Origin of the sequence: Pseudoalteromonas sp. CO342X, assembly GCF_004208915.1 — a bacterium.
GTDB classification, from domain to species: domain Bacteria; phylum Pseudomonadota; class Gammaproteobacteria; order Enterobacterales; family Alteromonadaceae; genus Pseudoalteromonas; species Pseudoalteromonas maricaloris.
This window is the reverse complement of the sequence record NZ_SGPH01000020.1, coordinates 57,672-115,342: the sequence shown is the minus strand read 5'-3', so window position 1 is coordinate 115,342 and position 57,671 is coordinate 57,672. Positions and strand designations below refer to the sequence as shown.

The following is a 57,671-nucleotide window of genomic DNA, read 5'->3' as shown; positions in this document are numbered from 1 at the left end:
CAGCAACACCTCGCTTGGCACCAAAAAAGCAAAAGAAAGAAGCGTTTCAAGAGCGCCATAAACCTATTACGGAAAATTTAGCGCCAGAATTGCTAGAGCAGTTATCGCCGGTAAAACAAGATGATAACGAACAAAGTATTCAAGTGGAGATCCCTGCACCGGAAAACTTTGTTAGTCCAATCAGTGACATTAAGTTTGCTCACCAAAGCGACGATTGGGCAAACATGATTGAAAAGATGCAATTAGGTGGTCGAATTCGCCAGTATGCATTACACAGCGTGATAACGCAGCAAGGCGCGCAGGTACAATTGCAAGTAGACGCGAGTCAACAGCACTTAGACTCCGCAGTGCTGAGAGAGAAACTAACAGAAAGCCTAAGCGCTTTATTCGAACAGCCAATAACGCTTGAGATTAACTATATCGACACGGTAAATAACACGCCGTTTTTGGTACAGCAACAATTAGATGAGCATAGGCTTGTCCAAGCTAAAGCGGCGATGCGTGACGATCCACTCGTCAGTGCGTTTGTTCAAGAATTTGACGCAATGCTTGACGAAAATAGCGTTCAGGCATTGTAATTAAGGGCGTTAGCCCTTATCTTTTATCACAGTAAACCAAATTGAAGTATAAGAGAGCAGAATATGTTTAAAGGCGGAATGGGCAACATCATGAAGCAGGCGCAGCAAATGCAAGAGCGCATGGAAAAAGCCCAAGAAGAGATCAAGAGCCTAGAAGTAACAGGTGAAGCAGGCGCAGGTTTAGTTAAAGTAACTATGCTTGGTAGCCACAACGTACGTCGCGTAGAAATCGACGAAAGCCTAATGGAAGACGACAAAGACATGATCGAAGACCTACTAGCCGCTGCGGTAAACGATGCAGTTCGTCGCGTAGGTGAAGAAACGCAAAAGCGTATGTCAGAAGTCACCGGCGGCATGCAAATGCCTCCAGGCTTCAAAATGCCGTTCTAATTTAGAATCCCATAAAAATAGCGCCTGAAGGCGCTATTTTTTTGTTTGAAATTTACAGATATCAATCTTTGAATAGGGTCAGTGAGGCCGACCCTATTGATTACTGAATTGCAGCGTAAAGCCCTTTAGTTCAATGTGCTGCTATTGCGACATTTAGAAGCTAAGGTTTTAGGCGTGTAGTCTGTAAGGTTTTTAGCTTTGCCTAAATCTTCGAGATCGACCCATGTCACCTCGTCACCATTTATAAATGCACATTCCACATTGATGGAGTGGATGCTCTCAGGCGTGGTTTGAAAATCCATTAAGTTTTTATCTAAAACTATCAAGTCAGCTATTTTGCCAACTTCAATTGAACCTAGCTTATGGGAGAGGTTATGTTGCATTGCAGGAACAATAGTGACGGCCTTTATGGCGTCTTGTATTGATAAGTTACTTTTTCCATCTGTATTTGTACCTAAATACTTTCCTCTGGATGCTAAGAATGGATATTCCCAAGTGTGGCGAGTCATGGCTTGTTCAATAAACCATAGTGGGAATAACGGGCTGATACTCAAATCGCTATGTAACGAGAAGGGGATCCCTGCGGCGAGCTCTTCTTCCATAGGGTCGATCCTATTGCCTCGTAGATCTCCTAATTCATTTCTCATTGATGCTCCCCAGTAGGCCACATGGGCGATTAAATGACTGGGTGTCAAATTCGGAAACGTTTCGCGAGCTTTGAGGTATTTATAAATTGTTTTATTTTCTTTTGTACTTTGATCTATATCATTCACTGTGGAATGAATAATTGTGTGAGCTAGATCAGTAAACGTCTGAGCGACCTGTTTCTCTTTACATGTTGAAGTGTGACGTTTTGCATCACCTGCCATTTGAGTTAGCGCATTAAGTGAATCTGATATAGCTTGATCACCATTTGCGTGAAGATTAAAGTACCAAGGCTGATGTACGCTGTTGTCACAGGTGGGTAAAAATCTAGAGAGATTTTGGACAATTTCGTTTTTGGTATAATCAACATGACCCTTGCCAAACGTGTTACAAAGTCCTGCTTTAGAGTAATTAGTACTTAAATTTGCGCTACAGCCTTGGGTAGAGCCATCTGAGAGTAGCTTAATGCCTTGCGCTGAGTACATACCGTTAAAAGCTTTACTTTCAAAAGGAATATAATCACATTCACTGGGGTTTTTAGGATCATACACACATTGAGTGCGAGCGGCTGTTGCGTCGTCTTGATAGTTGCGCCAATCGTACACAGAGCGAACTCTTGCGGCTGGTTGCAGTTGCTCCATGAGAACTAGATTGATGAAATCGTCTTTCATTTCTGTTGTTGAACCACCGTCTACTAACATGGTTACCCCCTGTTGCGATGAAGTATTGAGCAAGTACTTCATTTTCATCAAAACCTCTTCATTTTCATCTTTATCATATTTAGCTAGCTCCGGTTGCGCTGTATCGAGCGGGCAGCTGGTTGCAGGGGGCGTATTTGGTGCATGGTGTACTAGTGCTGAAATGTCTTTGCTACTAGTGCCTTTTGCTCTTAAAATGGTATTAATAAACAGCATATACGCACTTGGTTCTTTGATGAGGCCAGAGTACTGCCACTTTTTCGAGTCAATCTCTTTGTACTTAGCATTATTCACTATATCTAAGTCGCCATCGCTGAAGCATAAGGTTTTCACGATAAACTGACTGGTTTTTACGTCTTGTTCTGTACCTTCACAAGTCAATGTGTAATCCTCGACGGGGAGTTTAAAGTCAGGGTTCTCTTTTTCAAACTCATCGACTTTTGCTTGAGAAATCATGTCTATCTGTGCTTTTTTGACCACTGTATTGCACAAGCCCACTTGCTCAAATGCAGACATATTGGCGTACGCTAAATGCCCTGATTGGTCAGTCATAAATATAGCTTTGTTACTTTGTGCCGTTTTTAATTTTTGGTTGTCAATTTCGTCAATAGCTTTCATTGGGTATGCAAAAAATTCTCGATTTTCGTTTATACGCTGATCGAAAGGCCTCTTGGCATACTCTTCTTGGACCATTCGTGACGGATCAAGCCCATTTCCAATGTACCATCCAACTTTATTAACATGGTCAATTACAAATGGCGGACTTGTTGTTACTTTTGCTATTGCTTCATCTAGGTATATAAAGCAGTGCCCCTGTCCATCTTTCGCACTTGAAGCCTTCTTATTCGGATAGTAAATCCAGCCGTAATCTTTAGAGAGCTTTTCTTGATATTTGTCTGGCAGACAAGGCATTAAATTTTTTACTCCACTCATTTGCGCCGTTGATTGTAAATGGGCATGAGGTTCTATGAATCCTGGCATTAAGGTTCTGCCATTTAAATTGAAGTAAGATATCTTGGTTTTTGGAGCATGGTTTCTAATTGTTGCTAGCTTCTCCTTTGCGTCGTCGACTGAACCGACGAATGTAATCACACCGTTTTCGACCAACACCGCGGGATTTTCATCTGCTCCTAAAGAGAAGGGTTTTTTGCTAGCAACAGTGATAATATTGCCACCGAAAAAAAGACTGACCTTAGCGCTAACATCTTCGTCTTTTGGTTTATCATCGCTGTTATTTGTTGAACTCGAGCACGCCGAAATCAATAAGGCAGCTGCGAAACATGGGATTATATTACGCTTTTTCATAAAGTTTCCTTTGAAAATTATCTAGATAACGCTATTAAGTAGCTACAAGTTCTGGCTAGCACTCTCATACAGTCAGAAATTAAATGTAATTTTATAGTTAATTTTTCAGGGTGGTAATTACACTAAGTTACGCGCCATTACAGCAATGTTGAGTAGCTACATTTAGACCGCAAAAGTAAGCCCTTAACTATGTGACAGGTGTTAAGCAGGCTCCCTTTAACCTAAATGTTTTGGGTTATCTTGAGACCGCATAATTTTACTAGCGAGCTGCATAACATGGCGGGATCAGTTACAGATATCGAAGTGAAGTTCACGAGTATGATTGAACTGAGCATCAAGAAAGTTGAAATAGATGATGAAAAACGGTCTAATAGGCCATAAAGGATACGATGTTAGGTCAGGGAATGAGCGCCGCTGTGACGATATAGCTTGTAAATCAACGCAAGTGAAGTCGCTCGCCTTAACTTTCTCTCGCCGCTTAAATAACATCTACATTCTAGGTCGAACTAGTTTAGTCTGATCCAACAATGCGTTATGCATACTACGCATATATAATTTATAAAATCATTCCAGCAAAAAGGAGTTGCTCGTGATAGTTAAATACATTTTCACTCTGATTGGGTCCGCACTGTTAATCGGATCGCTTTTTATGTACAACAGTACCCAAGACTTTCTGGACCGTGCAATCATTACCGAAGGCACAGTGGTAGACCTTATTCGTTCCCAGTCTGAAGACTCGGATACCTATGCTCCTTTCGTTAAATTCCGCACCAAAAATGGCGAAATAGCGGAGTTTGTGTCCTCTACTGGGGGCGGTCCTAACAGATATTCAATAGGAGAGGTTGTAAGCGTCGTTTATCTAGAAGATTCAATCGAAAAAGCTGAAATTAACGATACTTTCTCGCTTTGGGGCGGAGTTATGATCCTAGCTGGAATAGGCTCTGTATTTTTCCTTATTGGACTTTCAATTATCTTATTTGGCGCGTCAAAAAATAAGAAAGTGAAGTATCTAAAGGAAAAAGGGACACCAGTGGTGGCTAAGTTTCAGAGTGTTGAAGTTAACCGTAGAATAGAGTTTAACGGCAAAAACCCTTACCAAATTTGTGCACAATGGAGAAACCCATCAACATCGCAATTGCATATTTTTAATAGTGATAATATATGGTTTGATCCAACCAATCACATAGACCGAGAAGAGATAACGGTGTTAATTGAAGAAGGAAACCCGAGCAAATACCATGTGGATATTTCATTTCTCCCAAAGGTCGCGTCTTAATCTTATGAAAGCGGGCGGTTCGTAACTACAACACTAAGTATGTAAAGTTCACGTGGGCTGAGTTTGCAAATCTATTCGAAATAGCGCTTAATAAGGCGCTATTTTTGTCTGTATACGGAAGTAAGATGAGTAAACGTGCACTGGTTTTTCCGCCCAATTTTAAGTTGGTTTTGTACGCGATGGCGGTGATGTGTCTCGTACAGGTGATGGGGGGGATTTTTGGCTTACCCGTCTACCATTTTGGGATTGTACCGCATAATGTACATCATTTGAGTGGTGTGTTAACCGCGCCTTTTGTACATGGTAGCTGGGGACATTTTCTGAGTAATTTGCTCGGCTTAAGTATTAGTGGCTATTTGGCAGCCCGATTACCGAGGTTTAAGCGAGCAACTTTTTTTATTGTGGTTGCTACAGGACTGTTGGTGTGGCTGTTTGCTGGACATGCAAATCACATTGGTGCATCAGGCATTGTAATGGGTTACTTTGGCTTACTGCTGGGTGCTGCGCTATTCAATCGCGATGTGCTTGGCATTGTTAGTTTTGTAGCTCTGCTAGTTTTGACTTACTATGCCAATATTAGCTTTTTAGCGACATTATTTGATTTTTCGGCGCAGACGAGTAGTTCAAGCCATATTTTTGGCTTTTTAAGCGGATTATGCGGCGCTTACTTAACCAAGCAAAAGCGTATTGCTCGGCGTTAAAGCACAACCTACCAGTGACGGCAGGTTATGCTTTGGGATTTAAGTTATTACCAAATACGCACGCGATCTTCTGGTGCAAGGTAAAGTTTGTCACCCGGTTTTACGTCAAACGCTTTGTACCATGCATCATGGTTGCGAGGCGCAAGCGCTCTAAATTGCCCCGGTGCATGTGTACCTGCGCGTAGCTGGTTTAGCATGCTTTGCTCAGTACGCTTTTCTTTCCACACTTGTGCCCAAGCAAGGAAGAAACGTTGGTCGCCAGTCAAGCCATCAATCACCGGTGCTTCTTTGCCGTTTAGGCTCAGTTTATATGCATGGTAAGCCATTGCAAGGCCGCCCACGTCACCGATGTTTTCGCCAAGGCTGTTGCGACCGTTTACGAAGTTACCTTCAATAGGCTCATATTTGTTGTATTGCGCCGCGAGCTTGTCTGCCTTTTCTTCGAAAGCAGCGCGGTCGGCATCGGTCCACCAGTTACGTTGAATCCCGTTGGCATCTGATTTAGAGCCTTGGTCGTCAAAGCCGTGGCCCATTTCGTGGCCTATCACTGCGCCAATACCGCCGTAGTTTACTGCAGGATCTGCATTAGGGTCGAAGAATGGCGGTTGTAAAATTGCCGCAGGGAAAACGATTTCATTAAACGAGCTGTTGTAATAGGCGTTTACGCGTTGTGGTGTCATACCCCAGCGGTTACGGTCGGTTTTTTCAAGCTCTTTGGCGATGCTGTCGTTGCGGAAAAACTCACGTAGATTTTTCACATTCGTCATTAAGTTATCGCGGGTTAAGGTTAACCCATCAAATGATTGCCATTTATCAGGGTAGCCAATCTTAGGCGTAAATGCGGCAAGTTTTGCCTGAGCATTTACTTTCGTTTCTTCACCCATCCAGTCTAAGCTTTCAATCCTTTCACCAAGCGCGGTGCGTAGGTTTTCAACCAATTCTGACATTTGTTTTTTAGAAGACTCAGGGAAATAACGGGCAACGTAAACTTTACCAATTGCAAATCCAAGCGAAGTAGTGCCAGACATTTCGCTGATTGCACGTTTCCAACGAGCACGAGGCTCTTGCTGACCACTTAAATGTTTGCCATAAAATTCAAAGTTAGTATTGAAGATATCTTCAGACAACAGCGACGCATTGCCGCTAATTGCGTGATAAGTTAAGTAGTCTTTCCAAACGGCCAAGTCTTCAGAGTTGATAAGCGCAATCATCGCTTTGATCGGCTCTGGCTGAGACATATTTAGCTGAGGCACTTTATAGCCCGTTTCAGCAAAATATAAATCCCAATTAAAGCCTGGGTACTGTGTTGCTAGCTCGTCACGTTTGACTTGATTTAATGTCAGGTCGCGATTTCTGCGCTTTTCACGTGGCCAGTGGCCTTCAGCAATTTTAGTTTCAAGTGCAAGAATGGCTTCTGCGCGCTCAGTCGGCTTGTCTTTACCCGCAAATTTAAGCATATCGGCAATATGTGCAACGTATGCTTCGCGAGTTTTAGCAAAACGCTCAGCTTGTTCTAAATAGTAAGAGCGATCTGGTAGTCCAAGTCCACCAGCACCCATCGACATTTCGTATTTATTTGGGTCTAGGCGGTTAAACCACATCCCGCCGCCGATCGGCGCATTGACGCCAGTTAACCAAGATTGTCCAAACGCTTTGGTGAGGCCGTCAGTGTTGTTAATGGCGTCAATGTCAGCAAGTAGTGGTTGAATAGGTTTAATACCAAGCTTATTTAGGGTTTCAACATCCATATAAGCATTGTAAAAATCAGCAATTAGCTGCTCTTCGGCGTTTAGGTTTTTGCCGTTAGCAATTTCTTCGATAATGGTTTTTACTTGTTCTTCACTGCGTTCAGCAAGCGCTGAGAATGCACCAAAACGTGTTTTGTCTGCTGGCATTTCGTAGTTTTTGTACCAAGTGCCGCTGGCGTACATAAAGAAATCATCGCCAGGTTTTACACTTTCATCGCGTGCACTGAGGTCAACACCAAAACTACCAAGTTCTGCCTTACCTGTAGCTACTGCCGCATTTTCTGCTTGTTTGGTTTCACTTGTTGTGACTTGTGGCTCAGAGCAAGCCGTCAGCATGATAGCTGTAAGCGCACTTGCTATTATCGTTTTTTTCATTATGTAGTCTCTATTTGGTTCGAGAAGTAGGCCCGACAGTTGTATTATTGTACTTACTATCGGGAATGGGACCATTGTCGAGTGAATACGCTTTTGCTGCAAGCATTTGAGTCGAATTGTTGGGAAATTCGCGATGAATGTATTTTCAAACTGTAAAATAAGTAGAAGGGTATGAAATAGGATCAAGCTTTAAATCAACAACAATATCCCTTATCATTTCGGCATTGTTATCAGTGTTTTTTGCACTGCATGGGCCACAAGAAACGAATTTATGCAATTATCACCAAGTTTAACGGCACTTATTGAAGCGCTGCGTTGTTTACCTGGCATTGGACCTAAGTCTGCGCAGCGTATTGCCTTTCATTTATTAGAGCGAGACAGAGAGGGCGGCAGCCAGCTGGGACAAAGCCTGACGCATGCGATGCAAGCCATTGGTCATTGTTCAAGCTGCCGAACATTTAGTGAGGTTGAAGTGTGTGATATTTGCCAAAGTATCAAGCGCCAAGACACAGGGCTACTTTGTGTGGTTGAATCACCAACGGACGTTTTGGCGATAGAGCAAACGGGCCAATTTAATGGCTTGTATTTTGTGCTGATGGGGCATTTATCGCCTCTGGATGGAATTGGCCCTAATGAAATCGGCCTTGATGTTCTTGAGCGCAAGCTAAGTGCTGGTAATATTAACGAAGTTATCTTAGCGACAAACCCAACGGTAGAAGGCGAGGCAACGGCACACTATATTTCTGAGTTATGTCATAAATATCAAGTTGAAGCGTCGCGTATTGCTCACGGTATGCCTGTTGGCGGTGAGCTTGACCTGGTAGACGGTATGACGTTAATGCATGCGTTTAGCGGGCGCAAGAAGCTCCAATCTTAACGCTTCTTACTTAAAGCCCTGTTTTTGGAGTAATTGAATCTAAAAAACAGGGCGATTTGTTAAAAATTTTGTTCAGTCTCTTGAAAGTTTTTTCTCTTCCCCCATATACCTAGCATATTGATAAAGAACACTGCATTAATTGCTTATATTGGAGAGAACAATGTCCGCAGCTCAAAAAGAAACATTAGGCTTTCAAACAGAAGTCAAACAATTATTAAACCTAATGATCCACTCTTTGTACTCAAACAAAGAGATCTTTTTACGCGAATTAGTATCTAACGCTTCAGACGCGGCTGACAAACTACGTTATTTAGCTTTGCAAAATGGTGACCTTTACGAAGGTGACGCGGAGCTACGTGTTCGCTTAAGCGTAAACAAAGATGCAAAAACCATCACCATTTCTGACAATGGTATTGGTATGACGCGTGACGAAGTGATCAGCTCATTAGGTACCATCGCAAAATCTGGTACAGCTGATTTCTTTAAAAACCTAACTGGTGACCAAGCAAAAGATTCACAGCTGATTGGTCAGTTCGGTGTTGGTTTCTATTCTGCATTCATTGTTGCTGATAAAGTAACTGTTCGTACGCGTAAAGCGGGTGAGTCAGAAGCGGTTGAATGGGAATCGCAAGGTGAAGGCGACTTCACAATTGCTGAAATCGAAAAAGCAGAGCGTGGTACAGAGATCACACTGCATCTTCGTGAAGAAGAAAGTGAGTTCCTTGAAACTTATCGCCTTCGCGGTATTGTGACTAAATACTCAGATCACATTTCAATTCCTGTTGAACTTTATAAAGACCCAGTTCCTGAATCTGAAGGTCCAGATGGCGAGAAAATTGAAGCGCAACCTGGCGAGTGGGAAGCGATCAACAAAGCCACAGCACTTTGGACTCGCGATAAATCTGAGATCAGCGACGAAGAATATAAAGAGTTCTATAAGCATGTTGGTCATGATTGGGAAGAGCCACTCACTTGGGCACACAATAAAGTAGAAGGTAAAACTGAATACACCAGCCTACTTTATATCCCTAAAAAGGCACCTTTCGATTTATACAATCGTGAGCGTCAAGCTGGCCTTAAACTTTATGTACAACGCGTGTTCATCATGGATGACGCTGAGCAGTTTATGCCAAGCTACCTGCGCTTTGTTAAAGGCTTACTAGATTCTAACGATTTACCGCTTAACGTATCTCGTGAGATCCTACAAGACAACAAGATCACTCAAGCTATTCGTAAAGGCTGTACATCTCGTGTTCTTAAAATGCTTGAGCGCATGGGCAAAAACAAACCAGAAGATTACCAAGCATTCTGGAATGAATTTGGTAATGTGATCAAAGAAGGTCCTGCTGAAGATTTCGCAAACAAAGATGCTATTGCAAAACTATTGCGTTTTAGCTCTACACATACTGACGAGAAAACGCAAAATGTATCGCTTGAGCAGTACATTGAGCGCATGAAAGAAGGCCAAGATAAGATTTACTATGTTGTGGCTGATAGCTTTGAAGCAGCAAAGAGCTCTCCGCATCTTGAAATCTTCCGTAAGAAAGGTATTGAAGTTCTGTTACTGTCAGATCGCGTTGATGAGTGGATGATGAGTCATCTCACTGAATTCAACGAGAAGCCACTTCAGTCAATCACGCGTGGCGATCTTGACTTGGGTGATATGGATGACGAAGAAACGAAGAAAGCACACGAAGAAAGTGAGAAGGAAGTTGAAGGTCTAGTTGAGCGTGTGAAAACAGCACTTGGCGATAAAGTGAAAGAAGTACGCTTTACGCACCGCTTAACAGATTCTCCAGCGTGTGTGGTTGCAGATGATCATGATATGAGCTCGCAAATGCAAAAGCTAATGGAGCAGGTGGGTCAAGCCGTGCCTGAGTCTAAGCCGGTATTTGAACTTAACCCAGAGCACCAATTGGTTAAGCATTTGAATAACGAACAAGACGAAGACAAGTTTGGACAATGGGCAGAAGTACTACTAGACCAAGCAATGCTTGCAGAGCGTGGTAGCCTGAAAGATCCAGCGGGCTTTGTAAGCCGTCTTAACAAGCTAATGCTAGATCTACAAAAGTAAAATTAATTAAGTAATAAATTAGTATAACGAATTGAAAAAGCCGGTCATTGTTAAGTGACCGGCTTTTTTGTGTTTATTGATGAGAGTATATAGTGAGGCTATAGACTCTTCAGTGCGCCAACGACTTCTTTGTAGTCAGGCTCTTTTGCTAAATTTTCTACCAGCTGTTTGTAAACAATCTTGTGTTCCTTATCTAACACAAAAATCGCGCGACTGAGCAGACCCATATCTTTAATCAACAAACCATAATTTTCACCAAAAGAATGCCATACGGCATCTGATAATGTTTTAACCTTGTCGATATTTTCTGCTTTGCAAAAGCGCTTTTGCGCAAACGGCAAGTCCGCACTAATCGTCAACATGGCAACATCTGGAAATTGGCTTGCTACTTTCTCATTAAAATGTTTTGTTTGTAGGCTACAAGTACCAGTGTCTAGGCTCGGTACGACACTAATTAAAATTGCACGACTTTCAAAGTCTTTCAGGGTAACAGGGCTGAAGTCAGCATCGGCAACCTTAAAATCCGGTGCAGCCTGACCTTGCTTTACACCATTACCAAGCAATACCACCGCTTTACCTTGCGCTTTTACCTTGCCCATATCTACCGAGTTTTCAGGTAAATCATAAGCCAATGATATCGCACTAAACAGACCACTCGCTAAAACTAACGCTTTCAGCATAAAGTATTCCTTTTGAAGTTAACTTAATTGATTTGAGTGTATTATACTGACAGTAACTAACCAAGCTTAAGTGACATTTAGATTGTCAAGATGGCGTCATTTTATTAACATATGTCGCAATTTTAAGCTTTAATCTCATAATTATAACTAAAACTTCCCGACATCGTGCCGATACGCATGGGAAACAGAAAGAGAGCTTGTATGTCAACACTAGTCCTAATTTGTGACGATTCAAAACTTGCCCGTCGGCAGCTGGCGCGTTCATTGCCAGACGACTGGGATATTAAAGTAGAATTTGCAGAGAATGGACTCGACTGTATTAAACAAATAAAAGCACTTTCTCCAGAGATTCTATTCCTTGATCTAAATATGCCGCAGATGGATGGCTACGAAGTACTGCAAGCCATCAGCGAGCAAGATTTATCCGTGCTTACTGTCGTTGTTTCCGGCGACATTCAACCTAATGCGCACCAACGAGTGATAGAACTCGGCGCTATTGATTTTATCCGTAAGCCCTGTGACGCTGCTAAACTTGCTGAAATTATTGAGCATCATGGAATAAAAGACAAAGCAATCAGAGAAAGCTTGGTTCATAAACTTGGTGAGCAGCTAGACCCTGAGATCCGCGATATCTATCAAGAGCTTACCAACGTTGCTATGGGGCAAGCTGGGGATTTGTTGGCGCGATTGCTAAACGTATTCGTCGAATTACCTATTCCAAACGTTAATGTACTCGAAGTTAATGAGCTGCACATGGCACTGCAAGCCATTGATGCTAGCGCAACTACGTCGGGCGTTTGCCAAGGCTTTATTGGTGGTGGTGTTTCCGGTGAAGCGCTGCTACTGCTTAATGATTCCAGTTTCAAAGAGATAGCGTCATTGATGAATTATCATGGCGATCTTAATACCAAAGTTGAGCTTGAACTGTTAATGGATATTAGCAATATCTTGATTGGTGCAATTTTAACTGGGCTATCTAAGCAACTCGATATGTCGTTTAGCCAAGGTCATCCAGTGGTGCTTGGTCAACATTGTGATGTGGCTGAACTTGTGAAAGCCAACAAGGCGAGATGGCAACGAACGCTCGCCATTGAGATTAGCTATGGCATAGAGCACCACAACATCAACTGTGATCTTATGCTGTTATTCACAGAAGACTCACTTAAAACATTAAAATACAAAGTAGCCTACTTATTGGATGATTAACTATGCCTGCAGCCGATTTTGATATGAATGAAATCCATTGGTTAATGGATATGTTTAACACCGTAGATGTTGGCTTGGTGGTGCTCGATCGCGACTACAAGGTGTGTATATGGAATGGTTTTATGGAAAATCATTCAGGCTTATTACCCAGTGCAGTCAAAGATAAAGACATTTTTGATTTGTTCCCAAGTATTGATGAGCAATGGTTTAGATCAAAAGCTGAACCGGTGTTCGTGCTAAAAAATCGGTCGTTTACCATTTGGGAGCAGCAGCCTTATATTTTTCGATTCAAAAATTATCGACCTATCACAGGCAAAGCGGATTATATGTATCAGAATGCAACTTTCATCCCGTTGACCACAGTGACGGGGGATGTAGGGCATATTTGTGTGATCATATACGATGTAACCGACGAAGCAATCAATAAATTAGAGCTTGAGTCGTTGAATAAACAATTAGAAAAAATCAGCCGTACAGACAGTTTAACCCAGCTGCATAATCGCGGCTTTTGGGAAGAAAGCCTAAAGCAAGAGTTTAAGCGCTTGAAACGTAATCAGGGCCAAAGTGCACTTCTTATGTTTGATATTGACCACTTTAAGCGAATTAATGATGAATACGGTCATAGTGGTGGAGATGAGGCTATACGCCATATCTCAGACTTACTACGCAAAACACTGCGAGAAACTGATACTGCAGGCCGCTACGGCGGTGAAGAGTTTGCGGTGACTTTGCTCGACACAGACGTAAAAGGTGCAATTACTTTCGCCGAAAGACTGCGCTCGTTAATAGAAAACTCATCGATTTACTACGATGAGCAACAAATCAAGATTACGGTTAGTCTTGGTGTTGCCGTGTACGAAGAGTCTTTTGAAAAACATGAGCAATGGATTGAAGCGGCAGACAGCGCTTTGTATGTTTCTAAAGAGGGCGGAAGAAATCGGGTAACTGTATACTCTGAAGACATGGCCAGCGAGTAAATTTATCTTTATATAGTGGCTTTAGTGCGGCGCGGTTCTATTCATATTGCCACTTTATAATTTTTACCCCACTAACTTTTTAGTATCAGTGTGGAATGAACCGCGGTCTGTTAGACAAATCAGCCGTATTGTTCGGTTATTTCTGCGAATTAAAGTGATGAAAGTGGCGTCTTACTTACCGCTAAATACATCACAATAACAACTGAAACCGGTATGGTTAAGAGTGCAAGTTTAGTAAAAGGGCCGTGATAGAGCGCTAACCAACGCCGTTGCTGAGCGCTTGCAATGCCCAAGTGGACACTTTTAGATGCCTTTGCTGCTAACCAGTTTCCCAAGAAAATATCGACAACTTCTAATGGGATAATCACGAGACCGACCACCAGTAGCTTTTGCTGGAGCCATGGAGATGTAAACCATCCAGCTAAAAAAGCCATAGAAAAGCCTGTTAATAAGAGAACTATAAATGCCACATGTTCCAGTGTGACCATGAGAAAGAATACATGACCCACCTTCGCGGTCACCGGTCCTATATTTTCATTTTCTATTGCTTTTAACACAAACCAAGCACCAAGAGCTGGGCCGAGCCAAAAAATCAAGGCGCCTATGTGCACTAATTTTAAGATTGCGTATTCCATCTAGGCCTCAAAACTTGATGTGCAAAGATAATCATCCAAAGTGTACTAAGAGTCATGCTTGATGCAGTAAATATCTCAGCAGCTTTAAGTTGACCAGCAGCGATAGATACAGACAGCAATAAACCTAAAATCCAAGCGGTGATCCCCCACACTGACACCCATGTTTTAAATATACCTTGCTTAATGGCTAGACAGGTTAACGTAAGCCCTCCTAAATTATAAAGGCCATTACCTAAGTAACCGGTTAGATGGGTTGCAATATGCTCAAACAGTAAAAATACAGATTCTCCCATGGCTAAATGAACTACTTTTGGTAAAACAAAGGCATAAATCACTTCAGCAATTAAATCTGGGGCCACACCCAATGCGACTAATAGCAGGCCAACATGCTTTCTAAAGTCTGCTTTGAGCTCATCTGCTAAAATAACACTAAATACTAACAGACCTAGTGCAGAGAACATCCAAGCTATCCAAGACCACTGCCACAATACTAAGTTTTTGGCAATAAACTCCATACGCATTATTACCGTGTTATCAAGAGGCAAGCCTGGACGCATCGGTCCATTCATTAAAAGACATGCAGCAGTAATTATTGCGGCAATCAGATAAACAACAACAAATTTGGTTTTGTATTGATCCATTGGTTTTACGTCTGGATTGGAGTCCCATGGTTCATCTTAAATCTATACCCAAAATTGGTAAAGTCTTAGTCTGAATAGACATTATTTACTTGGTGAAAATTGAATAACCCTTGTCTTTAAACTATAGCGGTTAACCGGAATTGTGATGTCTACGCTCATGCTCTCGATATCAAAAGACTTGTAAATCATGGCTTATCTAGCTTTAATGGAGGAGTGGGGAGTTGAGTTCTCAATTAGAGGTCTTTAGCCATTTATTTTAAGATGAGGCAGGTGAATAGTAGTTCCTTAAATGATTTTAACTCATTAGGAATGAATTCCATAGACTTCAGTCAATATGAAACACTTGCTTGAAATGCGTAATCACTTACAACAATAAAAGGGAATGAAAAATGAACGATAATGATGAATACTGGGGGATGCCGCTAAATACATACTGTATGTTATTACATTTGAGCCAGCTGGCGAGCTTTGTTGCTCCGGGACTAGGGCTTGTATTACCGGTGGTTATGTGGGCAACCAATAAGGATAAAAGCGAAACAATCGACCAACACGGAAAAGCCACTATTAACTGGTTAATTAGCTTAATCATCTATTCCATAATTTGCGGTATTTTAGTTTTTGTCGCGGTTGGTATTTTAGGGTTCGTTGTGTTAGCTATTCTTAATATTATATTTGCCATCATTGCTGCGATGAAAGCCAATAATGGGGAAGTATGGATTTATCCACTTAGCTTCAATTTTTTTAAGTAACCGGCACTTTGAATAGCGAAGCTCTGCAGTTGGAAGTGTTTACGTGCAGTCTAGAATTTAATAACACACCTCACTGTAGAGTAGTTGCAGCTAAAGAGTCTAGGCATTAGCAAGGAGTCACGGCAAATACAACCTGTTTGCCGGCTCCTAAGTCAAACCAACAGAGTTACGATTCACTTTCCTCTTCAGGGCATTGAGCTATCTGCTCAATATTGCCATTTTCATCTACTTGTTCAAGTTTCACTTTAAATCCCCATAAGCGGTAGAGGTGCTTTATCACTTCTTGCTTTGAAGCGGCAAGTGGGATCCCGCCTTGCGGTACATACCTTAGCGTAAGTGAACGATCTCCCCGTACATCGACGTCATAAACTTGAATATTAGGCTCATGGTTACTCAAGTTGTACTGCGCTGAAAGGGCACTGCGAAGTTGTTGATAACCCATTTCGTCGTGAATAGGGCCAACTTCTAAGTGCGGAGATTTTTGTTTGTCGACAATCGTAAAAAGCTTAAAGTCGCGCATGAGTTTTGGAGATAAAAATTGGCTGATAAAGCTCTCGTCTTTAAAATTTTGCATCGCAAAATGCAGTGTATCTAGCCAGTTGCTCCCCGCAAATTCCGGGAACCACTGTTTGTCTTCTTCCGTTGGGTTTTCGCATATACGGCGAATATCGACCATCATATTAAAGCCGAGCGCATAGGGGTTTATCCCTGAATAAAATTTACTATTGTATGGCGGTTGATACACAACATTGGTATGGCTTTGTAAAAACTCCAACATAAAGGAATCACTTAGTTTTCCCTCGTCATATAAGTGGTTCAAAATAGTGTAATGCCAAAATGTAGCCCAGCCTTCATTCATGACTTGAGTTTGTCTTTGCGGGTAGAAGTACTGTGATACTTTACGCACAATACGAATAATCTCGCGTTGCCAAGACTCCAACAATGGGGCATTTTTCTCGATGAAATACAGTATATTTTCCTGAGGTTCCGATGGGAAACGAGCACGGTTGTCGGTTTCTTCATCTTCACCTTTAGGAATGGTTCGCCATAATTCATTAACTTGGGACTGCAAATAATCTTCCCGTTCTTTTTGCCGTTTTTGCTCTTCAAACATAGAGATCCGTTGCGGCCTTTTATATCGATCAACCCCGTAATTCATTAACGCATGACAAGAGTCAATCAGGTTTTCTACCTCATCAATACCGTACTTTTCTTCACATTTGGCGACATAATTTTTAGCAAATACCAAGTAATCAATGATGGATGATGCGTCTGTCCAGGTTTTAAATAGATAGTTACCCTTGAAGAAAGAATTATGACCATAGCACGCATGCGCCATTACCAGTGCCTGCATAGGCATGGTATTTTCTTCCATTAAGTACGCAATACAAGGATTAGAGTTAATCACAATCTCGTAGGCAAGACCCATTTGACCTCGTTTGTAGGTTTGCTCAGTCTGGATAAATTTTTTACCGTACGACCAATGTGCATAACCAATTGGCATGCCCACACTTGAGTAGGCATCCATCATCTGCTCAGCTGTGATCACCTCAATTTGATTTGGGTAAGTGTCAAGTCTGTAATGCTCAGCTACACGAGCAATTTCCTGATGATAAGTATCAAGTAAATCAAAGGTCCAATCTGGACCATCGTCAATTGGCTGATATGTCATCGCGCAACCTCCCAAAAATTATGCCGCACTTTGCTTATTTTTGTTCTTCTTGAACAATTCTCTAAAGATAGGATAAATATCTTCTACACCTCGAATGTGCTGCATAGCAAAGTTGTCAAATGAGTTGGCTACTCCTTGATACTCCCGCCACAGACTTTGGTGTGCACGGGTCGTTATCTCTATATACGCATAGTAGCGGACAATTTTAAGTAGTTTGTTAGAGAGTATCTGGGTGCATTGTGGAGAATCATCTGCCCAGTTATCACCGTCAGAGGCTTGTGCGGCGTAAATATTCCAATCGCCTTGGGCATAACGCTCTTGAATGATTTCATCCATTAATTTCAGCGCACTTGAGACAATTGTGCCACCAGTCTCTTGCGAGTAGAAAAACTCTTGCTCGTCTACTTCTTTTGCTTGGGTATGGTGGCGGATATAGACTACCTCAATATCTTTATAAGTGCGGGTTAAGAACTGATAGAGCAAAATATAAAAACGTTTTGCCATGTCTTTTGTAGCTTGATCCATTGAGCCAGACACATCCATCAAGCAAAACATAACCGCTTTGCTGGTGGGGTGTGGACGCCTTTCGTAATTACGAAAGCGTAAATCGTAATTGTCGATGAAAGGCACCGCGGCTATTTGCTCTTTTAGCACTTGGATCCGCAGTTCTATATCATTGATTTTCTGTTGAGGAGGAACTGGTTCAGCAAGCATATTCGCAAGTTCTTCCTCTAATTCCCTTAACTCTCGGCGTTTACTCGAGGTCATCGCAATACGGCGTGCCATTGAGCCTTTTAAACTGCGTACAATATCTAAGTTGCTAGGCATACCATCATTACAAAAACCAGCTCGATGCGTTTTCATTTGCATTAATTTATCTAACTGGCTTTGTTGTAAGTTGGGTAACTCCAAGTCTTCAAACAATAGGTCTAAGTATTCGTCTTTTGAAATAGAGAATACAAAGTCGTCTTGTCCTTCACCTTGGTTACTTGCCTCGCCATCACCTGACCCACCACCTTGCCCAGAAGGAGGGCGCTGGATCCGATCGCCCGTTGAAAATTGATCGTTACCTGGGTGAATGAGCTCTCTGTCTCCCCCTTTTCCCTGATGGAAAGTGGGCTCGCTGATATCTCGTTGTGGGATAGAAATGCTTTCGCCACTGGAGATATCAGTCACACTACGTTTGTTGATGGCCTCTGAAACCGCTTTCTTTATCTGCTTTTTGTAGCGGCGGATAAAACGTTGGCGGTTCAGAGTGCTCTTATTTTTGCCGTTAAGACGGCGGTCAATAAAATGCGCCATATAACACCCTCTTCATACTAACAAGTTACTGTGACTTTCTAACTCTTAAATACCATTCCGAAAGTAGGCGAACTTGTTTTTGGGTATAGCCTTTATCAACCATACGATTGACAAAGTCCTCGTGCTTCTTCTGATCTTCGGCAGAGGTTTTTGCATTAAATGAAATTACAGGGAGTAAGTCTTCGGTATTAGAGAACATTTTCTTCTCGATAACCGTTCTTAGTTTTTCATAGCTGGTCCATACTGGATTGTCACCATTGTGATGGGCTCTTGCTCTTAAAACAAAGTTGACTATCTCGTTACGGAAATCTTTTGGATTGGAAATACCGGCTGGCTTTTCAATCTTTTCCAGCTCGCCGTTAAGTGCGGCTCTATCAAACAGTTGACCAGTATCTGGATCACGATATTCCTGATCTTGGATCCAAAAGTCTGCATAGGTAACATAGCGGTCGAAAATATTTTGGCCGTACTCAGAGTACGACTCAAGGTAAGCTGTTTGTAGTTCTTTACCAATAAATTCGACATATTGTGGGATTAGATACCCTTTTAGATGGCTTAGGTAGCGCTCTTGTACTTCAGCGTTAAATTGTTCGCGCTCAATTTGCTGCTCAAGTACATAAAATAAATGAACTGGGTTTGCTGCGACTTCACTGTGGTCAAAGTTAAACACACGAGAGAGGATCTTAAAAGCAAAGCGAGTTGAAAGGCCGTTCATGCCTTCGTCAACGCCTGCATAATCTCTGTATTCTTGATAGGACTTAGCTTTTGGATCTGTGTCTTTTAAGCTTTCACCATCGTAAACCCGCATTTTTGAATAGATACTGGAGTTCTCTGGCTCTTTAATTCGAGACAGTGCTGAAAACTTCGCTAAAGTTTCTAAAGTGCCAGGCGCACAGGGAGCCTCTCTGAGCTCACTATTTTCAATAAGCTTCTCGTAAATTTTGACTTCTTCAGACACGCGCAAACAATAAGGCACTTTGACAATGTAAACACGGTCTAAAAATGCCTCGTTGTTTTTATTGTTCTTAAAGGTTTGCCATTCAGACTCGTTAGAGTGAGCGAGTATTAGCCCGCTAAATGGTAGGGCGGAAATACCCTCGGTACCATTGTAGTTGCCTTCTTGGGTTGCAGTTAGCAGCGGGTGTAGCACCTTAATCGGTGCTTTAAACATCTCGACAAATTCCATCAAACCTTGGTTCGCAAGACATAGCGCGCCAGAATACGCATAAGCATCAGGGTCATTTTGAGCGAAATGCTCAAGTTTACGAATATCGACTTTGCCTACCAGCGCTGAGATATCTTGGTTGTTTTCATCCCCTGGCTCTGTTTTCGCGATAGCAATTTGATCAAGAATGGAAGGGTAGCGTTTTACGACCTTAAATTGCGTAATATCTCCATTGTACTCATGTAAGCGTTTGGTCGCCCATGGAGACATTATCGTTTTAATATAGCGCCCAGGAATGCCGTACTCTTTTTCAAGTAGGTCAGCATCTTCTTGAGGGCTAAACAAGCAAAGCGGGTGGTCATTAACGGGTGAGCCTTTTAAAGAATAAACCGGCACCTTTTGCATCAAATACTTGAGCTTTTCTGCGATAGACGATTTACCACCACCTACCGGGCCGAGTAAATAGAGTACTTGTTTGCACTCTTCGAGCCCCTGTGCGGCATGTTTGAGATACGATACGATTTGTTCAATGGCATCCTCCATACCGTAAAACTCATTGAAGGCAGGGTATCGAGCTATTACTCTATTCGAAAACAGCCTGCTAAGTCTGGCATCTTTCGACGTATCGATCATTTCTGGTTCGCCTATTGCCATCAGAAGTCGCTCAGGTGCGCTGGCATAGGCTGATTTGTCATTTTTACAAATTTCAAGAAATTCCGCGATGGTGTACTCTTCTTCTTGCGCGGCTTCATATCTGGCCTGATAATGTTCAAATATTGTCATAACGACCTCCAATAAGCTACTTGGTGTGGTTTGCGGATCACAGATTTGGAAAGGTTACTTAAAGCTTAGTCGTGATATGAAGAATACCCAAAAAAAACTAGATTTTTTATGTATTAATGTTGAGTTACAGGCATGAAAAAAGGCGCCTGTGCGCCCCATTGTTGCATCAATACTGATAGTTGATGTTAAGCTAGGTTGCTGTTAGCGAAATCCCAGTTAACAAGTGCCCAGAAACCTTTAAGGTAATCAGGACGAACATTACGGTAATCGATGTAGTAAGCGTGTTCCCACAGGTCAACTGTGATGATAGGGGTAACACCTTCTTCAGTCAGCGGAGTCGCTGCATTTGAAGTGTTAACGATATCTAGAGAGCCGTCAGCTAGTTGTACTAACCAAGTCCAGCTTGAACCAAAGTTGTTAACTGCTTTGTCGTTGAAAGCTTCTTGGAATGCTGCGAATGAGCCCCATTTTGCATTAATTAGTTCAGCAACTTTACCTGTTGGTTCGCCACCTGCATTTGGCGCAAGGCTGTGCCAGTAGAAAGTGTGGTTCCAGATTTGAGCAGCATTGTTGAAAACACCACCTTCAGAGCTACATACGATCTCTTCTAGTGATTTACCTTCAAAGTCAGTACCTTCAATAAGACCGTTAAGCTTTACAACGTATGTGTTGTGGTGCTTACCGTGGTGGAATTCTAGCGTCTCTTGAGAAACGTGCGGCTCAAGAGCATTTAGTGCATAAGGTAGTGACGGTAGTTCAAATGCCATATTAATCTCCATTTTTTGGTTGATTTGCCAATAACGCATACGAAAGGTAGCTAACATCAGCCCACTTTTCTATACCATTGGCCTATATAGTGATACTATAATTCCTGACTATTTTACTCAAGTTTTGGCAAACAGCAATGCGTGCCAGTGACTTAATGACTTATAATACACATTCTTTGTGAACATATGCCGAATAGCAGTCAAAGTGTAGAACATCATGACAGGCGGTCATGCTTATTTTAGCCATGTATCCCGAGATTCTATCGCTGCTTAAAGCTTGGCATTATGAATGCAACAGGTGTTGTTAAAGTGAGTAGCAAGCTAAAACGCCGATGCTAAACTAAATATTGATAAGCATTGGACGAAACGTCATTTTGAGGTAACTAATGGAAACTATTGACAAGATTAAACAGCAGATCGAAGAAAATCCAATCATCCTATATATGAAAGGGTCGCCAAAACTCCCTAACTGTGGTTTCTCTTCGCAGGCATCTCAGGCTTTGATGGCGTGTGGTGAGCAGTTTGCTTATGTTGACATTTTATTAAATCCAGACATTCGTGCTGAACTACCACATTATGCGAACTGGCCAACTTTCCCTCAGCTTTGGGTAGAAGGTGAGTTAATCGGTGGTTGTGACATTATCATTGAGATGTTCCAAAAAGGTGAGCTTCAACCTCTTATTGCTGAAACAGCAGCTAAATATAAGAAAGACGAAGCAGCAGCGGAATAAGCTAACCGCTTATGGCAGAGTTGATACTCTGCCATGCTTTATTTTTTAAAAAATCTTCTAATATCTTCCTACCTACTTTTCTTAGCAAGTCTTTTTGTCTGATGTTTGGTTGAAAACCAGCAAGTTCATTGAATTTAAGATATCTACACTTTCATTAACGCTATTCGCGTTTATCTAACTTAGAGCTACTCGCTTATTTTTATCAACTCAAGTTGACGTTAGCGTCAAGCTAAAAACGCTCTCTGTTTTGCATACCTATATAAACAGTGTAATCGAACGTGCTTCGATATTGAGTTCTATAAAATCCAAAAAGTGAATAATTATTCATTTTTACCTTGGTTTACGTTTACGTAAACGTTTGCTTTTGGTTGTGTCTTGTTGCATTTTTATTGGTGTGATACCGGTGTCATTTTGCAAATTTATATTCACTATTTTCAAAGTGGCAAATTTATTACGATTTTGGCTAACTTGTCTTACCAATGAGAAATATTCAAGTTTATGAATATGTATTCATATTTGTGTTGACTCTACTTTCAATCAAGGCTAATTTTGAATATCTGCCAGCATTTCGTCGTACCGTCATGGGCTGGCCGTTGTAGCAAGGGGAGGAGTCTATGTTATACGACTCAAAATTAGAAAAAGATAACTGTGGATTTGGCTTGATTGCGCATGTAAGCGGTCAGCCGAGTCACAAACTGATCCGTACAGCAATCACAGGTTTGGACCGCATGCAGCACCGAGGTGGTATTTCTGCTGATGGCAAAACCGGTGATGGTTGTGGACTGTTATTACAAAAACCGGATAGTTTTTTCCGTGCCGTCGCAGCTGAAAACGATTGGCATGTGGGCAAAAACTATGCGGTAGGTATGCTATTTTTAAATCAGGACCATGAGCTTGCAGCTGCGGCTGAAAAAGTGATCAGTGAAGAATTAGAAAAAGAAACACTGACGCTCATAGGTTGGCGTGAAGTACCCACCGATCCATCTATGTTAGGTCCTATCGCTAAAGCACAATTACCGCAGTTTAAACAGGTTTTTGTCGGTGCTCCTGAAGGGTGGCGTCCTAAAGATTTAGAGCGTCGTCTATATATAGCAAGACGACGCATTGAAAAGCGTTTAGAGCAAGATGAGCAGTTTTATATTTGTAGTTTGTCTGGTTTAGTGACTATCTACAAAGGCTTAATGATGCCGGCGGATCTACCGAATTTTTATACGGATCTTGCTGATATGCGGATGACCAGTGCGATTTGTGTATTCCATCAGCGCTTTTCAACCAATACACAGCCTCGATGGCCGTTGGCGCAGCCATTCCGTTATTTAGCTCACAATGGTGAAATCAATACTATTGAAGGTAACCGTCAGTGGGCGAGAGCGCGCGCTTACAAGTTCGCGTCACCGTTATTACCAGACTTGCAAAATGCGGCTCCGTTTGTCAATGAAACGGGTTCTGACTCGTCTAGTTTAGATAACATGCTAGAGCTATTTCTAGCTGGTGGCATGGACTTATTCCGCGCTATGCGTATGTTAGTACCACCTGCATGGCAGAAAAATCGTGCCATGGATGAAGACTTACGCGCATTCTATGACTTTAACTCCATGCATATGGAACCGTGGGATGGACCAGCTGGCATCGTGATGTCTGATGGGCGCTTTGCTGCCTGTAATTTGGACCGCAATGGTCTTCGTCCTGCCCGTTATGTGATCACACAAGACGGCTTTATTACGCTTGCCTCGGAAGTGGGCATTTGGGATTACGCGCCAGATGAAGTTATTGAAAAAGGTCGCGTGGGTCCCGGTGAATTACTGGTGGTTGATACTTTACATGGCAAGATTTGGCAGTCCGATGAAATCGATCAAGATTTGAAATCCAGACATCCATACAAAACTTGGCTTGAGCAAAACGTTAAGCGTTTAACGCCATTTGAAGCACTAGATGAAAAAGCGGCTGGCAAGCGCGATCTTGACGATGAAACCTTGTTGACCTATCAGAAGCAGTTTGGTTATACCAACGAAGAGCTCGACCAAGTTATTCGCGTGATGGGTGAAAATGGCCAAGAAGCAACTGGTTCAATGGGTGACGATACGCCATTTGCAGTGCTATCTGAAGGACACCGCTCAATATTTGACTACTTCCGCCAGAAGTTTGCTCAAGTCACGAACCCGCCAATCGATCCGTTACGGGAAAATCATGTAATGTCACTGGCGACTTGTATTGGTCGTGAGCAAAACGTTTTCAACGAAACCACAGGTCATGCTAAACGTTTACAGTTTGCCTCGCCGGTACTGACTTATTCTGATATGCAGCAGCTATTAACCGCCGATGATGACCATTACTGTGCGTGTAAAATTTCATTGATTTACGAGATTGAAGAGTCTTTGCAAGATGCAATCAAGCGTATTTGTGATGAGGCTGTTGCAAAAGCAGGCTCCGGGTGCGTGATGTTAGTGCTCAGTGACCGAGAAATTGCTGCAGGCAAGCAAGTTATCCCAGCGGCGATGGCCGTGGGGGCAGTACAAAGGCGACTAGTGGATGGCAACCTGCGCTGCGATACCAATATTTTGGTTGAAACAGGTAGCGTGAGAGATCCGCACCAGTTTGCTGTTCTGTTAGGTTTTGGCGCAACAGCGATTTATCCTTATTTAGCCTACGAAACCCTTGTGGCAATGTGTGATAAGAAGATCATTAAAAAGTCTTACCGCGAGGTGACTCTGTCTTATCGCGGCGCGATTAACAAAGGTTTATACAAGATCATGTCGAAGATGGGGATCAGCACCATTGCTTCCTATCGTTGTTCGATGTTGTTTGAAGCCGTTGGTTTATCCGATGAGGTGGTTGAATTGTGCTTCAAAGGCGTTGCAAACCGTATTAAAGGTGCGTGTTTTGACGACTTTGCCTTGGAGCAACAACAACTCAATAAATTGGCATTTAGCAAGCGTAAACTACTATCACACGGTGGATTATTAAAGTATGTGCATGGTGGTGAATACCATGCGTATAACCCTGATGTCGTGCAAACTTTGCAGACCGCAGTTCGTTCGGGTAACTATCAAGACTACGTTAAATATGCGGAGCTGGTAAATAACCGTCCAATTACGAATTTGCGAGATATGCTTAAGCTTAATAAGGCGCAACAAGCAATCGACATCAACGACGTTGAGCCTGCGACTGAGCTATACAAACGTTTTGACTCAGCCGCAATGAGTATCGGGGCTTTATCACCGGAGGCGCATGAGGCGTTAGCGATTGCGATGAATCGCCTCGGCGGTTGCTCTAACTCTGGTGAGGGTGGTGAGGATAAGCTACGTTTTGGTACAGAAAAGAATTCGCGTATTAAGCAAGTTGCTTCTGGCCGATTCGGTGTGACACCACATTATTTGCGTTCAGCTGACGTTATTCAAATCAAAGTTGCGCAAGGGGCAAAGCCGGGCGAGGGTGGTCAGCTGCCGGGTGAAAAAGTCACCCCTTATATCGCGAAGCTACGCTATTCGGTTCCTGGTGTTACTTTGATTTCGCCGCCGCCGCATCACGATATTTATTCGATTGAAGACTTAGCTCAGCTTATTTTTGACCTCAAACAGGTCAACCCTGAAGCGATGATCTCGGTCAAACTGGTTTCAGAACCCGGTGTCGGCACGATTGCGACTGGTGTTGCTAAAGCGTATGCCGATCTCATTACCATTGCCGGTTATGACGGTGGTACTGGGGCGAGTCCGCTGACATCGGTAAAGTATGCAGGTAGCCCATGGGAGCTTGGCCTTGCTGAAACGCAACAGGCGTTGGTTGAAAATGGTCTACGCCACCGCATTAGGTTGCAAACAGATGGCGGCTTAAAGACCGGATTAGATATTATTAAAGCAGCAATTTTGGGTGCTGAGAGCTTTGGTTTTGGTACCGGCCCTATGGTTGCGCTTGGCTGTAAATACCTGCGGATCTGTCACCTTAATAACTGTGCAACCGGTGTTGCGACGCAAGATGATACGTTGCGTCAAAAGCATTATCACGGATTGCCAGAAATGGCGATGAACTACTTTAAGTTTATTGCACAAGAGGCTCGTGAACTGATGGCGGCTTTGGGAGTCACAAAACTCACCGATTTGATTGGGAGAACGGATTTACTTGAAGCCATTGAAGGTAATACTGCGAAGCAGAAAAAGCTCGACTTAAGTCCGCTTCTAGCGAAGCCGAACAATCCGTCAAATGAAGCGCTGTACTGCACGCATACTAATCCGTCACATTACAGTGGTGCGTTGAACGAAAGCTTACTTGCGAAAGCGAAGACGGCAATCGACGAAATGACAGGTATCTCGCTGGTGAGCCGTATATCCAATACGGATCGCTCTATCGGTGCAATGTTGTCTGGTTATATCGCCAGCAAGCATGGTAACCAAGGTATGGCAGCGGATCCAATCGCACTTGAGTTACATGGTACAGCAGGGCAATCGTTTGGGGTTTGGAACGCCGGTGGCCTTGAAATGACATTAGTCGGTGATGCTAACGATTACGTTGGTAAAGGGATGGCTGGTGGAAAGCTAGTCGTGCGTCCTCCTGTCGGCTCAAGCTTTGCCTCTCATCAGGCGGCTATCATTGGTAACACCTGTTTATATGGCGCGACTGGCGGCAAATTGTTTGCTGCAGGCCGAGCAGGCGAGCGCTTTGCTGTGCGTAACTCGGGTGTACAAGCGGTTGTTGAAGGGCTTGGTGATAATGGCTGCGAATACATGACGGGAGGCGTGGTGTGTGTGCTTGGTCAAGTTGGGGTTAACTTTGGCGCAGGCATGACCGGCGGTTTTGCCTATGTACTTGATGAAGAAAGTGATTTTGATAAGCGGATCAACCCTGAGTTGGTCGAGCTGGTAGACCTCAAAGCGCTGGCATCGCACCAAGAGCATCTACGCGGTTTGATTGCAGAGCATCTAGATTTAACGAGCTCAACTCGAGCTGAGCAGATCTTAGCTAACTTTGAGTTGTATTTGCCAATGTTTAAATTGGTAAAGCCAAAGTCGAGCGATTTAAACAGTTTACTTGGCCACCGAGCGCGTAGTAGCGCTGAGCTAAGAATTCAGGCGCAGTAGGAGAGAGCAATGAGCGAGAACGTTTACCAATTTATCGATGTACAACGTGTAGATCCGCGCAAAAAGCCTATTTCTACGCGTAAGCAATCTTTTGTTGAAATTTATGAGCCTTTTTCTGAGCAGCAAGTTCATTCACAGTCCGACCGTTGTTTAGATTGTGGTAACCCGTATTGTGAATGGAAGTGTCCAGTTCACAACTATATTCCGCAATGGCTCAAACTTATTCGTACGGGCAGAATCATTGAGGCAGCGGAACTGTCTCACCGTACCAATAGCTTGCCTGAAGTGTGTGGGCGAGTATGTCCGCAAGATAGGCTTTGTGAGGGGTCGTGTACGCTGAACGAAGAGTTTGGTGCAGTGACCATAGGAAATATTGAAAAATATATTACCGATACGGCGTTTGCACAGGGCTGGAAGCCTGATCTTTCTTACGTTACTTGGACCGATAAGAAAGTCGCAATCATAGGCGCGGGTCCGGCAGGACTTGGCTGTGCGGATATTCTAGTGCGAAACGGCGTGCGCCCAGTGGTGTATGATCGCAACCCTGAAATTGGCGGTTTGCTGACCTTTGGGATCCCGTCATTCAAATTAGAAAAATCGGTAATGGAAAACCGTCGCGAGATTTTCACCGAAATGGGCGTTGAGTTTAAACTCAATACCGAGGTTGGTCGTGATGTTTCAATGGACGAGTTATTGTCACAATATGACGCCGTATTCTTAGGTGTGGGGACGTACCAAAGCATGAAAGGTAATCTTGAAAATGAAGATGCCGATGGTGTTTATGATGCGCTACCATTTTTGATTGGTAACACCAACCGAGTTATGGGCTATGACGAAAGTCAGCATAGCTATGTGAACATGGCTGGTAAGCGCGTAGTGGTACTAGGTGGTGGGGACACAGCGATGGACTGTGTTAGAACGTCAGTCAGACAAAATGCGCAATCCGTGATCTGTGCTTATCGTCGTGATGAAGAAAACATGCCAGGCTCCGTTCGAGAAGTTAAAAATGCCAAAGAAGAAGGGGTTGAATTTAGATTCAATTTACAGCCAGTTGGTATTGAAATTGACAGCTCAGGCAAAGTCACGGGCGTTAAAATGGTGAAAACACAATTAGGTGAACCCGACAAAAATGGTCGCCGTAGTGCTGAAACCGTGGAAGGCTCTGAGCATACACTAGAAGCCGATGCGGTGATCATGGCATTTGGTTTTAAGCCGCACAACCTTGACTGGTTAGCACAATACGATGTCGCAATAAATCACTGGGGCGGTATTGTTGCACCAGAGAAAGGCGCATTTACACATCAAACAAGTAATCCTAAAATCTTTGCTGGTGGTGACGCCGTACGAGGTTCTGATTTAGTGGTAACGGCGATTTTTGAAGGCCGCAACGCCGCTGAAGGCATTTTGGACTATTTAGAAGTTTAACGCTTTTGTCGTTCACAAACCCCAACTACATTCGTTGTAGCTGGGGTTTTTTATTTGAATTTTTCGTAGGGACTGTTTATCTTTTAAGTTTGTTTTTGCAGCAGTTTGATTGGTGTTTATACAAGGCAGAGTCTGCGTAGCATAGTTGTTCTATGTGAGTCAGGCGAGAACACAGTAGAAATGCCAATTAAGCGCTGCCCTTTGGGTTCACCTGAGTGTGCTTTGTTCATTGTTGCTCAACTTTTACCTAGATTACTAGGCGGCAAGTCGAGCGTCGCGACCAAAACGCACTCAGAAGAACAAAAATCAAACAGCAAAGGTCAACAGACCCTTGTTAGCCGCTAACTTAATTTCACTTAACATGTATTTATCAATAATATTAAGGAAAGATCATGAATGAAACGATAAACTCAGGCGCTGATGCGGTCACTGCAAAGATAGCGAGTGTAAACGATTGGCGTGCGGCGGTATTGCAGCAGATCAGAAGTCTGATCCTAAGTGTTGATAAAGAGGTAGAGGAAGATATCAAATGGCGTAAGCCAAGCAACCCAACAGGAGTGCCCGTATGGTCAAAAGCTGGCATGATCTGCACTGGCGAAGTATACAAAGATAAGGTCAAACTTACCTTTGCATACGGTGCAAAATTTGAAGATGAGCATCAGTTATTCAATACAGGATTTGCCGGTAACACTCGACGGGCGATTGATATAAAACAGCAGGACACCATCAATGAAGCCCATTTCTGTGCATTGATCCGCGCAGCGATTCGGTATAACGCTGCGCGTTAATCAACAGGTGCAATCAGCCTGATAACAGTTAAGCACTTTGTACTTGTAATAACTCCTTTGCACTCGCTCTTGTCGTGTCACTTATTTTATCCCCACCAATTAACCTTGCTATTTCATCAATGCGTTGGCTTTCTGCCATTGGGGTCATCTTGGTAAAGGTTTCACCATGTTCTACCCGTTTTGCGACAAAGAACTGGTTGTGACCACTGCATGCCACTTGCGGTAAGTGGGTAACACAAATAACTTGCGTGGACTGACCAAGTTGGCGTAGCAATTTACCTACGGTTGCAGCCGTTGGACCTGAGATCCCCACATCAACTTCATCGAAAATCAAAGTGGGTGTCGTAACACGTGTTGCGATAATCACTTGAATGGCTAAGCTTATCCGAGATAGCTCACCACCCGAGGCAACTTTACCCATAGGCTGTAAAGGTTGTCCTGGGTTAGTCGAGACGTAAAATTCAATGTGGTCATACCCAAAAGGGCTCGGTTTTGCGCCAAGATTAGGCGTTAACTGGATCTCAAATTGACCATCACCCATCGCAAGCTCTTTCATACTTGCAGAAATACGCTCGTTAAGAGATGCACTGGCTTGCTGGCGGCTTTGACTTAATCCAAGCGCCGCTTGATTATAGGCGTTGATGGCTTCAGCAATTTCTTCTTCTAGTGCATCCAATCGTGCAGAATCAGAGCTAATAGACTCAAGCTCGTGTTGCAGTGCTTGATGGTGCTGATATAGCAATTCAGGTTGAACTTGATGCTTTCTAGCTAAATCCAGAGCTTGAGAGAGTCTATCTTCTAGCTCTTGTAGTCTCATTGGATCTTGTTCGACTGAATCGGAATAACTGCGGATCTCTCTACTTGCTTCTTCCACTTGTACTGCAGCTTCTTCAAGCACTTGCGCAATATTCTCAAGAGTTTTGTCAAAACTGGTGAGTTCAGAGAACACTTGTGCACTTTGTTGTAGTTGCGATAACACAGTCTGCTCGTCATTTTCATAAAGGCGAGAGAGCTCACGGTGGCATTGTTCTAAAATGGTTTGGCTATGGCTTAGGCGCGAATGTTCGCTCTCAATATCTTCATATTCGCCTTCTTGTAGGGCAAACTCGTCAAGCTCCGCTACTTGGTACTCAAGAAGTTGTTTTTTTGCGGCTTGTGCCTGTTGTGACTTTTGTAGTTCGGCATATTCTTTTTGCAGCTTATGGTAGTGATTATATTGGCCCTTAACTGCTTGTAACAAAGTCGTGTGGTTTGCGTAAGCATCAAGCAAGTGCAGTTGATATTCTGGTTTTAGCAGTAGCTGATGGGCGTGTTGCCCATGAATAGCAATAAGGTGTTGCCCAAGCTCCTTTTGTTGGCCAGCAGTAACAGGGGAGCCATTGATGTAGCTTTTACTACGCCCACTTTTACTAATAACACGACGAAGGATACATTCATTCTCTTCGTTATCTAGCATATGCTCCGTTAGAAAGCGTTTGGCAGCAGGGAGGTTTGAAACATCAAACTGAGCAGAGATATCCGCTTTGTCGGTGCCTGGACGAATAGCAGAAGGATCAGCACGCTCACCGAGACATAAAGAAAGCGCATCAATTGCAATGGACTTACCCGCGCCTGTTTCACCTGTAATTGCGGTCATGCCGCAATGCCAGTCAATATTTAGCGCACTAACAATAGCAAAATTTTGAACATTTAAAGCTAAAAGCATACTGTACACCCTAACAGAGAATTACTGTTAATTTATACAGTATTTTATTGTTTAGCAACTCAAATCAAAAAATTTTACTAAAAATAATAGCAAGATTAACCGATGGCGTGCTCTTTTACTAAGGCTGCTTGCATTTGTTGGTTGGATGGCTCTGAATCACCTAGCTCTTGCGAATCCAGCACATCTTCATCTTGCTGTATTGCTGGTGTATCAGGTGTTTGAATGCGTGCAATGAGAGCTGGAAGCATCTCGCGATAGAAGTCACGATTATAGGCAATGCCCGCAGTGGGTAATTCAGCAACAAAATATTGTAATTGCTCAGCAAGCAAATCCATATTGCCATTTGAGCGACACTTATTGAGCTCGTTTGTCACTGAATAGATAAATAACTCAGACACTTTTTCCAGTTGCGCCAAGTTCTCTTCCGAGTGCGCTTGAACAACAAAAAAGTTGCCAACAATTGCATTGATCTGCGGTGCGTATTTTGGCCTTAAAATCTTCGCTTCAACGAATTCAGCAACTTTAAGTTTAAAGTTGCTACTAATCACTTTTAAACGATCGTTAAAGGCTTTTTTTTCCGCTTCACGGGCTTTTCTTCTATTATTTTCAATCACTAAATACACTGAAAGTATAGTGATAAGCAGCGCCAATGTGAAAAATACAACGTAAGCCATTTTATTGTTATTTACCTAAATTAGAAAATTTAACCAAGGTTATTTTGCGTAACTTTGCGTGCTTAGTAAAGCCTACTGCCCCAATTTAATTTCTGTCTAAGAACATTGTAGTAGGAGTAGCATTTGGGGTGGATCAATCTTAGTCTTTTCTCCGCTTTTTTGATGATAACTTCGTCACCAGGTAGCACTGCCAGTACAACATGACTGTCACAACTTACTTGTAAGCTGTCGGTGTTTTCTAGACTTAACTTGAGTTTGACTTCCTTTTCTGCGTCCACTACTAGAGGCCTGCTAGATAAAGTATGCGGAAACATAGGCACCAGTGAAATAGCGTCGAGTTCGGGGGTTAAAATAGGCCCACCACCCGAAAGCGAGTAAGCGGTTGACCCCGTTGGCGTCGAGACAATTAAACCGTCTGAGCGCTGAGAAAATACAAAGTCGTCATCGATAAAAGCCTCAAATTCAATCATATGCGCAACTTTATCAGCGTGTAATACGGCTTCGTTCATTGCTAAATTTGCGCTTTTAAGTTGGTGATGTCGGTATACTGCCACCTCCAACAGAAATCTCGACTCTTCAATAAATTGGCCGCTCAACACCGCTTCTAGCTGCGCTTCGAAGCCTTCGGGGTTCAAATCTGTCAAAAAGCCTAAGTTACCGCGGTTAACTCCGATAACGGCGACATCAAAACGAGCCAGTACTCTTGCTGCGCCAAGCATGTTACCGTCACCACCAACAACAATAGCAAGATCGCAACGTTTACCTAGTTCAACTAACTCGACAACAGCGTCTTCGTCTAACGACTTTATTTGCTCCGCAACGCGATCTTCTACGAGTACTTCATATCCTAATGCTTGCAAAAATGTGTAGAGTCGTTGTAAGGTCGTCCCCGCGCCTTCGTGGTTGGGTTTGCCAATTAAGCCGATGGTGTTAAACGTGGTCGTCATTCAGTCATTTGTCCTTGGTATCTTTGTTGCAAGATTATATTAAAAGCGTAGTGCTTGAAACTGGCAATTGACACCCATATTAAAATAATTATGAAACTAAATCCCAGAGATGAACAAATTCTGTGTGCGGTCATGCGCCATTATTGTAATGGTGAAGGACAGCCTGTTGCATCCAGCAAAATAGCAAAGCAGGACGGCCTTGCTATTTGTTCTGCAACCGTACGCAATGCAATGGCAAGACTTGAAAATCAAGGCTTATTGTATTCGCCGCACACGTCAGCTGGCCGCGTGCCCACCGACCAAGGTGTAAAATTCTGGCTACAGGAGTTTTTTCCTCTGGCTGATGTTGCTGTTCATTGGCAACCTGATCAATCCGCAATAGTCTCTTTTGCACATTTATTGAGCCAAAACTTTCAGGTCTGTTGCTGCGTGGGATTACCACAAGTTAGCAGCAAACAAATGTTCCGTGTGGAAGTGCTCGATTTTGATCGTAAAAATTGGCTGGTTCTGCTGTTAGACAGAGCGGGGCAGTCGCACAATATTTGTATTGATAAACCCGTTGATGATTCCGACGCGTTGCGTTACCAGTTTGCGGCTTGGATGAATACCGTATTCAGTCAACAAACTTTAGTTGAAGGGTTGCACCGAATGCGCGCCATGGCGCACAGTGCACCGCCGAGTTGTCATCATATTTTGGCCCAGTGGACTAAGCAGTTAAGTCAGCAATTAGGCTCAGATAATGCAATTGTTGTCGGCGAGCGCTACTTATATAACCGTTTGGAGTTGGATAGAGAGATTAATCTTGGCGTCGGATTTTTAGACCAAGTTGAAGACCGCTTAGCGTTTAAAGACGGCGTATCCGTGTTACTTGGCGAAGAGCTAAGCATGCTCGGTTTACATCGCGTAGTGGTGCTCAGTGTGCCGTATTTCTCCAAAGGAGAATATCAAAGTCGCTTTTGCGTCATTTGCCCTGCGGATTCAAAGATCGAAGCCATCTTGTCAGAATTCAAAAAATTGCCGCAATAAAGGGTTGAAACTCTCATTTCAATCCCCATAATTACCGCAGTTGTAAAGAATCGGAGAATCACCACATGTCTGAGCAGACAAAAGCCCCAGAGCAAGAGCTTGAACAAACACAAGCGGAAGCAGAAGTTGTAGAAGCACAAGCAGAGCAACAAACTCAGGAAGAGCAGGCCGAAAGTGCGGGTGAGTTGAGCCCAGAAGAAGAAATCGCTGGTCTGTACGCTGAGCTAGAAACTGCTAAGCAAACTATCGACTCACAAAAAGATAGCGTTGTTCGCGCTGCCGCTGAGCTTGAAAATGTTCGTCGCCGTGCAGCGCAGGACGTTGAAAAAGCACACAAATTTGCGCTAGAAAAGTTCTCAAACGAATTGCTACCTGTAATCGATAACCTAGAGCGTGCGATTGAGTTTTCTGACAAAGAAAACGAAACGCTAAAGCCTGTGCTTGAAGGTATTGATATGACTATCAAGACATTTGCCGATGCCCTTGCTAAATTTGGTGTTGAAGCGGTAAACCCACAGGGTGAAACATTTAACCCAGAGTTACATCAGGCAATGTCAATTCAGCCGAGCAATGATGTATCACCAAATACAGTGCTTGCTGTGATGCAAAAAGGTTATACCTTAAACGGCCGTCTATTACGCCCTGCGATGGTTATGGTGTCTAAGGCTGCTGAATAAGCAAATCCAATTTGAAAAAGCCGCTCATTGAGCGGCTTTTTTGCGTTTAGGAACAAGTGTATTCGCTTACCAACTGCACTGTTTCACTTTATCAAACCACGGACTGGAAAAAGATTTAGCTGTGATGGGGAGGGGGGCAGTGACTTCGACGCCTAACTCTTTTGCTAAATATCTATGTACTAGCAGTTTTACTTTATCGCTTTCTAACTGGGTATATGCCAGTTGTAACGCTTGCTTAGTGTTTTGGTTGGGCATGTCCCCTTCGAGCTGCTTATAGCGCGCCTCAAGCCATTGTAGCCAAGCTTGTTTTGATTCGTTTGGAAAGGCTGTGGTTAGGGTAGATGTGGGCCCTTGTAAACGTTCGTAGTTGACGATTTGCTTTTGAATAAGAAAGACAAACATCAAGTTAATGCCCGCTGAGATTTGACCCGAGCGTTTATCAACTGCTTGATAACCCAGCAGGGCATGACGAAAATACTGCTCTGCTTCAAATATTCGGCCTTGATCAAGCGCGAGGCTACCTAAGTTGCTTTCGATCATTGCAAGGACTGGGGTTTGCTTTAACTCCTCAGCCAATTTGCGTGCCTTGGCATACAAAGTTCTCGCTTTTTGATAGTCATCTTGGTTGCGGGCAACTAATGCCATACTGTTAGTCAGCGTAAGCCGCTGGCGGTCATTTTCTGCATATTTGTAGGCACACTTGAGGCTAATATCAGCGTCATCAAGGTACTCCTGTCGGCGTAACCAAATCCCAAGTGCACTCAAAATGGTAGGGAGGTTTGCTTTAAAAAACATGTCATCTGGATACAAAAAGGTCGCGTTTATTGAGGTATAGAGCCTATCTACTTTATTTGTTGGTACAGATGCACGAGCACTCAGCAAGTGCCACTGAATAAATAACGGCACAGGTACATCTTGTAGCTGCTCTAAACTGTCGAGAATAATCAGTGATTGTGCTGGATTTACTGTTAAATAGTCGCTGGCCTCGTCTAGCTTACTTTCAAAATATGAAAAGTCTTTCGCCAACGCGTGTTGGCAAAAATAAAATGTACAAGTTACAAAGAGTAAAAACCGAACCAAGCAAACCCCAACCACATTTTGGCGCATCTATTAACTGTAGTCGGCAGTAACAAATAGTTCCAAATCAATTACGATAAACAGCATTATACAAAGATAAGCAACAATGTAGAGGTCGCCTCTTTAGTTATGAATAGGGAGCGGGAACTTGATGAAAAGAAAACAAATTGCTGAGTTCGCTTTGGTGCAAGTCAATTAGCCGATTGATGTTTTCAAGATCTAAAGTAGTTAAACTGACTTTGCTAAGCATATAGCTAACTGGTGTTTTATTCGCGTCGATACCAGAATAAATAACATCGGTATACTCTTTGGTTTGAATAAAGTATTCACCCGCAAGCTTATCTTCAACAACATAGTCAACTCGTTGTTTACGCAACATTTTAAAGCGACGAGCAGCATTGGGCAGGTGTACTAGCTGATCGTTATAAAAGTCTTGGATCAGTTTTTCAAAGGCAATACCGTAATAGCTGCCAGCATTCAGTGCAAATGTGTTTCCTGCAAGGATCAACGACTCAACTTCGCCGCCAATTTTTGGTTTGTCTTTATGTTGGAATAATGCCATGACTTCTTGGCGGTAAGGTGTAGTAAAGTACGCAAACTTAGCTCTCGTTGCGGTTTTGGTCGCGGCCACCACTAAATCTACTTTGCCTGTTTTTAGCTCCGTTAGCATTCTTGATGAGGTGGGATAAAATACATATTTCAAGCAATAAGATGAATCGTTAAACAAGGTATTTAGCGCGTTAATTTCTATACCAGAGACATTACCTCCGCTGCGAGAAATATAGGGAGGCCACTGCGTTTCGTTCATACCTACTCGTAGTGTTTTGCTACATTTCGCTAAAGTTTCAAAAGCCAAAAATGTGATGAGTAAACAAAGTAAAAACGATCTAGCGTATTTCATGGTGATCGATCCTTGCAGATGAGTAGAGGTGATTATTTTATCAGTAAATCAAAAAAGGTCACGAGCTTTGTTAAACGATTAAGTTTGTAACCGCTAACCGCAGAGTGTTCTCATATCTGTAAAAATTACTGCATATTTCGGCTATGTGCGAGTACGGTCGCGATGGTATTGATAAGCTCAAGCTGCTCTATGGGTTTGGCAACATAACCATCAAATCCGACGCGCTCATACAAGGCTTTGTCTTCCGGAAAAGCATTTGCAGTTAATGCGATGATGGGGATATTAGGATCTTTACTCTTAAGACGTTTGCAAGCCTCAACGCCATCCATTTCTGGCATTTGGATGTCCATAAGTATTAAGTCGGGTTTGTTTAGCTCAAATTGTTCAATAGACTCTTTGCCATTATTCGCAATCGTAATATCACCATTGGCTTTACTGATCATAGAGCGCACTACCAGCTGATTTACTGGGTTATCCTCAGCCAGCAATATAGATGTGCCGCTCAAGTCAGCTGCTTTTAGCTGGTCGCCTTTTGGTTGGTCTGATGTAACCTCAGATTTTTGCATGGGCAGTTCGATGCTAAATAGGCTGCCTTCACCGATGGTACTTTCTACTTTAATTGTGCCGCCCATCAAGTCAATTAGAGAGCGGGTAATGGAAAGACCAAGCCCCGTACCACCAAATTTTCTGGTGGTGGACTTATCTGCCTGCTCAAATCGTGAAAAGAGTTTGTTGATTGTGGCTTCTGTCATCCCTATGCCAGTGTCGGCAACGGTAATAAGCATACCTGAATCATTTGGAAGCGGTTTTATATGGGTAATAATGCTGCCCGTTTCAGTAAACTTAATGGAGTTTGACAAGAGGTTAAGCAACACTTGCCTGACTCTGACCTCGTCTCCAAGCCAAAACTTATGCTCAAGTTCAACGTGGATCTTAAGCTTTAATCCCTTGTTTTTTGCCAACACTAAGAAGTCTGAGCGCAGATGTTCAACCAGCACCTCAATATTAAATGGCCGTTCTTCAAGCTCAATTCTACCGGCTTCAATTTTAGAGAAATCCAAAATATCGTTGATGATGGTGTTAAGCGCCTTAACTGAGTAGGTGGCCTTCTCAAGCAGATTAGTGGCGGTGCTGTTAAGTGGCTCCGACTTTAAGAGTTGTAATGTGCCATATAAGCCGTTCATGGGGGTTCGTATTTCATGACTCATATTAGCCAAAAAGACGGCTTTTGCTTTGGCTGCTTGCTCAGCTGCTTCTTTGGCGTGCGAGAGTTCTCGTTCGTGCTTAAGCTGCTCTGTGAGATCTAATGCTATACCTAAAAAGCCATCAACATTGCCGCGTTCGTCGGTTAATGTCGTTACGTTCAGCTTAATTTGCACGTATTGGTTTTGCTTAGTGACGTAAGTCCATCGGCTAGTATCTACCACACCTTGCTTGGCTTTGGCGACAAATACTTCAAATCCAGGTTCAATGACTCTGCCAAGCTCTTCCGTTAACGCTTTTGCTCTTGCTACGACCTCTTCCTCGAGATGGAAAATGGCAGGGGATGATTTACCAATGAGTTCATCTTTTTTGTACCCCAGTAAACGCTCGGCTGCAGGGTTAAACTGAGTAATGATACCGTCAGGATCGGTGGCAACAATGGCATAACCCGAACCTTCAACAATGCTGGTGTGAAGTTGGCTGTATTTTACGATTTCTTTAGTTCGTGCTTTTACTTCCTGTTCTAATGACGAGTTCAGTTTAGCAAGGGACTGTGCTTTTTCTTCTTCTGCGGCTAACTTTTCCTTTTCAGCTAGACGCTGACGGGTAAAGCTTAAAAGCAAAATATAAGTGATGATTGCCAATAGCGTAGAGACCAGCAGCGCAACTTGCAAAATGGTATTAGGAGAAACGAGATTGAGTGAACGGATAAACTGCGGAGTTGGCCAAATTTTTACTTCCCACGTGCGACCAAACAAGTTGACCTGTTTAGCCACTGAGTTATCCAACTCTTTAACATCTTCTTTTAGCACCTGATAAAATGGCGTGTTTTCATCGCTATTGGTTACATCGGAAATTTGAATCGAAACATCTTGTCGAAAAGACAGCAAGGTCGATAGGATCTCATCGATAAGTAACGGGGAATAAGTCCAACCAACTAAGTTTTCTAAGCGATTTTCTTCATTTGCCGCCATACCAATAGAGGTATAAATTGGCGCGAGTATCAAAAAGCCATATTTAATTTTATTGTCGGCTTGCACTAAGGTAATTGGAGCGGTAAGCCTCGGCTCATTGGCAGTAGCTGCTTCTATTGCCGCTGTTCTGCGACTAGCTTCGGAGCCTATATCCAAGCCCACGGCTTTATCATTGTTGACTTCGGGCTCGATATACTGAATAACAAATTTGCTGGTGTTATGTGGGTTTAGCGTTTTTATGGAGAACGTTCTGTCAGTACGCTCAGATTGTGCTTGTTGCACAAAGCTGCTTACGTTATCGACGGGGACATATTTGATGATCCCCACGCCACGAGCCCCAGAATATTCCGCTTGGAAGTCAAACGACCTGATATAACGCTGCATCGCTTGATAGTCAAAGCTGTGTTGCTGGTTCGCATAAATTGCAGTGCGAAGCCCCAAAATACCGTACCAATACAGTGTAACGCGCTCGTTCACACCCTCAGTCACATGGTCAAGTCGTGAGGCAAGTGCCGCCGCTACCTTGTCAGCATGATGCTCCTTTTCTTGCTCATATAACACCAGCCCGTAAAGCATACTGCCAACTAACACGAGTAGTGCAGCAACAAGTGGCAAAAATCGGCTCTGGCGAACTGTGTGAGCATTCGCTAACGACACGCTATATTCCTTACGCTTTAAATCTAATCAATATGTTAGTCCAGATAGCATAGAATTGATAGTGATTACGGTGAAGTGACAATCCCGAATTTATGCCTAAATTGGCTCAATAAAGACATATTTTGAATTGTTATTTGGATAAATTGTAGATTGAAATCGGCTAAGCCATGTGGCCATAAAAGCTAAAATAAATATGCGGATTTTGGGCTTTATATAAATGTGGTCACTATGTGGACATTTTTTAGGATGAAATGTGGATGTTTGCCCCGAAAACAAAAAAGCCAGTTAAAGCATGCTGCTCTAACTGGCTGTTTTAAAACGCTAAAATTTGGTGGAGCTGGGGGGATTTGAACCCCCGTCCGGAAAGCGTCGATTTTCTCACAGCCCTTTTAAAAACAATGATTTACATCAAAAACAAGGAGTTGTAATCTCATACAAACTAGTTGAACCTTGTGTTAACTAGTGAATGTGGGCACAATGTGGACACTATATTACATGCGTACTTTGACCTTCCCTATATTTAATTTTAGTTCAAAATGTAAGTGTCTATAAAAAGGAGCTAAAGTTTAAAAGTAAACTAAAACTTGACAAAGTAATTGCTTTTTTTTTGTAGAAAGGTTGTAATGTGCGCGGGGTTAACATATATATAAACGTATAGAGACTTGGAGCTTTGAAGGAACTTAAAGAAATTCATCGAGGTAAACTCTTTAAAGTTGTGCATTGTGAAGGTGCTCTGGAAAGTTTACAAAAAGCGTTGACTCACGTCACCCCACATAAGAAGCAAAAGTCCATGTTGGTTGGAATCGTCCTCATGATTGAACGTTTGGCAGGAGGTGAGCAGTTATCTAAAGATAGCTTTCCGCCAGAAGGAGACCTCCCTAAGGGAAGTGGTAAGTTTCATGCGTTTAAGCGGATTCCAATCAGAGCTTATTGCTGGAGATCTAAAAAACATCCCAATACTTATTTCATAAGTCATTACATATATAAAGATTTTGATAAATTGAAAGATAAAGATATACAAAAAGTGCATAGAAACTGGAAGAGTAAGGAGGAATGAATATGAGTTACATGTTTTTCCCCGAAGAGCCTAATGTCAGCAAGGCAGAAAGACGAGCTTTTTCTCGAGAAGAGTTAATCTTTAATGTTACTGAAGATTTGCTTGTTAAACTTGAGGAGCTAGATATTTCAAAGGCTGAATTAGCAAGGAGACTTGGGAAGTCAAAATCATGCATTACACAAATGTTAAATGGTTCTCGGAATATGACCTTAGGAACTTTCTCAGACATCTGTTTTGAGTTAGGCTTTAAGCCAGAGGTTAAAATCCCATTGCAAAAAATAAATAAAATTTGGGAACCGGATGTTAAAGATGAGCTAAAAATTGCTAATGTTACAAAGCTCCATTTGAAAGTTATCGATAGTGGGAAGCGCGGTAGCTGGACATCAGCTCCATTTTCTGAAATGCGAGAAGCCATCGGATGAAACCTGAACTTGAAAAATGTGTAAGTAAACTTGTTGTTCGCAAAGTGAATACTAGATATATTTACGCAGCGCTTGGTGATAGTTATCAGTCAGAAGAGATCACTGAGGGCTTGCTAAACAACAAGCAACAGCTGAAAACCCTTGATAAATTAGGTTTTGCTCAAGTTAATGATGAAAATTTTTACGTTTATAAGTTTTACAATACTATCGGCATTCGTTGTATAACCGATGAAGATAAAAAACTTGATGATCAAGAAGATATTGAACCTATATTGGAGATTCAAGCTCAGTTTTCCGTTGAATACTTTTCACATTGTGAACTAGACGAAGACGCTTTAAATGACTTCGGAGATGGTTATGTTTATTTTCATCTTTGGCCTTACTGGAGAGAAATAATCCAGTCTAGTTGTTGTAGAATGGGGATTCCTCCAATTACTGTTAATGCTTATAGAGTACCAGCCTCAGATGACTAAAGCTTTGGCCCAAACCTAATAGCATCCTCTAAGTGACTAGGTGCGAAGTGTGCGTAAACCATCGTTTGCTCTATCTTCGCATGGCCTAGTATCTGTTGTAATACCAATATATTCCCTCCGTTCATCATAAAGTGACTGGCGAACGTGTGTCTTAACACATGGCTGCATTGACCAGCTGGCAAAATGATGTCTGTATTATTTATTGCTCGTTCGAATGCCTTTCGGCAGTCAGCAAACAGCGGCCCTGATTTTTTAGGGATTTCATCATAGAGTGCTTGAGTGATTGGCACTGTTCGATTCTTTTTGCCTTTGGTCTTCATAAACATAATTTTGCAGTTACCACCGGAATGGATCACTTGAGAACCTTTCAGTGAAGATGCTTCACTTATTCGGCATCCAGTAGCTAAGCAAATTTTTGCCACGATATAAACGTGCGGATTTGACGAGCGTTTAAGCTCGTTAAGCACGGTTTGTATTTCATCTTCAGTTAAAAAAGCAAGTTCGGTCTGCTGTAGCCTAAAAGGTTTAACATCAGTTAGGGGATTCGGGTAGTTGATTTCACCCACTTCAATTAACTTATTGAATACACCCTTGATAAGTGCCAAGTCATTATTGGCCGTTTTACCTGAAATAGCCTTTTCACCCGTCATTCTGTTACCACGCCAATCAACATATGTTTTTGAGCTGAATGATTGAGCAATTGGGTTACCGAATGCTTCGCACATCATCTCTAATTTATTGAGTGCTTTTTGCGGGTCAGTATAAGTTTGGCCGTGAATTTTGTACCACGTAGCGACAATATCAGATAGCTTTCTTAGATCTGTTTTTTCTTGCTTCCAAGGTTTGTCCTCAGCTTGAGCGACCATGTGGTTTAAATATCTTTGTGCTTCACCTCGGGTAGGAAACACTTTTCGAATCCGGCGGCCATCAGCCCCCCAAGGACGAATATCAACTTTATATCCCGATTTTACTTTTACAATGGGCATTTATTCTTGGCTTAACTGGAGTGGTACTATTAAACAAAAGGCCACTTTGGAAGAGTGGCCTCAAAAATTTCTTAAACGAAATTCATTTGTAGATGCGTTTTTAGAATAGCCATCCCATCAAAAAAAGACAAGCTTGATTTATGGGCAATTGTAAATTAAATTAGACGTGTTGGCATTTCTGCTCATAGCGTTTCGCTACTCCAACATTTAGAGCATTTTACTCATATTAAATGTGAGCTTTTCAGCCTAGGTTCGCCTGAGGCTTTCAATTTCCTAATACACACTTTTACATTGAACGAATTATTGGAGTTGAAGATGCTTTATTTCTTTGGTGCTATGTTGTTTCTCACAGTGGCCACTATTTTCTATACTGAGAATGATGAAAATAAAACGTTAGACGAGCTTGCTCACGATTTATTAGAGGACTTTGAGTCGATAGGTGAAATGGCTATTGATGAAAAGGTAACGGCTTACGACGCATGGAAAGTTAGAGTCTCAAGGTATCGTGAACGCAAACTAGGTGGAGAGTCATATTCAAAATGATCTTATCGAGTTTTATCTGTCCGAACTGTAACAAGCTATTAGTCGGAGAGGAACTTAATTCAGTTTCTTCCCCAGCAAAAATATATAGTCACATCCACAGGCTCGAGCTACATTTAGCGACCGAATTAATACTTTGCAGCAATGCTGAATGCAATGAGTTAATTATTATAAGCCAGCTTTCAAGTGGAGATGAGTTTTTTAAAAGCTGGCAGTGGCGTTCGAGTGTTGAAGGCAAATCTACTCGTCTGAAAAAGTAATTTTTGATTCAAGTCGTTTCAATACTAAGGTTGAAGCGACTTTTATTTGCTCAGCACTTAAATCTGATACTACCTCGAGCATTTGGGCTTCAAAAAGCCCGTCTTGAATCTCGATCAAAACCTCTTTCTTTTTCAAACTAGATTTATTCTTTTCGAACAAAAACCAGTCCATTGAAACTTCAAAGTCAATACAAGCTTGAGCACATTCACTATATGGAATAGCGTTGTTCTTTTTTGCTTGAGCTGCCCAGCTCGTATTCTTATTAAACTTTCTTGATAGCTCAGTTAGGTTTTTGCACTCGTAAAGAACTCTAAGTTTTTCAAGTACTTCCTCTGCACTGTTAACTTTCATGTGATAGCAACTCCAAAATCCATAGATTATTTCTATTGACATAGAAATAATCTATGGATTAATCTGATTCGTAATTACACTGTCTCTATACGGAAATATAACATGAGTCACAGCTTAGTTTTATCACTCACATCACCTATTTTGACTTATGACGAATACGCAAGACTGCAAGGTCAAAAAGTAAAAGACGTAGTTAACGCTGTTGCAAATGGGCGTTTACCAACATACACCCCACCTTGTGCACCTCACGAGAATCCCGCTCGTGTCAAAAAATATATCAACATGGTTGCATTATATGCAGAGGCAGCCAAAGCCGCGAATTTAGAATTTCAAGTTCAAGGGTAGGGCTAGCCATGCTTAACGAACGTCAATTATCGACTTATGAAAAAACATTCCCCGCACAATCAGCAGTAAATGCTGTTGCTGATATCAGACTTGATAGCAGCGCTGCGGCTATCCTTGCTCGCGCTAAATTGCCGAATAAAAAGCGTTTGGCAGAATCAAAACTCGATAGTCACCAATTGCGTTCTGAGATCTTACATACCCATAGCAACTTAGCGGTCATGCTTGCTAATGGTTATTTGGTTACCGAAAAATTCTTTGGTTACGCTGAAGCGCGCAAACGCTTATTAGAGGCGGATAGGGTGCTTACTTTAGGTGGTATCAATCTCAGTGTTTCTGATGATGAGCTTTGCGAAATCGCAGAAGACAAAGCCCGCTTATTCGAATTGCGCTTGAAGTGCAGTGAACCAACTTACAAGCTCTATAAAAAACTATGCGCTGACTTTCGAGTGTACTGCATTGAGCCGCCCACATTTGATGATGACTACTTTACGTTATCACCTGCTGAGCGTTCAAAGCTTTCTCCATCTTATCGCCAAGGCGTAATGAATCAATTGAAAGGTGCGCTAAATCGCATGGCTTGCCCGCTTTGGTGGCGTCGTCGTTTACGTACCAAACAAGCGCTTGTCATCGAGCAATTAGCCCGTGATATGCATACCGTACATAAAAAATTTTCTCCTTATGTCAGTGAATTTACTATTCGCAGCAAGCGCGAACGCAACGCCAAATCAGACGCAATCATGAATGATTTGTATGTTGTGCCAAATGACGCCAATCCCTTTGATGAATTTGAATCACTGAAAGACGTTGCCGCTAAAAGCTCAACGTCTGGCAAACAGCTAGCCGCTGAACTTATGGTTCGCATTCGTGGCTTTGAGGAATGTTCAAAAACACTCGGCCACCGTGGAGAGTTTTACACCATCACCGCACCTAGTCGTTTTCACTCAGTACACGCAAGCGGCATTCCTAACCGCAAATATAACGGCTCAACCCCGAACGATGCGCAAGACTATTTCAATGACCTGTGGAAACGGGCAAGGGCATTGTTCGCTAAGGCTGATATTCGCCCTTATGGTTTCCGTGTGGTAGAGCCTCATCATGACGGCTGTCCGCACTGGCACATGCTGCTGTTTATGGAAAAAGGTCAAGCGATTAAAGCCCGTAAAATCCTTAAATCATTGGCACTTGAAGACACACCAAGTGAAGTCCGTACATCATCAACCCGTTTTAAGGCAATCAGCATCGACCGCAAAAAGGGCAGTGCTGCGGGGTATATCGCCAAATACATCACCAAAGCTGTTAACGGTGAACACATCAATCAAGTGACTTGTCCTGAAGCGGGAAAGATTTCCATTGCGCCAGCTGATGCAGCCGAACGCGCATCCACATGGGCAAGCACATTTAATATCAGACGTTTTCAGCAAATCGGTGGCCCAAGTGTGACCACATGGCGCGAACTTAGACGCCTTGGCATGGGTGAAAGCGGCAAATGTGAGGTTGCAAACTCTATGAACACAAACTTAGACACGGTTTCCCGTTACGCCCTTGAGAAAGTAAGAGCTGCGGCCGACGCTTCCGATTGGGCGGCTTTTTGTCTTGCTATGGGTGGTGTGCAGGTTAAACGTAAAGACCAAGCGGTACGCATTCACTATCAAATCCCTGACATCGTTGACCAAATCACAGGGGAAATCAGTCGCAGTGAATCTAATAGCCCGTACTTCACCACCAAATATGGCGATATGCCAGCTAAACGTATTTTGGGCGTTGCGTGGGATTCGGTTGTGGTCATTACCCGTCGCGGTACGAATCAAGTGCTAACCGAAAAAGACATTCAATCACAGCGCAAGATAATGCTCGGAGTATCTGAATCTATCCAGAACTGGGTAGACGATGGCCGCTTTGAACAACCAAGCATAGAAGAGATGCAGTTCTTAGAATCCTGCGCAATCGAAGACTATCAGAACATGTGTTTGTTTATGGATTACGAGGCACTTTCTGTAGTCGGTAGCGACGAAGTCGCCTTGGACTTGTGTCATTAACTGTAACCCTAAGGAATTCACATGCAACACAGCAGATTAAACGACCTACTACGGTCACAACATCAACTTATTGAAGACTATTCAAAGGAGCAATAACCATGGCCAGTATTGAAGGTGCAATCACAGACTTACAACGTGTCAACCGTACGGACGACAAAGGCGCACCATTACCTGAGACCGCTGAATTTAAATTTCACACTAAAAGCCCCGCGAGCATTTGGACGGTAAAGGTCACGAATGACCAGATGGCAAACGGTACATTCGCACAACTAGAAAAGCTCCAATCCGACCCAAACGGGTGGGGCTTAAAGCCTGTGCTACTCAATCTTGAATATTACGAAGGCGCAAACGTAGCACGCCAAATGGAATGGAAAGGCTTCCGCCTGAACTCCATTGCTCCTCAGCAAGCGAAATAACAAATACAGGAAAGCCGAATGTCTAGTGATGAAATTCAGCTTCTTATCGAATTAGGTCGACAGCTGTATGACCTTATTTTTGGCCTTGGTTTGGTACTTTCTTTCAGCCTTGGCTTAATTTCAGGGGGACAACGATGATTACGTTAACTTCCTATTTTCTTGGTGCTTTTGTCCTTGGTTGGGGCATCGGCGCTGGTTGGCTTTTTTTCAAACGATTATCAGAGGAAACTATATCGTGAAAAACATCCTTAAATCTAAGTTATCAAAAGCAGGACTTTTAGTAACTTCAACATTAGCTAGTGCATCTGCGTTTGCTACTACGTCTTTACCAAGTGGTATTTCAGAAGCGTTTGCGAAATTCACAACGCAAATTGGTGAGTTAGAGACTTTAGCTTGGCCAATTTTGATTTCTGTCACATCTGCATTTGTAATCATTAAGCTATTCAAACGTTTTGTTTCGAAGGCAACCTAACAAAGCTCGCATGTTTAAGCAAAGGACAGTTCGCTGTCCTTTTTTGATCTAAGGAATGAATATGAGATTGTTAGTTTGTTTGTTATTGATGTCATCGCCATCGTTTGCCGAGAACTGCCAGCCAACAACAAATCTTTTGCCAGTTGTAACAGAGGACGCGCCAAGTGGACTCACATTTGTTCAATCTTACTCTGAAATGGCTGAAGGTCGCTTTCTGATAGGTAACGATGTACTAGATCCTGTTAAATATCGTGGCCAGCATTGGTTAGACCCCAACGGTGGAACTTGTCCTGATACATCTAATGGCGTCAGGTTGAATACGCTTATCCAAGTGCCTTATTTAGACCCTGTTAATGACGTTCAAAGATATAAAACCGTGTGTTTATACATGGACTTTTTTGATAAGTATTGTCCTGATGGCTACACATTGGATTTCATGAATAAAGATTGCGTTTTATCTGATGCAAGCCAATGTAACAATCAGTGCTCCGATGGCTTTCCACCTGACTTATTAGGTTATCCTGGTTGTGACCGTCCGCCAATTCAACAATGTAATGATGGTTCTTACCGTTTGGCCGATGAGATTTGTCCTATCGATAATCCAGACCCTGACCCTGACCCTGACCCTGACCCTGACCCTGACCCTGACCCTGACCCGAATCCAGACCCAGATCCAAATCCTGATCCAACACCAAACCCTGATATCGATTTATCTGGACTCATTCAGAAAATTGAAGACTTTAAGCAACAAGAAAAGTTATCTAGTGAAGTAGTCATTGATAAGCTTACTGACTTGGGTGGTGATGTTAGGCAATCCGGTGATGATGTACGTGATGGGATTAATAATGAGCTAAGAAATCAGACGCAAGCGCTTAATGCTTCCATAGGCCAGTTAAATGAGGACAACAAGTTACGTTCTGATTTGTTACGAGACTCCGTATTTCAACTCAATACTGCGGTCAGAGATTTACAGGCAGGTAATGCTTTTGAGTTTGATTTAACCAGAAAATCAATCCAGCAGCAGACAGATACACTAGGGACAAAGATAGATACAACAAACTCTAAATTAGATACCACTAACCAGTTGCTCAATAGCATTAAACAAAACACAGAGCCTAAACCTAGCGAAAATTGCGAACCAAGCATCGAGAATAATTACTGTGAAACGCCTCACGGGATCACAACAGAGGGCGTGAAGAGCATACTCGATACGATTGGGGGTTACTTTGATGACGAAATTTCTGGCTACCAAACAAATTTTGAAACCAAGGTTAATGAATTTTCACAAACAAGCCCACTAGGCAGTGAAATGGATGAATCAGCCATTGAATCTCTACTCTCGTATTTTACGAATGTTATCCCTCAGGCTTCAGAGTGCCGCCCTTTAATGCTCTTTGACTACAAGGGTAAGCGTTATGAAATATCGTGCAATTTCTCAACCAAATTTAAAGAGTTATTCGGTTGGATTTTAGGGGTCTACACCATTATCAATTTAATCAACATACTCATGACTGGCATTGTCCCAAGAGGTACGCCAGCTAAACAAGGAGTCTAGTTATGCCTGCTTTTCTGTTACCCATCATTACGGGCGCTTCGAACATGATGCGTTTGCCTGCGTTGATTGCCTTTCTTGCAGGAATATTTGGTCAAATCATCGCATTTTTCGCTAAGTACATGACAACTAAAGTCGCGATGCAGTTAACCATTATTACCGCTGTATCTGCTCTGACTTTAGGTGTCTTTGCCGTCATCAAAGCGTTAATCATGTCCGTTTCTGTTGTTGCTCCTGAAGGGCTAGTTCACGGTGCGTCATTAGTTATTCCTGATAATGCAGCCATCTGCTTATCTTCCATAGTCTCAGCGCATACTGTTCGTTACGTGTGGATTTGGAAAGTGTATTTCATTGAATCATTTGCTCAGGGGCGTTGATATGGCCGTTCACTTTATTACTGGAAAACTTGGCTCTGGTAAGACTCTAAATTCAGTTGATCGCATCAGGGAGCGACTGAGAAAAGGACTCCCAGTTGCAACTAATTTAGATATAAATCTAGTGGCAATGCTAGGTCGGGATAAGAAAAATACTCTACTTTACCGAATACCAGACAAACCGACCATTGACGATCTTTTGAAAATAGGGGAGGCCAACTTATCTTATGATGAATCTAAAAATGGATTGATTGTTCTTGATGAATGCGCCACTTGGTTCAACTCTAGAACATGGAATGACAAAACACGTCAGGTCATTATTGATTGGTTTTTACACTCTAGAAAAGTAGGCTGGGATATTGACTTCCTCATTCAGAATATTTCGTTGGTTGATAAGCAAGCACGTGATGGCCTTGCCGAACATGTAGTGTACTGTAGAAGAACAGATCGCTTAAACATACCTCTTATTGGCACTTTTTATTGGATGCTAACTGGTAGCAAACTACCGCTGCCGCGTATTCATCTTGGCATAGTTAAATACGGAGTGATGAATAATTCTGTAACTGTTGGTAAATGGGTAACTTTTGGCAGCAGTCTCTATCCTTGCTACAACACAAAGCAGATATTTAGGAGTGATTATCCTCACAGCACATACTCCGTGCTTCCCCCTTACTACACACATGGCCGATACCAAGTGCCATACACCATGAGAAATATCATGAGAATTACCAAAATATACCTTAAGAAATGGTCTCGTCTTAAGCTCGTTTTACTTGGTGCTTTGATCCCGAGTGCCTACCTATATGCTTCTTATGAACCAAATACCAATTCAACTGAGTTGATTGCAGTCGACCAAACTAAAGAGGCTCAAGAGAAAATTTTAGCCGCTAAAATTTCTTTCAATGACTTTAAGGTCATTTCATATTCCTCTTTGCCCGACTTTGAACGCTTTACCCTAGCTTCGCCTGATACTTCGCTGACATCAAATCAGCTTATTTCAATGGGGTACAAAGTAACAGTTACAAACGCTTGTCAAATCTCACTCGAAAAGGATGGTCATAATGAAACGGTTTTTTGTTAGTTTGTTTGTATGCCTTTTTGTTTCAAGCGCTCTTTTTGCCAGTGAACAAAACAAACCCATTCAACTCAGAAATGCGCCTATTACCGAACTAACACAATGGCTTTCTCTTGTTACGGGGAAATCAATTGTTGTGAGCTCGTCAGCATCTGGGACGCTATTAACAGCGGATATTCCTTCCGTTTCGACCGTTGATTTGATGGTGTTGCTTGACCATATCGCTAAGTCTAACAACTTAGTCATGCTTGATTATGGTGAAGTTGTTCGTATCGAGAACAATACCAATCAGTTAATCACGGTAGGCGCGTTAGAATCCGTTGTTTATAAGTTTTCAAACATTCAAGCCACAAAAGTTTTACCGCTTTTTCAGCAAGCGATAAAGACCCCTGACACGGATAAGAAGTTCATGGAAAAGTTTGATGACATAAAGTTTCAAACACCAAGCGCGAGCATGCTGCCTAATTCAAACTCGATACTTGCAATCACATCGCCAGAAGTGCATGAACAACTCTCTGGACTTCGAGGGGCGCTCGACTCACCAATAAGACAAGTTCTAATTGAAGCAATCATTATCGAAACTGATGCGGGTGATGGTTCTTCTTTTGGCGTAGACCTCTCGACTGCATTAAAACAAACGGGCTTTACATTTACGTCAAATACGCTCGGTTCGCTAAGTTCTGGTCTTGGTGCAAACTATATGTATTCGAGTGGCGGGGACATTAGAGCTTTAATCTCGGCCACAGCCAAAGTGAAGAATACAAAAATACTGTCGACACCCACTTTACTCGTTATGGATAGAGAGCAGGGCGCAATATCGGTTGGTCAGAACGTACCGTTTCTAATCGCAAAGGAAGTCACTGATGCGGGTAAAAGTATCACTCGTATCGAGCGTAAAAATGTCGGTGTCTTCTTGTCTGTTATCCCTCATATATTAGAAGATGGCACGGCAATTTTGAAAATCAATCAGGAGTCTTCAAGCGTTACTGATTCAACCATCGCTAGCGATATTGTTACCAATCAACGCTCTATACAAACAACGGTTTCAGTAAAAAGCGGGCAAACGATCGTCCTTGGTGGCTTAGTCAGTGAGGAAAACAGAAAAAGTGAAGACGGTGTGCCGGTGCTCAAAGACGTTCCAGTCTTAGGCTACCTATTCAAAACGGAATCAAATAATGTCGTTCAACGTGAGCTGACAGTTATGCTAAAAGTTCAGGTTTTCTGATTGGCACAAGGGCAGATTGGGGTTATGTAATAAGAATGTGCTTACTTTGCAGCTCTACCTACGCAGTAGGTGGGGCTGCAAAGTAAAGCTACTACGATTAATGCCATAGTTTTCTTTTGCTCCAGGTGGGGCATGCAAAAACAAAAGAGAAACCACTTGATATTTGTTACATAAATCAAGTTGGTGTATATTTTGATTATCGTTACATATATCAAGTTTATATCATGATAGAAATTGAAATCATCTCATTCCCAACTGGCACGACAATGTTTAAAAACTCTGCCAATGACGCCATTGCTACACTGGATAAGCATGGCGTTTTTACTTTTCAGTATGAGCCTGAAGGGAAAAAGCCTATTAATGTGACTTGTCCCATTCTGACTACCGATTTAGATATATTAAGAGACGCTTACTACAAAACAGGACTGATAAAGCATACTGATTTAGTGGAATTGGACTTCTTACCAATTGGCCATGGAGGAAAGCGAGAGGGGGCAGGTCGCCCACGTTCCGACGAACCAAAGAATCCTTACCGTATTACTAAGGAAGAAAAAGCGTTAATAATTCGACTACGCAATATTGGAAATACTACCAATGTTCCGCACTCCTCTTTGCTAAAAATGCTCAATCAGAGATTGGATGATCTGGAAGGCAACACATAAGCAAAAACCAAGGGGATTATTAAGGGGCGTGCCCCTTGATGGTTAACGCAAGCACACTCCGTTTTTACCTGTTCACAAAACTTTCCATGCGCGCAGAAAAAATATTTTTGAACTATGGCAATGTACCGCCCTGATGAACAAATTGCGGACTTTCAAAAAACAAATGTGGTCACGATGTGGACACTTTGCTTCAGACGTAAAAAAACCAGTTAAAGAAAATCTCTCTAACTGGTTGATTTATAACGCTAAAATTTGGTGGAGCTGGGGGGATTTGAACCCCCGTCCGGAAAGCGTCGACCTTCGGTCCTACATGTTTAGTATCGTCTTTTGGTTAACCTTTAAATCTCGGACGAACACGATAAGTAAAGGCGAGGCCGCTTAGTTTTAGCCCTTCAACCCCGGCCAGGGTTTCCGTAGCGATCTTGTGTAGGGTGACACTCCAGAACCAGATCCACAAGAATATCATGGAGGAGTGCTAGCGGGCTATTATGCCGCTAGAGCGTAGTTATCGTCGTTTGCGATTACTTTAAATACGGCTTTTTTACGAGGCCAGCCGCACCTCGACATGCACCTTAGGCTTCTTGAATCCCGTCGAATCCTAATCAGCCCCTGAATAAATTCAGTACTGTTAGTGTTTATACATCTAACAACTAACTATGTCTCGCATTATACATAGGATTAATGTCATTACAATGGCTTATCATGCCATTTGCTGATGATTTAAGGAAGCAGAGGTGTGTTTGATTAATTACTCGCCGATTGCTGAACAAGACCGTAAGCGTTGATTATATGTATAACGGGTTGGCTTTTGATTTGTGCGACTAGGCACTTGCAAAGAATCGTCCTTTACCACCATATTGATAGTTCTCTAAAGTATTGAGCAGCTTTTCAGAAAATTGAATTTCTGTCTCTGAACGGCCACTCTGGCGTGCCTCTCTTAAGTTGGCTTTTTGCATGGCGATAACGTCGATTTTTTCATTCTCGGCTCGTGAAATATCGGCAGGAGAGGGGATTCCACTCCCCTGATTTAGGCCTTGCTCAACAGCAAAATAATGTAAAGAAAGTGAAGCATGTTGCCCTAAATCCAATATTCCTTCGTCATATAGTGCTTTAGATGCCACAGCCAGTTCTTTCATGGTGATATGGGTAAAGTCGAATTGTGCCGCTTTGATGTGGCTAGTTGTTGCCTCTGACGCTGGCAAAACGCTTCCCTTCGCTTCATTCGATTGATTGCGCGCGTCGCACCTGAGCCTGATTATATAGCATTGCTTGGTGTTGAACTTTCATTTAGCAAATCCTTCTGAAATATGTATAACAACTTCAGCAAGGTGTATGCCCAAAAGTGGCTGAACAAGATTAAGGTCCCCAGTCATTGTGGGCATTTTCATTATCTCGATATGGACGACAGAAAGCGGATCACTCGCTACCGCTTTTGTGTTTGTTGCTTTTTGTGTTTACGCCCCGCGTAACCAGTTGCGTAGTCTATCTTTGAGTTGGCCAAGGTCGTCTTCGCAGATCAGGCCAATTTCTAGTGCTTTGGCGCGCAGTCTTTCCGAAGTTCTAATGCCTTGATAGCTCACCAGTAGGCCTCTTGCCTGTACGCCGCCAAACAGTTCGCTGAGTGAGTCAAGTTTATAAATCACTTGGTTGCCTTCTCCTTTACTAAACTTTTTGGTTTTGCATTCAATGAGGTGAAGCTTATTGTTGGCGAGCGCCACAATATCTAGCTCGTTATTGACATAGCTTTGTCCCACGCGACGTTTAATCGCAACGCCTTGGGCGACATCTTGTAAAATGGTGAGTTCTTTTTTTAGGCTGAGGAGGGTGGCGTAAACATATTCTTCTAGCCAGCCACCGTTGGCAAAAAAGCGAGCGCCTTGATTAGCAAACTTTAATTTGTCGTCTTGCCTGGTGGCGATGTTAGCATCTTCTAAATCGTCAATGAGTGTTTGCAAACTTGGGCTATTCATTTGGCTGCGACTCAAAGGCTCACTAATAAGTGCATTATCTTCGCTGCTGGCAGCGAGGTAATTGAGCTGGGCGAGGGCATGGCTATAATCCGTTTGACTGGTTGCCCATTTGGCGCCGAGCTGGCGGTAGCGAATATCAACGATACCCTCATTTGCAATTTCGGTGATATCGCCGTCGATGAGGTTAAAAAAGTCACGTATCTTTAATTTATCGGCAAGGATGGTGTTGGCTCGCTCTGTTGGTACAAGCCAGTGAAGTTCGTCGCGTTCGGGTTCAATGATAAAACATTCTATTGGATAAGCGCGGATCACCTCATACATCGCAAGTAAGTGTTGGCGGTCGCCGCAACTGGCATTAAACACAAATTGAGTATCTGGTTGTTCACTAATTAGGGTATCAATGAGCTGGTGGAAGCTGTCGATTAAGGTGTCACTATCTCGGCTGGTGGGAATAAAGGCGTGATGTACTTTTACCCCTCTTGGCCCCAACACTCTTTTAATATCTTCAAGGTTTTGTTGTTGTTGAGATTCTATTAAATAGAGTATTTCATCCGAGTCGATATTGTGGTCGAGTACAGGCGTAAGCGTGTTAATAAAGTTAGTGTCGATAAAACTAAGGTGTACGTGCTTTGTCATGACTGTCCCTAAAAGTTATGTCCTTCATGAAAGATGAAATTACCCTATAAAACGGCAAGTGTAAAACAGAGTAATACTTAGTTATGAATTTGCTGCCATTTGGCGTGAAATCCCAACGTTTGTCTAAAGTTTTGCACTGTAAAGCCGATAAATCTAAAGAAAATAATAAGTTGTCTTTTAAATGCACAGATTGATTTACATTCATTTATAATTTGTAGCAGTTCAGGTGATGTTAAGCTTAACAATTTGGCGAAGTTATGCTCAAATGAGTTCGCTGCATTAAAAATAACAACATAACAATAAGATCGTGCATACTTTTCAGGGTTGATGAATGTCATTATTTCGTTTTGATGAGGATGAGGGCTATGTCTACTTACTCTCTCATCCTGTGGAATCCGGATTTCCGGCGAGCTCGTCTCAGCTAGTTGAGATGATAGAGGGGTCGCCATATGCGGATTTTGAAATCATTCATGCCAATATCGGCCAATTATTTACCGCAAGTGAGGCGTCCGAGCAGGACTCGCTGATTGTGGCTCGCGCTATCGATGCGTCTATTTCGGTGCGTATTGAAGAAGGCAACATGCTTGCTGAAGCGAGAGTAACCACAGCCCGTGGTGGTAAGCTGGTTTGTATGAACAAGGCCAAACAAGCATTAAAACAAGCGGGTATTAAAAAAGGCGTCAGTGGCAAAGCCCTCGATAATCTTCTCGGTCAGCAGTTAGAACTCCCTCCCGGACACACTTACAATGGGATTGTTGCGCATGGTCAACGAGCCAAAGATGGCAACGACGCACGGTTTGTGCGCCTGTGTATGACAGCGCAGGACAGAGTACTCAGTCCACAAGAATCGAGCGGCGGTAAGGTCGATATGCGTAATTTAGGTGCTATCATCACCGTAAAGCCGGGCAGCCCATTAATGAAAAAAGTTCCGCCAACAGAAGGCGAGCCGGGTTATACCGTGTTTGGTGATGTGATTGATCCAAAACCAGGCAAAGACGCACCACTTGAGGTGTCAGAAGGCACCAAGCTCGACCCCAACGATAAAAACCTGCTTATTGCCGATTCAAAAGGTGTGCCAGTAGCCATTCCTCGAGGTATGCGCGTTGATGATGTGCTGTGCTATGAAAACATTGATGTGACGACAGGGCATGTTGAGTTTGATGGCAGCGTGATTGTGAGCGGTGATATTAAAGATGGAATGCGTGTTAAGGCTTCGGGCGATATTACTGTGATTGGCTTTGTGGAATCGGCTATTCTTGAAAGTGGTAGCGCTGTTACGATAATGCTTGGCACAATTGGCCGTAAGCGCACTGAAGGTGAACCTTTTTCATGTTCAATTAAAGCAAAGCGCAGTGTTTCGTTAGGCTATGCGCAGTACTGCCGAATTGAAAGCGAACAAGATATTCTCATTGAACGTCAAGCTTTGCATTGTGATTTGGCTTCCAAGCGTTTAATAAAAGTAGGTAAAGGTGAAACCCCTAGAGGCAAACTGATTGGCGGAAATGTATTGGATGCCATGCGTATAGAAACGGGTGAACTTGGGGCACCTTCAGGCACAAGAACACGTATTTCACTAGCCCAAGACTGGGATAGTTTGCACGATAAGCACCGCGAATTAGTGGAGCTGGAAAAGGTGCTGGCGTCCAAAGTCATCGATATTAAACAAGCCATGAATAAAGCACAGGCGTCGCCGCAATCGCAAAAACGAGATGCATATCTTGCCAAGTTGCAGCAAAGCGAAGCGCAGATAAATAAACATTATGGCCGTAATCAGCGTAACATCCGGTTAATACAGCAAAAAATACATCGATTAGCACGCTTGAGTCGAGTCACGGTCAATGAGCTAATGCACCCCGGAACCGAAGTAAAAATAGCGAAAGACACTAAACTGTTTTCGCGAATTTACCCGCCTAATTTCGTTAAATTGCATGAAGGTAAAATCATGCAACAGTTTACGACGGCCAAAACCGCAGAAATAGCTTAAAAACGAGCACTTATAAAAATGCCAGCTGGATTTGCTGGCATTTTTGTTATTCGGTGTCGGTTGTTGACTCAGGTTCTGACTCGGCTTCAGGCTCTGGTAATGGCCAACCACCTAATGCTTGCCACTTGTTGACTATGAAGCAAAAGAGCTCTGCGGTGCGTTCTGTGTCGTAAAGTGCGCTGTGCGCTTGACTATTGTCGAACTCGAGACCTGCTGCACGACATGCCTTTGCAAGCACCGTTTGGCCTAGAGCAAGCCCTGCAAGTGATGTGGTATCAAAGCTGACAAATGGGTGAAAAGGTGTGCGCTTTATCTTGTTACGCTCAATCGCTGCATTTAAAAAGCCGTGATCAAAAGCGGCATTATGGGCAACGACAACGGAGCGCTGACAGCCTGCGGCTTTTTGGGCTTTACGCACGGCTTTGCAAATTTCTTTCAGCACTTCATCTTCTGCAACTGCGCCTCTGAGTGGTGAAAATGGATCAATGCCATTAAAGTCAATCGCAGCTTGCTCAATATTTGCACCTTCAAAAGGCGCAACATGAAAGTGTACTGTCTGATCTAAGCTTAATACCCCGTCATCGTCCATTTTTAACATACTGACGGCAATTTCTAGTAGGGCGTCAGTATCTTTATTAAAGCCAGCGGTTTCCACGTCGATAACTACAGGAAAGAAGCCGCGAAAGCGTTTTGAAAATAGCGTTTGCTCGGTATCAGACATAATCTTCTTGGTTTGTGAAATTTAGCGGCCTATTATACTGATACCTCGACAAGAAGCGAGCAGCTTGAGTGCGCTTAGTATGGTACATTTATTGCTTAACTCTAAATAGCGCGAATTGGTAGAGATAAGCTCTAGTTTTTGGCGTGTTGAGTGCGTGTAGATTAATGGTTGATGTTGTGAGGTGTGGGGTGATCAAGTTATATAAATCAGTAGGTTGGGTTGGTATATCGTTATGCGCCATTGCCTTTAATAGCGAGGCTGCAATGCGGCAATACGCTGCCGAAGCTGATTCATCACATTGGAATGTTGACCAAAACAATCGTTTGAGTTGTGCGCTTAATCATGAAGTCCCGTATTACGGTGAAGCTATATTTTCAAGTAATGCCAGTAAAAATAAAGACTTAACCTTTAACCTAGATATGATGGTACGCCCTGAAAGTTACGATTTTGCAGGACTTGAATCGGTGCCACCGCTTTGGCGAGCCGGCAAACCGGCAAGAAGTATCGGTCAAATGAAATTACTGAAAAAATTTGACGGTGAACTTGAAAATAACGTCGCGTGGCAGTTGTTGACTGAGCTTGAAAAGGGCTACTTTCCTACTTTTTATTATAAAGATTGGCACAACGACGTAGATAAAATCTCAGTTTCTTTGTCATCAGTGAACTTTAAACAGGCATATTGGGCGTTCTTACAATGTCGCGATAACCTGTTGCCATACAGCTTTGAAGACATCGCTTTTACGGTGATGAATTACAAAAAAAATTCCAGCGAGCTGACAAAGTCGTCACGCAAACGCTTGGATATGATCGGCGAATATCTTAAAAATGACCCGAAAATTGAGCAAATTTATATTTCGGCCTATAGCGATAGTTACGGCGGCCGTGATACCAACCTGAGATTGTCAAAGAAACGTGCCGAGGCGATTAAATCCTATATGGCGAGCTTAGGGGTTGAAGAGAATAAGATTATGACTGACGGCTTTGGCGAAAAACGCCATATTGATACCAACGA

Annotated in this window: 51 protein-coding genes and 1 other RNA gene (2 of these 52 cut by a window edge); 31 read left to right on the top strand and 21 right to left on the bottom strand. The window is 42.7% G+C overall.

Annotated elements, in window-relative coordinates:
- Together dnaX and EXT47_RS10685 are read left to right on the top strand one after the other, a co-directional pair.
- Positions 1-578, top strand: the end of a protein-coding gene (dnaX, locus tag EXT47_RS10690; protein WP_130126574.1) for a DNA polymerase III subunit gamma/tau. 1,741 nt of this gene lie to the left of the window's left edge; the window shows 578 of its 2,319 coding nt (coding positions 1,742-2,319); its start codon lies beyond the left edge, outside the window; the stop codon is at positions 576-578.
- 63 nt (positions 579-641) lie between these two features.
- Positions 642-968: a YbaB/EbfC family nucleoid-associated protein gene (locus EXT47_RS10685; protein ID WP_010368987.1), complete on the top strand. Its 327-nt coding sequence runs from the start codon at positions 642-644 to the stop codon at positions 966-968.
- 125 nt (positions 969-1,093) lie between these two features.
- Here the strand turns inward: EXT47_RS10685 and EXT47_RS10680 are convergent, their stop codons facing one another.
- A complete protein-coding gene (locus EXT47_RS10680; protein WP_069018794.1) occupies positions 1,094-3,616 on the bottom strand; it encodes an amidohydrolase family protein in 2,523 nt (840 codons plus the stop codon).
- Between the two features lie 589 nt (positions 3,617-4,205).
- Here EXT47_RS10680 and EXT47_RS10675 point away from each other — a divergent pair.
- Together EXT47_RS10675 and EXT47_RS10670 are read left to right on the top strand one after the other, a co-directional pair.
- On the top strand, positions 4,206-4,892 hold the full coding sequence (locus EXT47_RS10675) for a DUF3592 domain-containing protein (protein ID WP_099031366.1): 687 nt from the start codon (positions 4,206-4,208) through the stop codon (positions 4,890-4,892).
- Positions 4,893-5,017: 125 nt separating this feature from the next.
- A complete protein-coding gene (locus EXT47_RS10670; RefSeq protein WP_130126573.1) occupies positions 5,018-5,593 on the top strand; it encodes a rhomboid family intramembrane serine protease in 576 nt (191 codons plus the stop codon).
- Between the two features lie 47 nt (positions 5,594-5,640).
- On the opposite strand, the gene EXT47_RS10665 is transcribed toward EXT47_RS10670, so the two are convergent.
- Complete coding sequence (locus EXT47_RS10665) at positions 5,641-7,716, bottom strand: M13 family metallopeptidase (protein ID WP_130126572.1); 2,076 nt, start codon at positions 7,714-7,716, stop codon at positions 5,641-5,643.
- A gap of 271 nt (positions 7,717-7,987) precedes the next feature.
- On the opposite strand from EXT47_RS10665, the gene recR reads away from it, so the two are divergent.
- On the top strand, positions 7,988-8,593 hold the full coding sequence (gene recR, locus EXT47_RS10660; RefSeq protein WP_130126571.1) for a recombination mediator RecR: 606 nt from the start codon (positions 7,988-7,990) through the stop codon (positions 8,591-8,593).
- A gap of 160 nt (positions 8,594-8,753) precedes the next feature.
- The gene (gene htpG / locus EXT47_RS10655) at positions 8,754-10,667 is read left to right on the top strand and encodes a molecular chaperone HtpG (RefSeq protein ID WP_017217996.1); all 1,914 of its coding nucleotides are present in this window, start codon (positions 8,754-8,756) and stop codon (positions 10,665-10,667) included.
- Between the two features lie 98 nt (positions 10,668-10,765).
- Here the strand turns inward: htpG and tpx are convergent, their stop codons facing one another.
- Positions 10,766-11,347 (bottom strand): thiol peroxidase, encoded by a 582-nt coding sequence (gene tpx, locus EXT47_RS10650; protein WP_045990169.1) that lies wholly within the window; start codon positions 11,345-11,347, stop codon positions 10,766-10,768.
- 201 nt (positions 11,348-11,548) lie between these two features.
- Here tpx and EXT47_RS10645 point away from each other — a divergent pair, with 201 nt between their 5' ends.
- Together EXT47_RS10645 and EXT47_RS10640 are read left to right on the top strand one after the other, a co-directional pair.
- The gene (locus tag EXT47_RS10645) at positions 11,549-12,553 is read left to right on the top strand and encodes a response regulator (RefSeq protein WP_010375391.1); all 1,005 of its coding nucleotides are present in this window, start codon (positions 11,549-11,551) and stop codon (positions 12,551-12,553) included.
- A gap of 2 nt (positions 12,554-12,555) precedes the next feature.
- Positions 12,556-13,530 (top strand): diguanylate cyclase, encoded by a 975-nt coding sequence (locus EXT47_RS10640; RefSeq protein WP_010375394.1) that lies wholly within the window; start codon positions 12,556-12,558, stop codon positions 13,528-13,530.
- Positions 13,531-13,679: 149 nt separating this feature from the next.
- On the opposite strand, the gene EXT47_RS10635 is transcribed toward EXT47_RS10640, so the two are convergent.
- Entirely contained in the window at positions 13,680-14,165 is a 486-nt protein-coding gene (locus EXT47_RS10635) for a DUF2269 family protein (protein WP_039492454.1), read from the bottom strand.
- On the bottom strand, positions 14,147-14,806 hold the full coding sequence (locus tag EXT47_RS10630) for a hypothetical protein (protein WP_039492453.1): 660 nt from the start codon (positions 14,804-14,806) through the stop codon (positions 14,147-14,149). The genes EXT47_RS10635 and EXT47_RS10630 overlap by 19 nt, the downstream gene beginning before the upstream one ends.
- A gap of 389 nt (positions 14,807-15,195) precedes the next feature.
- Here EXT47_RS10630 and EXT47_RS10625 point away from each other — a divergent pair, with 389 nt between their 5' ends.
- Positions 15,196-15,555, top strand: coding sequence for a DUF4870 domain-containing protein (locus EXT47_RS10625; protein ID WP_039492452.1), 360 nt, complete (start codon positions 15,196-15,198; stop codon positions 15,553-15,555).
- 166 nt (positions 15,556-15,721) lie between these two features.
- Here the strand turns inward: EXT47_RS10625 and EXT47_RS10620 are convergent, their stop codons facing one another.
- The 4 genes from EXT47_RS10620 to EXT47_RS10605 form a co-directional block, all read right to left on the bottom strand.
- Positions 15,722-17,227 (bottom strand): SpoVR family protein, encoded by a 1,506-nt coding sequence (locus EXT47_RS10620; protein ID WP_010606429.1) that lies wholly within the window; start codon positions 17,225-17,227, stop codon positions 15,722-15,724.
- A gap of 18 nt (positions 17,228-17,245) precedes the next feature.
- Positions 17,246-18,529, bottom strand: a complete 1,284-nt coding sequence (locus tag EXT47_RS10615) for a YeaH/YhbH family protein (protein WP_010606430.1) — start codon at positions 18,527-18,529, stop codon at positions 17,246-17,248.
- A 25-nt stretch (positions 18,530-18,554) separates the two neighbouring features.
- Positions 18,555-20,477, bottom strand: coding sequence for a PrkA family serine protein kinase (locus EXT47_RS10610; protein ID WP_017217990.1), 1,923 nt, complete (start codon positions 20,475-20,477; stop codon positions 18,555-18,557).
- Between the two features lie 185 nt (positions 20,478-20,662).
- Entirely contained in the window at positions 20,663-21,244 is a 582-nt protein-coding gene (locus tag EXT47_RS10605; RefSeq protein WP_010375405.1) for a Fe-Mn family superoxide dismutase, read from the bottom strand.
- Between the two features lie 386 nt (positions 21,245-21,630).
- Here EXT47_RS10605 and EXT47_RS10600 point away from each other — a divergent pair, with 386 nt between their 5' ends.
- The 4 genes from EXT47_RS10600 to EXT47_RS10585 all read left to right on the top strand — a co-directional run bounded on the left by EXT47_RS10600 (position 21,631) and on the right by EXT47_RS10585 (position 29,260).
- Positions 21,631-21,975, top strand: a complete 345-nt coding sequence (locus EXT47_RS10600; RefSeq protein WP_010375406.1) for a Grx4 family monothiol glutaredoxin — start codon at positions 21,631-21,633, stop codon at positions 21,973-21,975.
- Between the two features lie 614 nt (positions 21,976-22,589).
- Positions 22,590-27,047, top strand: a complete 4,458-nt coding sequence (gltB, locus tag EXT47_RS10595; protein ID WP_130126570.1) for a glutamate synthase large subunit — start codon at positions 22,590-22,592, stop codon at positions 27,045-27,047.
- A 9-nt stretch (positions 27,048-27,056) separates the two neighbouring features.
- The gene (locus tag EXT47_RS10590; RefSeq protein WP_128727825.1) at positions 27,057-28,472 is read left to right on the top strand and encodes an FAD-dependent oxidoreductase; all 1,416 of its coding nucleotides are present in this window, start codon (positions 27,057-27,059) and stop codon (positions 28,470-28,472) included.
- Positions 28,473-28,864: 392 nt separating this feature from the next.
- A complete protein-coding gene (locus EXT47_RS10585; RefSeq protein WP_130126569.1) occupies positions 28,865-29,260 on the top strand; it encodes a DUF1801 domain-containing protein in 396 nt (131 codons plus the stop codon).
- Between the two features lie 28 nt (positions 29,261-29,288).
- Here EXT47_RS10585 and recN read toward each other — a convergent pair whose 3' ends face one another.
- The 3 genes from recN to nadK all read right to left on the bottom strand — a co-directional run bounded on the left by recN (position 29,289) and on the right by nadK (position 32,586).
- Positions 29,289-30,965 carry a DNA repair protein RecN gene (gene recN, locus EXT47_RS10580; protein WP_130126568.1) on the bottom strand — a complete coding sequence of 559 codons (1,677 nt, stop codon included), beginning with the start codon at positions 30,963-30,965 and terminating at the stop codon, positions 29,289-29,291.
- 95 nt (positions 30,966-31,060) lie between these two features.
- On the bottom strand, positions 31,061-31,639 hold the full coding sequence (locus EXT47_RS10575; protein WP_039492440.1) for a hypothetical protein: 579 nt from the start codon (positions 31,637-31,639) through the stop codon (positions 31,061-31,063).
- A 62-nt stretch (positions 31,640-31,701) separates the two neighbouring features.
- Entirely contained in the window at positions 31,702-32,586 is an 885-nt protein-coding gene (nadK, locus tag EXT47_RS10570) for an NAD(+) kinase (RefSeq protein ID WP_017217984.1), read from the bottom strand.
- A gap of 90 nt (positions 32,587-32,676) precedes the next feature.
- Here nadK and EXT47_RS10565 point away from each other — a divergent pair, with 90 nt between their 5' ends.
- The gene (locus EXT47_RS10565; RefSeq protein ID WP_171039494.1) at positions 32,677-33,612 is read left to right on the top strand and encodes an HrcA family transcriptional regulator; all 936 of its coding nucleotides are present in this window, start codon (positions 32,677-32,679) and stop codon (positions 33,610-33,612) included.
- A 65-nt stretch (positions 33,613-33,677) separates the two neighbouring features.
- Positions 33,678-34,289: a nucleotide exchange factor GrpE gene (grpE, locus tag EXT47_RS10560; protein WP_130126567.1), complete on the top strand. Its 612-nt coding sequence runs from the start codon at positions 33,678-33,680 to the stop codon at positions 34,287-34,289.
- Positions 34,290-34,355: 66 nt separating this feature from the next.
- On the opposite strand, the gene EXT47_RS10555 is transcribed toward grpE, so the two are convergent.
- The 3 genes from EXT47_RS10555 to EXT47_RS10545 form a co-directional block, all read right to left on the bottom strand.
- A complete protein-coding gene (locus EXT47_RS10555) occupies positions 34,356-35,396 on the bottom strand; it encodes a tetratricopeptide repeat protein (protein ID WP_130126566.1) in 1,041 nt (346 codons plus the stop codon).
- 97 nt (positions 35,397-35,493) lie between these two features.
- Positions 35,494-36,267, bottom strand: a complete 774-nt coding sequence (locus tag EXT47_RS10550; RefSeq protein ID WP_039492438.1) for an ABC transporter substrate-binding protein — start codon at positions 36,265-36,267, stop codon at positions 35,494-35,496.
- A 125-nt stretch (positions 36,268-36,392) separates the two neighbouring features.
- Positions 36,393-39,101 (bottom strand): CHASE domain-containing protein, encoded by a 2,709-nt coding sequence (locus EXT47_RS10545; RefSeq protein ID WP_039492437.1) that lies wholly within the window; start codon positions 39,099-39,101, stop codon positions 36,393-36,395.
- 670 nt (positions 39,102-39,771) lie between these two features.
- Between EXT47_RS10545 and EXT47_RS10540 the strand changes: the two genes are divergently transcribed.
- Genes EXT47_RS10540 through EXT47_RS10530 form a run of 3 tightly spaced genes read left to right on the top strand, consistent with a single transcriptional unit; the run spans position 39,772 to position 41,053 of the window.
- Positions 39,772-40,158 (top strand): hypothetical protein, encoded by a 387-nt coding sequence (locus tag EXT47_RS10540; RefSeq protein ID WP_205991260.1) that lies wholly within the window; start codon positions 39,772-39,774, stop codon positions 40,156-40,158.
- Between the two features lie 2 nt (positions 40,159-40,160).
- Positions 40,161-40,580: a helix-turn-helix domain-containing protein gene (locus tag EXT47_RS10535; RefSeq protein ID WP_165383810.1), complete on the top strand. Its 420-nt coding sequence runs from the start codon at positions 40,161-40,163 to the stop codon at positions 40,578-40,580.
- The gene (locus EXT47_RS10530) at positions 40,577-41,053 is read left to right on the top strand and encodes a hypothetical protein (protein WP_130126564.1); all 477 of its coding nucleotides are present in this window, start codon (positions 40,577-40,579) and stop codon (positions 41,051-41,053) included. The genes EXT47_RS10535 and EXT47_RS10530 overlap by 4 nt, the downstream gene beginning before the upstream one ends.
- Here the strand turns inward: EXT47_RS10530 and EXT47_RS10525 are convergent.
- Entirely contained in the window at positions 41,050-42,039 is a 990-nt protein-coding gene (locus tag EXT47_RS10525) for a tyrosine-type recombinase/integrase (RefSeq protein WP_130126563.1), read from the bottom strand. The two genes, EXT47_RS10530 and EXT47_RS10525, sit on opposite strands and share 4 nt — an antisense overlap.
- Before the next feature lie 315 nt (positions 42,040-42,354).
- Here EXT47_RS10525 and EXT47_RS10520 point away from each other — a divergent pair, with 315 nt between their 5' ends.
- Entirely contained in the window at positions 42,355-42,582 is a 228-nt protein-coding gene (locus EXT47_RS10520) for a hypothetical protein (protein WP_130126562.1), read from the top strand.
- A 237-nt stretch (positions 42,583-42,819) separates the two neighbouring features.
- Here EXT47_RS10520 and EXT47_RS10515 read toward each other — a convergent pair whose 3' ends face one another.
- On the bottom strand, positions 42,820-43,191 hold the full coding sequence (locus tag EXT47_RS10515; protein WP_130126561.1) for a hypothetical protein: 372 nt from the start codon (positions 43,189-43,191) through the stop codon (positions 42,820-42,822).
- 102 nt (positions 43,192-43,293) lie between these two features.
- Between EXT47_RS10515 and EXT47_RS10510 the strand changes: the two genes are divergently transcribed.
- The 10 genes from EXT47_RS10510 to EXT47_RS10465 all read left to right on the top strand — a co-directional run bounded on the left by EXT47_RS10510 (position 43,294) and on the right by EXT47_RS10465 (position 51,348).
- On the top strand, positions 43,294-43,536 hold the full coding sequence (locus tag EXT47_RS10510) for a DNA-binding protein (RefSeq protein ID WP_125252489.1): 243 nt from the start codon (positions 43,294-43,296) through the stop codon (positions 43,534-43,536).
- A gap of 8 nt (positions 43,537-43,544) precedes the next feature.
- Positions 43,545-45,572 carry a replication endonuclease gene (locus EXT47_RS10505; protein ID WP_130126560.1) on the top strand — a complete coding sequence of 676 codons (2,028 nt, stop codon included), beginning with the start codon at positions 43,545-43,547 and terminating at the stop codon, positions 45,570-45,572.
- A gap of 98 nt (positions 45,573-45,670) precedes the next feature.
- Complete coding sequence (locus EXT47_RS10500) at positions 45,671-45,988, top strand: hypothetical protein (protein WP_045989119.1); 318 nt, start codon at positions 45,671-45,673, stop codon at positions 45,986-45,988.
- An 18-nt stretch (positions 45,989-46,006) separates the two neighbouring features.
- Positions 46,007-46,126, top strand: coding sequence for a tail virion protein G7P-2 (locus EXT47_RS24055; protein WP_226898988.1), 120 nt, complete (start codon positions 46,007-46,009; stop codon positions 46,124-46,126).
- Between the two features lie 97 nt (positions 46,127-46,223).
- The gene (locus tag EXT47_RS10495; RefSeq protein WP_165383809.1) at positions 46,224-46,460 is read left to right on the top strand and encodes a major coat protein; all 237 of its coding nucleotides are present in this window, start codon (positions 46,224-46,226) and stop codon (positions 46,458-46,460) included.
- Between the two features lie 61 nt (positions 46,461-46,521).
- A complete protein-coding gene (locus EXT47_RS23830; protein ID WP_165383808.1) occupies positions 46,522-48,015 on the top strand; it encodes a hypothetical protein in 1,494 nt (497 codons plus the stop codon).
- A gap of 2 nt (positions 48,016-48,017) precedes the next feature.
- A complete protein-coding gene (locus EXT47_RS10480; RefSeq protein WP_130126557.1) occupies positions 48,018-48,389 on the top strand; it encodes a DUF5455 family protein in 372 nt (123 codons plus the stop codon).
- Position 48,390: 1 nt separating this feature from the next.
- Complete coding sequence (locus EXT47_RS10475) at positions 48,391-49,467, top strand: zonular occludens toxin domain-containing protein (protein WP_130126556.1); 1,077 nt, start codon at positions 48,391-48,393, stop codon at positions 49,465-49,467.
- Positions 49,448-50,686, top strand: a complete 1,239-nt coding sequence (locus tag EXT47_RS10470; protein ID WP_165383807.1) for a type II secretory pathway protein — start codon at positions 49,448-49,450, stop codon at positions 50,684-50,686. Before EXT47_RS10475 ends, EXT47_RS10470 begins: the two co-directional genes overlap by 20 nt.
- Positions 50,687-50,910: 224 nt before the next feature.
- Positions 50,911-51,348, top strand: a complete 438-nt coding sequence (locus EXT47_RS10465) for a hypothetical protein (protein ID WP_130126554.1) — start codon at positions 50,911-50,913, stop codon at positions 51,346-51,348.
- A 253-nt stretch (positions 51,349-51,601) separates the two neighbouring features.
- Here the strand turns inward: EXT47_RS10465 and ssrA are convergent.
- From ssrA to EXT47_RS10450, 3 genes are all read right to left on the bottom strand, one after another.
- Positions 51,602-51,958: a transfer-messenger RNA gene (gene ssrA / locus EXT47_RS10460) on the bottom strand.
- A gap of 211 nt (positions 51,959-52,169) precedes the next feature.
- On the bottom strand, positions 52,170-52,550 hold the full coding sequence (locus EXT47_RS10455; protein ID WP_223193701.1) for a hypothetical protein: 381 nt from the start codon (positions 52,548-52,550) through the stop codon (positions 52,170-52,172).
- A 252-nt stretch (positions 52,551-52,802) separates the two neighbouring features.
- Positions 52,803-53,954, bottom strand: a complete 1,152-nt coding sequence (locus EXT47_RS10450) for a DUF1887 family CARF protein (protein ID WP_130126553.1) — start codon at positions 53,952-53,954, stop codon at positions 52,803-52,805.
- Positions 53,955-54,285: 331 nt separating this feature from the next.
- On the opposite strand from EXT47_RS10450, the gene EXT47_RS10445 reads away from it, so the two are divergent.
- Positions 54,286-55,938 carry a DUF342 domain-containing protein gene (locus tag EXT47_RS10445; RefSeq protein ID WP_130126552.1) on the top strand — a complete coding sequence of 551 codons (1,653 nt, stop codon included), beginning with the start codon at positions 54,286-54,288 and terminating at the stop codon, positions 55,936-55,938.
- A 46-nt stretch (positions 55,939-55,984) separates the two neighbouring features.
- Here the strand turns inward: EXT47_RS10445 and rnt are convergent, their stop codons facing one another.
- The gene (gene rnt, locus EXT47_RS10440) at positions 55,985-56,659 is read right to left on the bottom strand and encodes a ribonuclease T (RefSeq protein WP_130126551.1); all 675 of its coding nucleotides are present in this window, start codon (positions 56,657-56,659) and stop codon (positions 55,985-55,987) included.
- Between the two features lie 164 nt (positions 56,660-56,823).
- Between rnt and EXT47_RS10435 the strand changes: the two genes are divergently transcribed.
- Positions 56,824-57,671 carry the 5' portion of an OmpA family protein gene (locus EXT47_RS10435; protein WP_130126550.1) on the top strand. The gene runs 58 nt beyond the window's last position, so the window shows 848 of its 906 coding nt (coding positions 1-848); it begins with the start codon at positions 56,824-56,826; its stop codon lies off the right edge, out of view.

Excerpts from the sequence above, each read along its gene's own strand:
- EXT47_RS10685 (WP_010368987.1), top strand. The coding sequence starts at position 642 with ATGTTTAAAGGCGGAATGGGCAACATCATGAAGCAGGCGCAGCAAATG.
- EXT47_RS10680 (WP_069018794.1), bottom strand. The coding sequence starts at position 3,616 with ATGAAAAAGCGTAATATAATCCCATGTTTCGCAGCTGCCTTATTGATT.
- EXT47_RS10670 (WP_130126573.1), top strand. The coding sequence starts at position 5,018 with ATGAGTAAACGTGCACTGGTTTTTCCGCCCAATTTTAAGTTGGTTTTG.
- EXT47_RS10665 (WP_130126572.1), bottom strand. The coding sequence starts at position 7,716 with ATGAAAAAAACGATAATAGCAAGTGCGCTTACAGCTATCATGCTGACG.
- recR (WP_130126571.1), top strand. The coding sequence starts at position 7,988 with ATGCAATTATCACCAAGTTTAACGGCACTTATTGAAGCGCTGCGTTGT.
- htpG (WP_017217996.1), top strand. The coding sequence starts at position 8,754 with ATGTCCGCAGCTCAAAAAGAAACATTAGGCTTTCAAACAGAAGTCAAA.
- tpx (WP_045990169.1), bottom strand. The coding sequence starts at position 11,347 with ATGCTGAAAGCGTTAGTTTTAGCGAGTGGTCTGTTTAGTGCGATATCA.
- EXT47_RS10645 (WP_010375391.1), top strand. The coding sequence starts at position 11,549 with ATGTCAACACTAGTCCTAATTTGTGACGATTCAAAACTTGCCCGTCGG.
- EXT47_RS10640 (WP_010375394.1), top strand. The coding sequence starts at position 12,556 with ATGCCTGCAGCCGATTTTGATATGAATGAAATCCATTGGTTAATGGAT.
- EXT47_RS10635 (WP_039492454.1), bottom strand. The coding sequence starts at position 14,165 with ATGGAATACGCAATCTTAAAATTAGTGCACATAGGCGCCTTGATTTTT.
- EXT47_RS10630 (WP_039492453.1), bottom strand. The coding sequence starts at position 14,806 with ATGGATCAATACAAAACCAAATTTGTTGTTGTTTATCTGATTGCCGCA.
- EXT47_RS10625 (WP_039492452.1), top strand. The coding sequence starts at position 15,196 with ATGAACGATAATGATGAATACTGGGGGATGCCGCTAAATACATACTGT.
- EXT47_RS10620 (WP_010606429.1), bottom strand. The coding sequence starts at position 17,227 with ATGACATATCAGCCAATTGACGATGGTCCAGATTGGACCTTTGATTTA.
- EXT47_RS10615 (WP_010606430.1), bottom strand. The coding sequence starts at position 18,529 with ATGGCGCATTTTATTGACCGCCGTCTTAACGGCAAAAATAAGAGCACT.
- EXT47_RS10610 (WP_017217990.1), bottom strand. The coding sequence starts at position 20,477 with ATGACAATATTTGAACATTATCAGGCCAGATATGAAGCCGCGCAAGAA.
- EXT47_RS10605 (WP_010375405.1), bottom strand. The coding sequence starts at position 21,244 with ATGGCATTTGAACTACCGTCACTACCTTATGCACTAAATGCTCTTGAG.
- EXT47_RS10600 (WP_010375406.1), top strand. The coding sequence starts at position 21,631 with ATGGAAACTATTGACAAGATTAAACAGCAGATCGAAGAAAATCCAATC.
- gltB (WP_130126570.1), top strand. The coding sequence starts at position 22,590 with ATGTTATACGACTCAAAATTAGAAAAAGATAACTGTGGATTTGGCTTG.
- EXT47_RS10590 (WP_128727825.1), top strand. The coding sequence starts at position 27,057 with ATGAGCGAGAACGTTTACCAATTTATCGATGTACAACGTGTAGATCCG.
- EXT47_RS10585 (WP_130126569.1), top strand. The coding sequence starts at position 28,865 with ATGAATGAAACGATAAACTCAGGCGCTGATGCGGTCACTGCAAAGATA.
- recN (WP_130126568.1), bottom strand. The coding sequence starts at position 30,965 with ATGCTTTTAGCTTTAAATGTTCAAAATTTTGCTATTGTTAGTGCGCTA.
- EXT47_RS10575 (WP_039492440.1), bottom strand. The coding sequence starts at position 31,639 with ATGGCTTACGTTGTATTTTTCACATTGGCGCTGCTTATCACTATACTT.
- nadK (WP_017217984.1), bottom strand. The coding sequence starts at position 32,586 with ATGACGACCACGTTTAACACCATCGGCTTAATTGGCAAACCCAACCAC.
- EXT47_RS10565 (WP_171039494.1), top strand. The coding sequence starts at position 32,677 with ATGAAACTAAATCCCAGAGATGAACAAATTCTGTGTGCGGTCATGCGC.
- grpE (WP_130126567.1), top strand. The coding sequence starts at position 33,678 with ATGTCTGAGCAGACAAAAGCCCCAGAGCAAGAGCTTGAACAAACACAA.
- EXT47_RS10555 (WP_130126566.1), bottom strand. The coding sequence starts at position 35,396 with ATGCGCCAAAATGTGGTTGGGGTTTGCTTGGTTCGGTTTTTACTCTTT.
- EXT47_RS10550 (WP_039492438.1), bottom strand. The coding sequence starts at position 36,267 with ATGAAATACGCTAGATCGTTTTTACTTTGTTTACTCATCACATTTTTG.
- EXT47_RS10535 (WP_165383810.1), top strand. The coding sequence starts at position 40,161 with ATGAGTTACATGTTTTTCCCCGAAGAGCCTAATGTCAGCAAGGCAGAA.
- EXT47_RS10530 (WP_130126564.1), top strand. The coding sequence starts at position 40,577 with ATGAAACCTGAACTTGAAAAATGTGTAAGTAAACTTGTTGTTCGCAAA.
- EXT47_RS10525 (WP_130126563.1), bottom strand. The coding sequence starts at position 42,039 with ATGCCCATTGTAAAAGTAAAATCGGGATATAAAGTTGATATTCGTCCT.
- EXT47_RS10520 (WP_130126562.1), top strand. The coding sequence starts at position 42,355 with ATGCTTTATTTCTTTGGTGCTATGTTGTTTCTCACAGTGGCCACTATT.
- EXT47_RS10515 (WP_130126561.1), bottom strand. The coding sequence starts at position 43,191 with ATGAAAGTTAACAGTGCAGAGGAAGTACTTGAAAAACTTAGAGTTCTT.
- EXT47_RS10510 (WP_125252489.1), top strand. The coding sequence starts at position 43,294 with ATGAGTCACAGCTTAGTTTTATCACTCACATCACCTATTTTGACTTAT.
- EXT47_RS10505 (WP_130126560.1), top strand. The coding sequence starts at position 43,545 with ATGCTTAACGAACGTCAATTATCGACTTATGAAAAAACATTCCCCGCA.
- EXT47_RS10500 (WP_045989119.1), top strand. The coding sequence starts at position 45,671 with ATGGCCAGTATTGAAGGTGCAATCACAGACTTACAACGTGTCAACCGT.
- EXT47_RS24055 (WP_226898988.1), top strand. The coding sequence starts at position 46,007 with ATGTCTAGTGATGAAATTCAGCTTCTTATCGAATTAGGTCGACAGCTG.
- EXT47_RS23830 (WP_165383808.1), top strand. The coding sequence starts at position 46,522 with ATGAGATTGTTAGTTTGTTTGTTATTGATGTCATCGCCATCGTTTGCC.
- EXT47_RS10480 (WP_130126557.1), top strand. The coding sequence starts at position 48,018 with ATGCCTGCTTTTCTGTTACCCATCATTACGGGCGCTTCGAACATGATG.
- EXT47_RS10475 (WP_130126556.1), top strand. The coding sequence starts at position 48,391 with ATGGCCGTTCACTTTATTACTGGAAAACTTGGCTCTGGTAAGACTCTA.
- EXT47_RS10470 (WP_165383807.1), top strand. The coding sequence starts at position 49,448 with ATGAAACGGTTTTTTGTTAGTTTGTTTGTATGCCTTTTTGTTTCAAGC.
- EXT47_RS10465 (WP_130126554.1), top strand. The coding sequence starts at position 50,911 with ATGATAGAAATTGAAATCATCTCATTCCCAACTGGCACGACAATGTTT.
- EXT47_RS10450 (WP_130126553.1), bottom strand. The coding sequence starts at position 53,954 with ATGACAAAGCACGTACACCTTAGTTTTATCGACACTAACTTTATTAAC.
- EXT47_RS10445 (WP_130126552.1), top strand. The coding sequence starts at position 54,286 with ATGTCATTATTTCGTTTTGATGAGGATGAGGGCTATGTCTACTTACTC.
- rnt (WP_130126551.1), bottom strand. The coding sequence starts at position 56,659 with ATGTCTGATACCGAGCAAACGCTATTTTCAAAACGCTTTCGCGGCTTC.